General features: G+C 42.7%; 41 protein-coding genes (2 of these 41 cut by a window edge). 15 read left to right on the forward strand and 26 right to left on the reverse strand.

Features of this window, described 5'->3' with window-relative positions; all coding sequences use genetic code 11:
* Nucleotides 1-417, forward strand: the 3' portion of a protein-coding gene (locus JMX91_RS01550) for a hypothetical protein (RefSeq protein WP_101205393.1). 48 nt of this gene lie to the left of the window's left edge; only the last 417 of its 465 coding nucleotides appear in the window; its start codon lies beyond the left edge, outside the window; its stop codon occupies nucleotides 415-417.
* Nucleotides 418-563: 146 nt separating this feature from the next.
* Here the strand turns inward: JMX91_RS01550 and JMX91_RS01555 are convergent, their stop codons facing one another.
* From JMX91_RS01555 to JMX91_RS01575, 5 genes are all read right to left on the reverse strand, one after another.
* Nucleotides 564-1,379, reverse strand: coding sequence for a sulfite exporter TauE/SafE family protein (locus JMX91_RS01555; RefSeq protein ID WP_201547379.1), 816 nt, complete (start codon nucleotides 1,377-1,379; stop codon nucleotides 564-566).
* A 113-nt stretch (nucleotides 1,380-1,492) separates the two neighbouring features.
* Complete coding sequence (locus tag JMX91_RS01560; protein WP_201547380.1) at nucleotides 1,493-2,008, reverse strand: flavin reductase; 516 nt, start codon at nucleotides 2,006-2,008, stop codon at nucleotides 1,493-1,495.
* A 105-nt stretch (nucleotides 2,009-2,113) separates the two neighbouring features.
* Nucleotides 2,114-3,142: a methionine synthase gene (locus JMX91_RS01565; protein WP_201547381.1), complete on the reverse strand. Its 1,029-nt coding sequence runs from the start codon at nucleotides 3,140-3,142 to the stop codon at nucleotides 2,114-2,116.
* A gap of 54 nt (nucleotides 3,143-3,196) precedes the next feature.
* Nucleotides 3,197-4,234: a DUF1852 domain-containing protein gene (locus JMX91_RS01570; protein ID WP_201547382.1), complete on the reverse strand. Its 1,038-nt coding sequence runs from the start codon at nucleotides 4,232-4,234 to the stop codon at nucleotides 3,197-3,199.
* Between the two features lie 309 nt (nucleotides 4,235-4,543).
* The gene (locus JMX91_RS01575; RefSeq protein ID WP_134292499.1) at nucleotides 4,544-5,431 is read right to left on the reverse strand and encodes an SDR family NAD(P)-dependent oxidoreductase; all 888 of its coding nucleotides are present in this window, start codon (nucleotides 5,429-5,431) and stop codon (nucleotides 4,544-4,546) included.
* Nucleotides 5,432-5,656: 225 nt separating this feature from the next.
* On the opposite strand from JMX91_RS01575, the gene JMX91_RS01580 reads away from it, so the two are divergent.
* Nucleotides 5,657-6,058: a DUF1622 domain-containing protein gene (locus JMX91_RS01580; protein ID WP_201547383.1), complete on the forward strand. Its 402-nt coding sequence runs from the start codon at nucleotides 5,657-5,659 to the stop codon at nucleotides 6,056-6,058.
* A 79-nt stretch (nucleotides 6,059-6,137) separates the two neighbouring features.
* Here JMX91_RS01580 and dusB read toward each other — a convergent pair whose 3' ends face one another.
* The 4 genes from dusB to JMX91_RS01600 all read right to left on the reverse strand — a co-directional run bounded on the left by dusB (nucleotide 6,138) and on the right by JMX91_RS01600 (nucleotide 11,241).
* On the reverse strand, nucleotides 6,138-7,169 hold the full coding sequence (gene dusB / locus JMX91_RS01585; RefSeq protein WP_201547384.1) for a tRNA dihydrouridine synthase DusB: 1,032 nt from the start codon (nucleotides 7,167-7,169) through the stop codon (nucleotides 6,138-6,140).
* Between the two features lie 120 nt (nucleotides 7,170-7,289).
* Nucleotides 7,290-9,335, reverse strand: coding sequence for a BCCT family transporter (locus tag JMX91_RS01590; protein WP_191115093.1), 2,046 nt, complete (start codon nucleotides 9,333-9,335; stop codon nucleotides 7,290-7,292).
* Nucleotides 9,336-9,647: 312 nt separating this feature from the next.
* Nucleotides 9,648-10,088: an HIT family protein gene (locus tag JMX91_RS01595; RefSeq protein WP_201547385.1), complete on the reverse strand. Its 441-nt coding sequence runs from the start codon at nucleotides 10,086-10,088 to the stop codon at nucleotides 9,648-9,650.
* A 139-nt stretch (nucleotides 10,089-10,227) separates the two neighbouring features.
* The gene (locus tag JMX91_RS01600; protein WP_201547386.1) at nucleotides 10,228-11,241 is read right to left on the reverse strand and encodes a hypothetical protein; all 1,014 of its coding nucleotides are present in this window, start codon (nucleotides 11,239-11,241) and stop codon (nucleotides 10,228-10,230) included.
* Between the two features lie 204 nt (nucleotides 11,242-11,445).
* On the opposite strand from JMX91_RS01600, the gene JMX91_RS01605 reads away from it, so the two are divergent.
* The 3 genes from JMX91_RS01605 (at nucleotide 11,446) to JMX91_RS01615 (ending at nucleotide 15,806) form a co-directional block, all read left to right on the forward strand.
* Nucleotides 11,446-12,201 (forward strand): hypothetical protein, encoded by a 756-nt coding sequence (locus tag JMX91_RS01605; protein ID WP_201547387.1) that lies wholly within the window; start codon nucleotides 11,446-11,448, stop codon nucleotides 12,199-12,201.
* 220 nt (nucleotides 12,202-12,421) lie between these two features.
* The gene (gene ilvD, locus JMX91_RS01610; RefSeq protein ID WP_201547388.1) at nucleotides 12,422-14,308 is read left to right on the forward strand and encodes a dihydroxy-acid dehydratase; all 1,887 of its coding nucleotides are present in this window, start codon (nucleotides 12,422-12,424) and stop codon (nucleotides 14,306-14,308) included.
* 250 nt (nucleotides 14,309-14,558) lie between these two features.
* A complete protein-coding gene (locus tag JMX91_RS01615) occupies nucleotides 14,559-15,806 on the forward strand; it encodes a cation:proton antiporter (protein WP_201547389.1) in 1,248 nt (415 codons plus the stop codon).
* 55 nt (nucleotides 15,807-15,861) lie between these two features.
* On the opposite strand, the gene JMX91_RS01620 is transcribed toward JMX91_RS01615, so the two are convergent.
* From JMX91_RS01620 to JMX91_RS01635, 4 genes are all read right to left on the reverse strand, one after another.
* On the reverse strand, nucleotides 15,862-17,286 hold the full coding sequence (locus JMX91_RS01620; RefSeq protein ID WP_201547390.1) for a serine hydrolase domain-containing protein: 1,425 nt from the start codon (nucleotides 17,284-17,286) through the stop codon (nucleotides 15,862-15,864).
* Nucleotides 17,287-17,564: 278 nt separating this feature from the next.
* Nucleotides 17,565-18,032: a serine/threonine protein phosphatase gene (locus JMX91_RS01625; protein WP_413786762.1), complete on the reverse strand. Its 468-nt coding sequence runs from the start codon at nucleotides 18,030-18,032 to the stop codon at nucleotides 17,565-17,567.
* 169 nt (nucleotides 18,033-18,201) lie between these two features.
* The gene (locus tag JMX91_RS01630) at nucleotides 18,202-19,116 is read right to left on the reverse strand and encodes a MaoC family dehydratase (RefSeq protein WP_057759453.1); all 915 of its coding nucleotides are present in this window, start codon (nucleotides 19,114-19,116) and stop codon (nucleotides 18,202-18,204) included.
* Nucleotides 19,117-19,440: 324 nt separating this feature from the next.
* Nucleotides 19,441-20,841 (reverse strand): 3-oxoacyl-ACP reductase, encoded by a 1,401-nt coding sequence (locus JMX91_RS01635; RefSeq protein ID WP_102090944.1) that lies wholly within the window; start codon nucleotides 20,839-20,841, stop codon nucleotides 19,441-19,443.
* 548 nt (nucleotides 20,842-21,389) lie between these two features.
* Between JMX91_RS01635 and JMX91_RS01640 the strand changes: the two genes are divergently transcribed.
* Together JMX91_RS01640 and ppk2 are read left to right on the forward strand one after the other, a co-directional pair.
* Nucleotides 21,390-22,904, forward strand: coding sequence for an acetyl-CoA C-acetyltransferase (locus JMX91_RS01640; RefSeq protein WP_201547391.1), 1,515 nt, complete (start codon nucleotides 21,390-21,392; stop codon nucleotides 22,902-22,904).
* A gap of 186 nt (nucleotides 22,905-23,090) precedes the next feature.
* Complete coding sequence (gene ppk2, locus JMX91_RS01645) at nucleotides 23,091-24,170, forward strand: polyphosphate kinase 2 (RefSeq protein ID WP_265089146.1); 1,080 nt, start codon at nucleotides 23,091-23,093, stop codon at nucleotides 24,168-24,170.
* Nucleotides 24,171-24,334: 164 nt separating this feature from the next.
* Here ppk2 and JMX91_RS01650 read toward each other — a convergent pair whose 3' ends face one another.
* The 10 genes from JMX91_RS01650 to rsmG all read right to left on the reverse strand — a co-directional run bounded on the left by JMX91_RS01650 (nucleotide 24,335) and on the right by rsmG (nucleotide 34,320).
* Nucleotides 24,335-24,682 (reverse strand): PilZ domain-containing protein, encoded by a 348-nt coding sequence (locus JMX91_RS01650; RefSeq protein ID WP_101205408.1) that lies wholly within the window; start codon nucleotides 24,680-24,682, stop codon nucleotides 24,335-24,337.
* A 111-nt stretch (nucleotides 24,683-24,793) separates the two neighbouring features.
* The gene (locus JMX91_RS01655) at nucleotides 24,794-25,924 is read right to left on the reverse strand and encodes a DNA polymerase III subunit delta' (protein ID WP_201547392.1); all 1,131 of its coding nucleotides are present in this window, start codon (nucleotides 25,922-25,924) and stop codon (nucleotides 24,794-24,796) included.
* A 104-nt stretch (nucleotides 25,925-26,028) separates the two neighbouring features.
* Complete coding sequence (gene kdsB, locus JMX91_RS01660; protein ID WP_201547393.1) at nucleotides 26,029-26,841, reverse strand: 3-deoxy-manno-octulosonate cytidylyltransferase; 813 nt, start codon at nucleotides 26,839-26,841, stop codon at nucleotides 26,029-26,031.
* Nucleotides 26,842-26,890: 49 nt separating this feature from the next.
* Nucleotides 26,891-28,021, reverse strand: a complete 1,131-nt coding sequence (gene lpxK / locus JMX91_RS01665; RefSeq protein ID WP_201547394.1) for a tetraacyldisaccharide 4'-kinase — start codon at nucleotides 28,019-28,021, stop codon at nucleotides 26,891-26,893.
* A gap of 66 nt (nucleotides 28,022-28,087) precedes the next feature.
* Nucleotides 28,088-29,875, reverse strand: a complete 1,788-nt coding sequence (gene msbA / locus JMX91_RS01670; protein WP_201547395.1) for a lipid A export permease/ATP-binding protein MsbA — start codon at nucleotides 29,873-29,875, stop codon at nucleotides 28,088-28,090.
* A gap of 75 nt (nucleotides 29,876-29,950) precedes the next feature.
* A complete protein-coding gene (locus JMX91_RS01675; protein ID WP_057759437.1) occupies nucleotides 29,951-30,382 on the reverse strand; it encodes an ExbD/TolR family protein in 432 nt (143 codons plus the stop codon).
* A gap of 65 nt (nucleotides 30,383-30,447) precedes the next feature.
* Nucleotides 30,448-31,173, reverse strand: coding sequence for a MotA/TolQ/ExbB proton channel family protein (locus JMX91_RS01680; protein ID WP_201547396.1), 726 nt, complete (start codon nucleotides 31,171-31,173; stop codon nucleotides 30,448-30,450).
* A gap of 85 nt (nucleotides 31,174-31,258) precedes the next feature.
* Nucleotides 31,259-32,428, reverse strand: a complete 1,170-nt coding sequence (locus JMX91_RS01685; RefSeq protein WP_201547397.1) for a ParB/RepB/Spo0J family partition protein — start codon at nucleotides 32,426-32,428, stop codon at nucleotides 31,259-31,261.
* 157 nt (nucleotides 32,429-32,585) lie between these two features.
* The gene (locus JMX91_RS01690) at nucleotides 32,586-33,365 is read right to left on the reverse strand and encodes a ParA family protein (protein ID WP_057759431.1); all 780 of its coding nucleotides are present in this window, start codon (nucleotides 33,363-33,365) and stop codon (nucleotides 32,586-32,588) included.
* Nucleotides 33,366-33,603: 238 nt separating this feature from the next.
* The gene (gene rsmG, locus JMX91_RS01695; protein ID WP_201547398.1) at nucleotides 33,604-34,320 is read right to left on the reverse strand and encodes a 16S rRNA (guanine(527)-N(7))-methyltransferase RsmG; all 717 of its coding nucleotides are present in this window, start codon (nucleotides 34,318-34,320) and stop codon (nucleotides 33,604-33,606) included.
* A 357-nt stretch (nucleotides 34,321-34,677) separates the two neighbouring features.
* On the opposite strand from rsmG, the gene JMX91_RS01700 reads away from it, so the two are divergent.
* The 3 genes from JMX91_RS01700 (at nucleotide 34,678) to JMX91_RS01710 (ending at nucleotide 39,629) form a co-directional block, all read left to right on the forward strand.
* On the forward strand, nucleotides 34,678-37,518 hold the full coding sequence (locus JMX91_RS01700) for an ATP-binding protein (protein WP_201547399.1): 2,841 nt from the start codon (nucleotides 34,678-34,680) through the stop codon (nucleotides 37,516-37,518).
* Nucleotides 37,519-37,741: 223 nt separating this feature from the next.
* Nucleotides 37,742-38,884 carry a helix-turn-helix transcriptional regulator gene (locus JMX91_RS01705; protein ID WP_201547400.1) on the forward strand — a complete coding sequence of 381 codons (1,143 nt, stop codon included), beginning with the start codon at nucleotides 37,742-37,744 and terminating at the stop codon, nucleotides 38,882-38,884.
* Between the two features lie 97 nt (nucleotides 38,885-38,981).
* The gene (locus JMX91_RS01710) at nucleotides 38,982-39,629 is read left to right on the forward strand and encodes a TerD family protein (RefSeq protein WP_201547401.1); all 648 of its coding nucleotides are present in this window, start codon (nucleotides 38,982-38,984) and stop codon (nucleotides 39,627-39,629) included.
* A gap of 127 nt (nucleotides 39,630-39,756) precedes the next feature.
* On the opposite strand, the gene JMX91_RS01715 is transcribed toward JMX91_RS01710, so the two are convergent.
* The gene (locus JMX91_RS01715) at nucleotides 39,757-40,740 is read right to left on the reverse strand and encodes an ion transporter (protein ID WP_057759421.1); all 984 of its coding nucleotides are present in this window, start codon (nucleotides 40,738-40,740) and stop codon (nucleotides 39,757-39,759) included.
* 712 nt (nucleotides 40,741-41,452) lie between these two features.
* Between JMX91_RS01715 and JMX91_RS01720 the strand changes: the two genes are divergently transcribed.
* Nucleotides 41,453-42,085 (forward strand): OmpW/AlkL family protein, encoded by a 633-nt coding sequence (locus tag JMX91_RS01720; RefSeq protein WP_201547470.1) that lies wholly within the window; start codon nucleotides 41,453-41,455, stop codon nucleotides 42,083-42,085.
* A gap of 196 nt (nucleotides 42,086-42,281) precedes the next feature.
* Here the strand turns inward: JMX91_RS01720 and JMX91_RS01725 are convergent, their stop codons facing one another.
* The gene (locus JMX91_RS01725) at nucleotides 42,282-44,003 is read right to left on the reverse strand and encodes a 2-oxo acid dehydrogenase subunit E2 (RefSeq protein ID WP_201547402.1); all 1,722 of its coding nucleotides are present in this window, start codon (nucleotides 44,001-44,003) and stop codon (nucleotides 42,282-42,284) included.
* A 28-nt stretch (nucleotides 44,004-44,031) separates the two neighbouring features.
* Nucleotides 44,032-46,842 (reverse strand): pyruvate dehydrogenase (acetyl-transferring), homodimeric type, encoded by a 2,811-nt coding sequence (gene aceE / locus JMX91_RS01730; RefSeq protein WP_201547403.1) that lies wholly within the window; start codon nucleotides 46,840-46,842, stop codon nucleotides 44,032-44,034.
* A gap of 563 nt (nucleotides 46,843-47,405) precedes the next feature.
* Between aceE and JMX91_RS01735 the strand changes: the two genes are divergently transcribed.
* The 4 genes from JMX91_RS01735 to JMX91_RS01750 form a co-directional block, all read left to right on the forward strand.
* On the forward strand, nucleotides 47,406-50,516 hold the full coding sequence (locus JMX91_RS01735) for a DUF11 domain-containing protein (protein WP_201547404.1): 3,111 nt from the start codon (nucleotides 47,406-47,408) through the stop codon (nucleotides 50,514-50,516).
* Between the two features lie 270 nt (nucleotides 50,517-50,786).
* Nucleotides 50,787-51,251, forward strand: coding sequence for a hypothetical protein (locus JMX91_RS01740; protein WP_201547405.1), 465 nt, complete (start codon nucleotides 50,787-50,789; stop codon nucleotides 51,249-51,251).
* 66 nt (nucleotides 51,252-51,317) lie between these two features.
* Nucleotides 51,318-53,303: a beta strand repeat-containing protein gene (locus JMX91_RS01745; RefSeq protein ID WP_201547406.1), complete on the forward strand. Its 1,986-nt coding sequence runs from the start codon at nucleotides 51,318-51,320 to the stop codon at nucleotides 53,301-53,303.
* Nucleotides 53,304-53,444: 141 nt separating this feature from the next.
* Nucleotides 53,445-57,671, forward strand: partial view of a DUF11 domain-containing protein gene (locus JMX91_RS01750; RefSeq protein ID WP_201547407.1) — the 5' portion only. The gene runs 1,113 nt beyond the window's last position; 4,227 of the gene's 5,340 nt are visible here — the first part of the coding sequence; it begins with the start codon at nucleotides 53,445-53,447; its stop codon lies beyond the right edge, outside the window.

Below are 57,671 nucleotides of genomic sequence, written 5' to 3' on the forward strand. Positions count from 1 at the left end.
AGAGACGTCATTATGATGGTCGAAAAAAACAACCTAGTAATGGCTATTAAAACTTTGGCGGCAGATGAAAACATCAGTATGGATGAAGCCAAAAGTAGGATTGATGCTTATGAGACCCAGCTGAAAGTAAAGCAACAACAGAAGCTCAACACTATCGCTAGTAAACAGGGCATTCCAAATCAAGCCATTAGCTTTGATAGAGAGCAAGAAGAAGACGAGCCTGGGCCATTGGTAAAAAATCGTGTTAAAACGACTAAGCAGAGCCAAGGGTTTAAAGGGCTGCAGGACGGTGTCGATAGTCAGTTGAATGACTTAGGCTATAAGAAACCTCTACTGCCTTATTGGCTAAAACGATTGCTCGTGATCGCTGTCTTGATGATAGGAATATTTTGGATATTATGGCGAGTATTTGGTTAAGTGATTTAGCTAAATAAGAAACTGGCTCGACATATTCCCCATACAGCTACATACCGATTAGCTATAATTTAAGAATGTAGCTAGTCGGTATGCTAATTGAAAACCTGCCCTTGAATCCTTTCAATCGTCCATTAATCTCAAATCACTTAGAACAATCCTTTATATAAGAAGTAACAGCCTACGACGGTCAACAGTACCGCAAAGCATTTTTTTAACAACTGCGGCGATAATGCATGAGCGACTTTTGCGCCTAGCTTGGCGGTGAAAAAGCTCATGATGCTAATGCCTAAAAAAGCATAGATATGGACAAAGCCAATCGTATTGGGCACGTCGACTTGCGCTTGCATACCAAAGAACATAAACCCTAGCGCACCTGCAATGGCGATAGGTAAACCACAAGCGGCTGAGGTTCCAACGGCTTTTTGCATAACCACACCGTAACGCGTGAGGTAAGGTACGGTTAAGCTACCACCGCCAATCCCAAAAATAGCAGAAGCGATACCGATACCCGCCCCTGCTGCTAGCTGTTTAGGCTTTGAAGGCAAGGCTATATGGACATTGCTAGCATCGTTATTTGCTTTCTTTTTGCCACCCATAAACATTTTATAAGCGACCCAAAGCAAAAACACACCAACAATCAACTGAAGATATAATCCAGATATCTGTCCTGCGATCCCCGCCCCTAAAAAACAGCCTATTGCTAAGCCTGGCGTCAGATTTTTGAAAACAGGCCACATGACTGCGCCCTTTTTGTTATGCGCCATGAGCGAGCTTATGGATGTAACGATAATAGTCGCCAGTGAAGTACCCAAGGCCAAGTGCATAATACTGTCAGGACTGTAACCCATTTGCGTAAAGACAATAAATAGCAGTGGTACGATAATAGTCCCACCGCCCACTCCAAATAGCCCCGCAGCAAATCCTGCTAGCGCCCCTATTACTAAAAAAGTTATTAATTCCACAGGATAGTTACTTCTTATTTAGATTTAATGAGATGATAATTATAGTTAAATGACTGCTCAATATTGAACGAGCAATAGTCCATAGGCTTAGGTGTTGGATAATAGGTATTGGATTAAATAAGCTCCACTTGCCCAACTCTAGAATAGGCACGGTTAAAGTAAACCAACCCTTCATCAGTTCCGCCTTGTGGCTCAGCCTGATTGATGGCGACAACGCGGCACATAAAGACGCTATGCGTGCCGACTTCTTGAATTTGTTCAATCTCACAATCAAAGCTGACCAAGGCATCTTCTAACACAGGAGCGCCCGTCTGTAATTGTGTCCAAGAACCATATGCAAACCGTTCTTCTGAACACAGTTTAGAGGCAAAAGCATTGGACAGCTGCTCATGTTGCGCGCCTAACACATTGACACTTAAAATCTTGTTTTCCAGAAAGTAGCCATGTGACCGAGACGTTTGATTCATACAGACAAGCAAGGTCGGCGGTGTGTCTGTGACACTACATACTGCCGATGCTGTAAACCCATGTATGCCCGTTGTACCTGCTGTGGTCACCACATTGACCGCAGTCGTTAGCAAAGACATGGCATCTCTAAAGTCGGTCGCGTCAATCCTATCTTTAATCATTGCTTCAATCCTGAGAAACGTTAAAAAATAACGTTAAAAAATTGTGCTTCAATTTTAGTTTTGCAAGGGAAGTTCTCTAAATAAAATTTCCTAAACGGCTAGACTCTAAGCAGTCAGTTCTTGGCGAACGATTTGAGCACCAGCGCTTAGTGCTGCGAGCTTACCACGTGCGACTTGGCGAGACAAAGGTGCCATGCCGCAGTTGGTCGCAGGATATAGCTTGTCAGCATCGACAAATTGTAGCGCTTTGCGTAGCGTATCTGCCACTTCTTCTGGTGTCTCGATAGTGTTGGTTGCCACATCAATGGCACCGACCATCACTTTTTTACCACGAATCAGTTCAATCAGATCCATAGGTACACGTGAGTTTTGACACTCCAGTGAGATGATATCGATTTTCGACTGTTGCAGTTTAGGGAACGCTTTTTCGTATTCGCGCCACTCTGAGCCCAGTGTGTTTTTCCAATCGGTATTGGCTTTGATGCCATAGCCGTAGCAAATATGGACAGCTGTTTCACATTTTAGGCCTTCAATGGCACGCTCTAAAGTTGCAATACCCCAGTCGTTTACATCATAAAAGAATACATTGAATGCGGGCTCATCAAACTGGATAATATCAACACCAGCCGCTTCTAATTCTTTTGCTTCTTGGTTCAGGATTTTAGCAAATTCCCAAGCCAGTTTTTCACGGCTTTTATAATGACCGTCATATAACGTATCAATCATCGTCATCGGCCCTGGCAACGCCCATTTGATTGGCTGATCAGTTTGCTGGCGTAAAAACTTGGCATCATCAACAAACACGGACTTCGGACGGCTCACCGCACCAACGACTGATGGCACGCTCGCATCATAGCGATTACGAATTTTGACCGTCTCACGCTTCTCAAAGTCGACACCATCAAGGTGTTCGATGAACGTAGTCACAAAATGCTGACGGGTCTGCTCGCCATCACTGACAATATCAATCCCTGCATGCTGCTGCTCTTGCAATGATACACGCAGCGCATCTCGCTTGGCTTCAAGCAACTGCTCGCCCTCTAATGCCCAAGGTGACCAAATTTTCTCGGGTTCTGCTAGCCAAGAAGGTTTTGGTAAGCTGCCAGCGGTAGACGTCGGTAATAGTAGTTTCATACGATTTATCTTCTAGTTAATTTATTTTTTATTATGTTGATGAGTAATGCTCAGTTAAGCGGCTTGCTTCCTAGCCGTTTCTTTTTCAGCAGCTTCTTTTTCAGCAGTATCGCCTGTTACATCATAGCTTGCAGCCCATTCCTCAAGGATTGCTTGATACGGCTTGATAAAATGTGTCTCAGTAAATCTGCCTTGGGTTACTGCCATCTGACTGCGTTCGGCACGGTCATAGACCACTTGCGTCAATGAATAGTCTTGGTAATTCAGGCTAGGTTGATACACTTGTCCAGCGCTTGAGTTGGCATTGTAAATCTCAGGACGGTAAATCTTCTGAAAGGTCTCCATAGTACTGATTGCACTAATCAGCTCAAGATCGGTGTAATCACTGAGCAAGTCCCCTGCAAAATAAAATGCTAATGGCGCGGCGCTACCTTCAGGCTTAAAATAACGTACCGTTAAGCCCATTTTATGAAAATAGTCGTCGGTCAACGAGTATTCATCTTGCTTGTACTCAATGCCCAATACAGGATGCTGATTGACAGTACGGTAGTAAGTCTTGCTGGTTGACACGCTCAGGCAAATCACTGGTTTTTTGTGAAAATGAGCGGTGTAAGCCTCTGAATTCAATAAATATTGAAACAGCTTGCCGTGCAACTCACCAAAATTGTCTGGCGTTATGGATGCTAGGTTTTTGTCGCGATGCTCTGGTAACACAATACTAAAGTCATAATCACGCACATAAGAGGAGAAACTGTTGCCAACCATACCGTCGATACGCTTGTTTTCTTTATGATCCACAATCGTGGTTTTTAGCGTTTCGATAATAGGAAATGTCTGACCATTGCCTTTAACATCTAGATCGACAGAGATGATATCAACTTCAACAGAATAACGATCTGCTGTCAGATTGTCCCAATGCGCCAATGCATTGAAGCGGTTATTGATCATGGTTAACGTTTTGCGTAAGTTCTCTTGGCGGTGCTCGCCGCGTGCCAAATTTGCAAAGTTAGTCGTCAAACGCGTGCTATCTGCAGGCTGATAGTTTTCGTCAAAACGAATGTGCTTAATTGAACAATTGAATTCTTTACTCATGGTGATCCGCTACCTTATTTATCTGAGATAAAACCAAATCTGTGTATGGGATGAATCATACCGAAATCTAAACATGAATAAAAACGATACAATTTAAACATAAGATGAATTTTATTCATCTTTCTTGGAATTAAGGATACGTAGGAAATTTAACAGCGGAAGTTTTAAGGGTTCATTTAACGTATAACTAAGCCTTTCACACACTGGCGGCGAAGAAGGCTTTTATACTGCTTAAGAGTGTTTGAGGCATAAAAAAAGGATACCGTAGTATCCTTTTTATTCAAATTCGAGCCTGATAACACATCGATTCTAGTGATGCTCACCAGGAAGAATTTTGGCAAAAGCGCGCTGAGCAAGGTTAGGCTTGCTATCCGTCGTTTGTGCAGCGGTCGAACTTGGGAAAATGCGATAACCAATGGACTGGACGCCAACGTTAAAGGCTGGTACCAGTGAATAAGTCGCCGATGCAAATTTGCCCATATTACTAGCAATGCTATTTGGCTTATGAACGATGGCTTTTGCAACCATCATCGCGGCTTCGTCAGGCATCAGCGCTGGCATATAACGATATAGCTTGGTTGGCGCAATCATCGGGGTACGTACAAGTGGCATAAAGATATTGGTTACTTTGATGTTATCGCCTTTGATTTCAGCAGCCAAACAGCGACTAAATGCATCTAAGGCCGCCTTTGACGCGACATATGCTGAAAAACGGGGGCTATTTGCCAATACCCCAATTGAAGATATATTCACGATTTGACCAGTTTGACGACCAATCATCGTTGGCAAGAAACCAAGAATGATTTTGACCGCGCCAAAATAATTAATCTCCATGGTACGTTCAAAGTCATGAAAACGGTTGACTGACTCATGCACTGAACGGCGAATCGAACGTCCTGCATTGTTGACTAGTACATCGACATGCTTAAAGTCAGCCAAAATCTTTTCACTGGTTTTTTCAATCTCATCCATATTAGTAAGGTCGCATGGATAGTAGCTGGCCGCGCCGCCAAGCGTTTCGATATTTTCCTTGACCATTTTTAGCTTATCTTCAGTACGGGCCAGCAAAATAACATGCGCACCACATTCACTGAGCAAAAAAGCCGTACGCTCACCGATACCACTTGAAGCGCCTGTAATGATAATATTCTTGCCTTTGACGGCTTTGGTAATTGCTTTTTTCGAGAGATTGGCCATAAAAAGTCCTTTTCGTTTATTCTATAGTTATTGGTATTCGGTTATAGCATAGCAAAAAAATGTCGTATGGAGTGAACAAAACCATAGTGGGCGTTAGCTAACGGGACTTTTACAAATTTCGTCGACATAAATATTTATAAGTACATTTTTAGCTTGTTGTTAATTACTAAGTACTAAGTGTTAAGTGCTATGCTTTTTTCTAATCCATTACGAGGAGTACCTGCTTTGATAGACACACTAACTCACTATATTGACTTAATTGCCAAAATGATCGAAGTCATTGGCGTCCTCATTATGTTTTTTGGGCTATTTCTTGCTTTATATAGAGCTTTTCGAGCGTCTGGTCATTTCAACAATGATACTTATGTAGAGATCAGACAGACCGTAGGCAAGTCTATATTGTTGGGGTTAGAAGTACTGATTGCCGCTGATATCGTGGCTACTGTCGTCACCGAGCCATCGCTACGCAGCGTACTGGTGCTAGGTTTTATCGTACTGATTCGAACCTTTTTAAGCTTATCGTTACAGGTTGAATTAGAAGGACGGTTCCCTTGGCAAAATAGAAAGCCTGCGCCTGATAAACAGTCTGATACTGACAATCATACTGTGCCAATTGATAAAACATAGCTGTTGGACAAAAATGCCATCAAAAAGCGATGCATAGACATGATTAGCACGAGTTTATAAAACAAGATTTAAGCGTTTGCTATTCGTGCGCCTGCAAAAAAGTCTCGACCACTTTAAATTGCCCAGCCGTGCTCTCTTCGCCATACATCGCCTGTCTAAAGGCGTTGGAGTTTGGAATACCTGTCGTATACCATGCAATATGTTTGCGAGCGATACGGCAGCCTGAGTACTCCCCATAAAAATCATAGAGCTCTTGCAAATGGGCCAGTACGATCTCTTTTATCTCACTGACGCTTGGTGCCTCTAGGCGCTCGCCAGTACGCAAAAAGTGCTCAATATCGCGAAATATCCATGGTTGCCCTTGTGCAGCACGCCCAATCATCACCGCATCACAGCCTGTCATCTCATAGACGTGTTGGGCTTTTTGCGCGCTATCTATATCACCGTTAGCAATAACAGGAATACTGATACTTTCTTTGACTTCGCGTATTAGCTCATAGCGTGCATTGCCTGTATACATGTCTTCACGCGTACGGCCATGAATAGCAATCGCTGCAATGCCTGCCTGCTCAGCACGCTTGGCGACTCGTAAGATATTTTCACGACCGTTTTCAAAGCCTAGACGTGTCTTTAGCGTGACAGGTGCATCAACGGCATTGACCGTTGCATCTAGTAAACGCGCGACCAAATCTTCGTCTTGCAACAATGCAGAGCCTGCCAGCTTACGACAGACCTTCTTGGCCGGACAGCCCATATTGATATCGATAATCTGTGCGCCATTATCAATTTGATAGCGAGCCGCTTCAGCCAATTTATCCGGCTCAGCACCTGCTATCTGTGCCGAAATAGGCGCAATTTCGTTGTCAAAATTGGCACGGTACAAGGATTTTTTGCGCGCATAAAGTGCCGTATCAGCGATGATCATTTCACTGACCGCATGACCTGCGCCAAATGATTTGCACAATCGGCGAAAAGGATTGTCTGTTACGCCTGCCATCGGTGCGACCATCAAACGGTTTTCAATCGTTAGGCCACCGATATTTAATGGCTGCAACAATGGATGGTCAGACAAAGTAGAGGACGAAGGTAAAATGGGAGAATCAATAGACATAAAAAACGGCTTGATTTGTAAGGAAAACAAGCCGTTATTCTAAGGATTCGTGCACATAATGCAAGCTATTCACGTGAATAACTTGCATAAGCATTGGTCATTTTTGATGCATTCCATGCATTATTTATCAAGCACACTGCCCTGCTCTAGCGTGATGTCATCATCATGCTCTTGCATGCGCCACGGTAGACTATCAGGCGATACATTGAGGAAATGTAAATACTTCTCAAACTGATCGATGATGTCATTAATCACTGATTCAGATTTGTAGCCGTATAAGTCATAGGTCTGACCACCACGGCGTAGATACACCTCAGCGCGATGATGATGCTCTTGTGGCAAGGTATCCGCACTGTCTTCAGTATAATAATCAGGTGCATCATGCTCAGATAAGCGAACTTCATACCAAAACTCGACATCGTCACCACGCTGTAGCTCTAATACGGCTCGGTTATTGACCGCGTCATAGTTAACCTCAGTCGTCCAGCCGGTTTCTGCAAATTTGGACGACACCTCCATCATCGAAGGCATAACCACTTCTTTGATATAGCTAAGAACCTTTTCACGCGTTGGCTTATCGGTCATATAATCAATACGCTCGCGCCATGCAGACGGTTTGAGTAGATGCGGCGGCAGTCTGTTGTCATTACCAAGGCTCTGATTACGATGTCCTTCGATACGCAGCGCACGCCACATACCAAACATTGAAATAAGAATAATAATCGCAAATGGTAATGCACTAACGATAGCTGCTGTTTGTAGGGCTTCTAAACCACCTGCAAGTAGCAATACTGCTGCGACAGCACCTTCAGTCACTACCCAAAAGCTACGCTGCCACCATGGTGTATCACTGCGACCACCTGCCGCTAGCGAGTCGATTACCAATGAGCCAGAATCCGATGACGTCACAAAAAAGGTAATAATCAATAAAATGGTCAACGACGACACAAATTCAGTAAACGGTAGATTCTCTAACAGTTTAAACAAAGCAATTGCTTGGTTGTTTTGTACTTCACTGATTAATGAGGTATAACCATCGACCATAATCATATGTAGTGCGGTATCGCCAAACACCGAAAACCAAAAGAATGTAAAGAAAGTCGGTACTAGCATCACACCCAATACGAACTCACGAATAGTACGACCACGGCTAATCTTGGCGATAAACAGACCTACAAAAGGTGCCCATGCAATTGTCCATGCAAAAATAAACAAGGTCCAGCTACCGATCCAATTGCTATTTTCGTATGCCTGCAAGCTAAAGGTACGTTCAACGATATTACCCAGATAGCTACCCGTATTTTCCATAAAGGCGTTCAAGATAAAAATAGTCGGACCGACGACAAATACGAACAGCATCAACGCAGTTGCCAATAGCATATTTAAAATAGATAAGCGTTTTACACCCTTATCCATCCCTGCCAACACCGATACCAATGCCGCGGCGGTCACCAAAGCAATGGCAATCACCTGTACGGTCGTATTCACTGGAATGATATCTGGCAATAGATAATTGAGTCCCGCATTGATTTGCGACACTGATAAGCCAAGACTGGTAGCAATACCAAACATCGTACCTAATATCGCAAACACATCGACTGTATGACCGATAGGGCCATGAATCCTGTCACCAATAATCGGGTATAGCGTCGAGCGTATTGATAGTGGTAAACCATGACGAAACGCAAAATAAGCTAGTGATAAACCAACCACACCATAAATTGCCCAAATATGAAAACCCCAATGAAAATACGCTATTTGCATCGCCTCTTTTGCCGCAGCAATAGTCTGCGGATCCGACATTGGCGGACTAGAAAAGTGCATTACTGGTTCCGCTACCCCATAAAACAGTAGCGCAATCCCGTAACCTGCCGAAAACAGCATGGCAAACCATTCAAGGAATCCGTACTCCGCCTCAGCATGATCAGGGCCTAGTTTGATACTGCCATAAGACGAAAACGCCAGTACAATAATGAACATCAAAAACAGTGCCACTGCCAGCATATAAAACCAACCGAATGTCTCAGTCGTAAAACTAAGCACATCACTAAACAGAGCACCCGCTGCTTCAGGATTAATAGCCGTACCAATGACCAATAGCAGCATAATAATGGCTGCAGGTACAAAGACTGGTAATAAAATAGTCGAACGAGGTAATTTACTCATGAAAGATAATATCCTCAAAAGTTGACGATGCCTTTTTATGAAAATTTTTAATTAAGGCAAAGATTAGAAAATGTGTGTGAATGGTTATAATAATTATCACACTCTTTTCCAAAACCCTAGACAAGCGTTCAACTCGTAACATGACTTTAACGAATGTTACATGACTATTACCAAGAAAATAAAAAAGGCAGCTTGCTAGCTGCCTTTTGATTGTATATGTACTCTGTTTTAGTGATTTATAATCTATAAATGCTCGCTAATTCGTAAATACCAATATTTTTTTTACCTAAACAGAAGCAATCTGTTTCCTAACTAGGCATCAATCACTGCCGCCAGTTTCTGCGCAATAGCTGCCAAATCATTGTTATCGGCTTGGGTTACTGCATGACGACCCAATTCATGGATACTTGATGGAATGAGATGCACATGATAATGAAAGACCGTTTGACCTGCTTGTGAGCCATTCAACTGCATTTGGATAACGCCTTCACGCTCAAAAACTTGACGCTGGGCTTGCATGACCTTTTTAGAGGTCATTAATACCGCAGCAGCGTACTCTGGCTCAAGATCGGCCAGATCTACCGCTTTTTGCTTTGGTATCACCAATACATGGCCTTCTGCTTGCGGCATGATATCCATAAAGGCGAGCGTTTTATCATCTTCATATACTTTGTGATATGGAATATCACCATCTAACATTTTGGCAAAAATATTATTGTCATCATAAGTGGTCTGTTGATTCAATACAGTCATTATTTTTCCTTTAAGGGTTTTATTATCAGTTAATTAATAGCTTAATAGCTATCCAAAATAGATAAAAGCATCTGTCATATAGTGGACGAAATATAGTTTTAGTACAAGTCAGCAATGTGAGTTCAAAGCGAACGAACCTCTAATAACTGAACCTTTTTACACACTTCAAAAAAACATTTTTCCAAAAAACGAGCCAGCCATAAAAAAACCGGATACCAAAAACGATAAACAGATATAAACCGTTGATATATAGATTATCGAACCATGCTTCTTGATCTATCAAGCCCAACGTAAACCAAGTGGTATTGGTCAAGAACCCCCACATACCAATCGCCATAAAAAATCCAAAGATAAGTGACCAAGCGCAGCTACGTAAAAAAGACATGACGCTATGAATATTTCTGGGGTCAATTTGCTGCATTCCCATAAACTTTAGCGGCTTCCACAATACGATAGACAATGCCGCTAAGATAGGAACAAACATCATCACTCGGATAAAGTGGTAAAACATTGCGGCATCACCAAATGGAGAAGCTAAAAATGCCCATTCGTTGCCAAACTGTTGCTTCAGTTTGGTATCTGCACTATTACCGCTAAAATATAAATTAAAAATCTGTCTGTCTTCACTAATTGGAGGCATCGCTAGATTATTATGTACCCAGCCAATGCACATATTGACCCAGTCAGGCTGCCATACTAGGCTCAGATCCCTTATCCAGCAGCGGGTATACAATATATCGAAGAGTATGAATGCAAATAAAAATGCCAGTGATAGCGTTTCTAGTCGGTTAGGGGGCAACTTGCCATTGCTAGTAATCTGCTTATGTACCTGCTCTCTTTGTTCAACATCTTCTATGCGGCCTAGCGTTTCATACACTTTGGCAGTGGCTTGAAACAGTTGACCATGACGCCCTTTTATCAAAAAATACCAAAATTTGGGGATGCTTAATGCGACACATAGGATTAAAAACCATACCGTATTAAATGCTAAATTCTGCATATCGTTGAATACTGGTATACGTATACCAATAGAAAACAAACCAACGAAAAACCAAAATAGGCATATGAGTAAATAAAAGAACAGATACTCTTCATAGAGACGATTTGATGTTATCCATTCTTGGATAGATTCGTTATCGGAGAACTTTTTCATTAATTCCTTTGCTTATATTTCCATCTAAATTATCGACTATATTTTAGATTATTTTAATAGACAAAATACGATTAATTTATAATAAGTCATTCAACTAAAGATATTATTTTATACGTATAAACTACCATCTCATCTCACTAATTTATTGGCGAGTCATGCCCTTAAAATGTTATATTAACCCTCTATTTTAATAACGCTATGTTTATGGATTTGCCTACTTTGCCAACTCAACCAGATATGGATAATACTGCTGTAACCCTTGATAATCAGGAAGAACACTCTGATATTGAGAGGGAAAGTGGTACTCAAACTATCGATCCAAGCGCTATCATATTAGCAGAAGCATTGACTGATAAAGCCATCAGCTGGCAGATACACAATTGTAAAATTATAAAGAAGACTGTCACGCAAGATTTGCCATTGCCTTTTTTGTATCACTATGACAGTTTAGATGATGCGATCAAACAAACGCACCCGCTCACTCCTGAGCTACTGATTCAGTTCAATACACCCATGTCGGCTCATGAAGCTGCCAAATTAATCGGCATTGACGAGGAGCTGCTGACCAGTCCTTGGCATGTGAAAATTATCGGCTCGTTGGTGGTATTTAGTGAGGCATTGCAGTTGGCCGTACGGCTACACTGGACCAATACGGGTAAAGAGACGCAGCAGGTATATACTAAGAATGCTGCCGACGCTATTATTGCCGCTTTTAAAGACTGGCAGTTTTTTGGTCGTGTAGACGTCCTTTATAAAAATAATAAGCAAATATTAATTAGTATTGACGAGCTAAACCCTAACACGCAAGCACTACCTGCCGAGTCACTGTTGACGATTGAAGCTAGCGGCGATTATCAACAGCTACTGGCTACTCATGCGCTTGCAGCCATTGTGAAATTAGAAGCAGACAAAGCTGATCTTCCTTGGTTTGAAAAAGCCATATTAGAACGTATTGAGTAGCTATTTTGAATAACGGTTTTTTCGCTCATCGCTTGTGATTATTAATTCGTTATTATTAATTCACTGTTATTAGCATATTGTTTTTAGTTATTCATATCTAATGGTATGGTAACGAATTAGTATTATTCACTAGTACTCACTCTCTATAAAAAGCACACTATCCCTATTAAAACTAAGGGTGCACATTTTTATAACCCCGCCTATTTGTAAGGAATATCACATGGATTATCGCTCAAAAACCTCTACCGGCGGTCGTAATATGGCAGGCGCGCGCGCATTATGGCGTGCAACCGGCATGACTGACGGCGACTTTGGCAAGCCAATCATTGCGATTGCTAACTCTTTTACCCAGTTTGTACCCGGCCATGTGCATCTAAAAGACCTTGGACAACTGGTCGCCCGTGAGATTGAGCACGCAGGCGGCGTTGCAAAAGAGTTTAATACCATTGCGGTCGATGATGGTATTGCGATGGGCCATAGCGGTATGTTGTACTCGCTACCAAGCCGTGATTTGATCGCTGATTCTGTCGAGTATATGGTCAATGCCCACTGTGCAGATGCGCTAGTTTGTATTTCTAACTGTGACAAAATCACTCCGGGTATGTTGATGGCCGCCATGCGCCTTAACATTCCAGTGGTGTTTATCTCAGGTGGCCCAATGGAAGCGGGCAAAATCTTAGCCAGTACCGTTGGTAAGAGCCACAATACCGATAGTAGTGACAGCAGTGCTGTTCGCAAACTTGACCTAGTCGATGCAATGATGGATGCTGCTGATGATAGCATCAGTGATGAAGACGTCGCCGCTATCGAAGCTTCAGCCTGCCCTACTTGTGGTTCGTGCTCTGGTATGTTTACAGCCAACTCGATGAACTGCTTGACCGAAGCTTTAGGCTTAGCTTTACCAGGTAACGGCTCACTGCTAGCTACTCATTCATTGCGCCGCGAGCTATTCTTAGAAGCGGGTCGTACCATTGTGTCGCTTGCTAAGCGTCGTTATGAGCAAGATGATGACTCTGTACTACCACGCTCTATCGCTACCAAAGCCGCTTTTGAAAATGCCATGAGCTTAGATATCGCCATGGGCGGCTCAACCAATACCATCTTGCATCTACTTGCTGCGGCTAATGAAGCAGAAATCGACTTTAAGATGGCTGATATTGACCGTTTGAGTCGCGGTGTGCCTTGTCTGGCAAAAGTAGCCCCTGCCTCACAGAAATACCATATGGAAGACGTGCATCGTGCTGGCGGTGTCTTTGCATTACTTGCTGAGCTTGATCGCGCCGAGTTACTAAAAACTGATGTACCAACTATCCATAGCGTAACGATGAGAGAAGCGATCGATAAGTGGGACATCATGAACCCTGACAATCATGAAGCTCGCGCACGCTTCCTTGCAGCACCTGGTGGCGTACGTACCACAGAAGCATTCTCACAATCAAAAGAGTGGTCAAACCTCGACGTCAACCGTGAGTCAGGCTGTATCCGTAGTGCCAAACACGCCTACTCTACAGATGGCGGCTTAGCCGTACTATATGGCAATATCGCCGAGCGCGGCTGTGTGGTCAAAACCGCAGGCGTCGACGAAAGCATCTTGACCTTTACTGGTCGCGCGCGTCTATTTGAATCACAAGATGATGCGGTTGCTGCGGTATTGGCTGATCAAATCGTTGCAGGCGATGTGGTCATCATTCGCTACGAAGGCCCTAAAGGCGGCCCTGGTATGCAAGAAATGCTTTATCCAACGACTTATCTCAAGTCAAAAGGATTGGGTAAAGAATGCGCCCTACTGACTGATGGTCGTTTCTCTGGTGGTACATCAGGTCTATCAATTGGTCATGCTAGCCCAGAAGCTGCTGAAGGCGGTGCGATTGGTTTGGTCGAAGAAGGCGATAGCATTCATATCGATATCCCAAATCGTACCATCAACATGCAAGTAAGCGATGCAGACTTAGCTGCTCGCCGAGAAGCTATGGAAGCGCGTGGTCGTGATGCATGGAAGCCTGTCAACCGTGATCGTCATGTCTCGCCAGCATTACGTGCTTATGCGGCTATGACTACCAGCGCTGATACTGGTGCCGTACGTGACGTGAGTCAAGTGGAGCGCTAATCTGTAAGCTATCAATGCTCCAGACATACTGATAAAAACATATTAAGCCTGCGCAATGCAGGCTTTTTTTTCACCAAAAAACAACGTAGCTGTCGTTTTGATAACTATTTTTTGCGGTAATTATTTTATTTTGACGTCATGATAAAGAGTATCAGTGACTGACTATCAACTATTGCTGTTAATTGTCATCAATATATAGAATTACCCTCATAAAATCGACCCTTAAAACATAACGACGTGCGTAAACCTTATGATTGAAAAATATAACTTATTCTTATTAATCTGCGGGATTGCCTTTTTACTAGGGGCATTGTTTCCTGTTATTTTTAAGCGCACCTCTATCTCATTACCGATGCTCCAAGTCAGCTTCGGTCTGATGATGGGCTACTGGTGGACGTCTTTATCCTTTTTAGACCCACTTGATAACGGTTTACTCATCGAAAAACTGACTGAGATTGTTGTATTGGTCTCATTGGTTGGTGCTGGTATTAAAATCGACACTGAGTTGTCTTGGCGATTGTGGCGACCAACAGTAAGACTGCTACTCATTACCATGCCTATTGGTATTTTTGCGATGGCAGTCTTGGGATATTACGCGTTTGGTTTAAGCCTTGGTGCAGCTATTCTGTTAGGTGCAGTGTTAGCACCTACTGATCCAGTGTTAGCTTCGAGCATTCAAGTGGGACCTCCCAATACAGGAGGAGAAGACACACCGCGCTTTACCTTAACGTCAGAGGCCGGGTTGAACGATGGTCTGGCTTTTCCGTTTGTGTACCTAGCGATTAAGATCGCAGAAGCGTTCAGTGAAGGCAAAACCTTTACTTACGAGATGCTATGGTCGTGGTTTACTCATGATGTCTTATGGAAGATTGGCGCAGGCGTAGTGGTAGGTATATTAGTTGGTAAATTATTGGCCAAAGTCGTATTTTCTAAACATACCCGTGAGACTACCATCTCGCAAGGTTATGTGGTTATTGCATTGACGCTACTAGCCTATGGTCTTGCAGAGTATGTACACAGTTATGGCTTCATCGCTGTATTCGTGGCCGCATTTGCGTTTCGTCGCTCGGAGTGTGAGCATACTTATCACCAAAAACTGCATGATTTCGCTGAGCAATCAGAAGGCTTATTGATGTCATTAGTGCTGGTTATCTTTGGCATGTTCCTCGGTCAAGGGTTGCAAGCAGGTGTCGAGCTGACATGGCGCGTCTATATCGTCAGCTTTACCTTCTTACTACTTATACGGCCGATTGGTGGATTTATTGCCTTATCAGGATTGAACTTACCTCATACCGAAAAATACGCGATATCAGCTTTAGGTATTCGTGGTATCGGTACTTTGTATTATCTATCCTATGCGCTTAATCAAGGATTCTTCGCAGATGAGGATGCGCTTAAATTGTGGATTGTCTGTTCGATAGTCATTTTGACTTCTATCTTTATCCATGGTCTCAGCGCATCAAGATTGCTTAAAATGACACCAAACAAGCAGCATTAAAATTAATGCTGCTTATATTTGAAACAGAATCAATTCGCGATTAAAACTAGCATAATTAAAGTATCTCTTCTACCCAGCTCAAGACGGCTTCTGTCAGCGCAAACTGACGAACGTCATTGAGCATAGTGGTATCAAAATTATGAATGAAAGCAAATGACAATTGGCGCTCAGGGTCGCACCAAGCAACCGATCCGTTATACCCCATATGCCCAAATCCTGATAAATCAGAACTCATTCTCTTATCCATATCATCTCTGGTAGCATATAAGCTAAATAATCTATGATAGCCCAATCGCCATTTCATAGCCGCTGGCATAACTGCATCTAAACCCTCAACCTGCGGAGTAGATAACTGCTCAAAAGTAGCACTATCGATCAGTATTTTTCCTTGCCATATACCGCCATTAGCGAGCATTGCGTAAATCGTTGCCAGTGCTTTAGCGGAAGCAACACCATTTGCCGCTGGAATGACAGCCTGTAATGTTTGACGCTTATGATAATCAAGGGCATGTTTGCCAGCAGGTATCAGCGCTGCCTTATAGTTTTTTAGATTGAGCTGACTGGTATTGAAATATAAGCTATTAATACGCACAGTATTTAATACAGGCTGTGCGTTATCAGTATCAGAGCTATCTAGCTTTTCATCAAGGCTACTTTGCGTCTCAGCTGCACGCTTGTCACTTAGTATTTTTTGCTGCCAGTAATGATAACTAGGTAAGCTTGCATAAGTACGTAAAGTCTCTTTAGAGTCTACTTTTAAGGTTGGTTTTTGGCGTCTCGATTTTAATTGAGAACTCGTGTCCTCTGTTTCTTCAAAATCTTTGGCTAATTTTGCCACCTGATCTACTTTGCTATCTGGCACACCAAAATAGCAGCTGTCGGCAATGTCCAGAGGTTCCGTTAAATACTGGCGCAGTGCTTCAGCGAATGATAAATTCGTGACCGCCTCTACTACGCCGCCCAATACCCAGCCATAGACCAATGCACTATAAGCGCTGTCATATTTGGGCGCATCTTCGGGAGAGGTAATGGGCATCGCTGCAATGTGGCGCAGCATCGTACCCCAATCAAGCACCATCTCGCTATCGACATCGATACTTTGAATCGAAAACAAATCAGCTTGATGTGACATGACTTTTCGTAAGGTAATTTGGTCTTTGCCGCTTGCAGCAAATTCTGGCCAGTAATAGGCAATAGGTTTGTCATATTCAAGCAGCTGCTGCGAAACCAGTACATGAACCAACGTTGCCAATACCCCTTTACCGGTAGAGAAATTAATGGCCAACGTATCGGGCTGCCACGGCATATCAGGACGCGCCATACCTGTACTGGCCTGCGCAATACACTGACCTGCTTGATACACGGTCACGGCACCGCCAGCAGGTGCATCATCAAGCTGTAAATCTGTTAGTAATTGCTGTAATTTTTTTTGAAAGTCAGCATTTATAGATGTATTAGAATTTTCTGTATTATGATCCATTATTATTACCTTGCTCCAGTGATATGAATTATTCTATTTTTAAGATGATAGTAATACGTAAGCGGTAGTCAAAGAAGTCTAAAACGAATACAAGGTGACCGATTACAGATTGTACAAGGATTTCTTTGACTATATAAAATATTTGAACCCGTATAAATGAATTGTGAACCAATAAAAAAGGCCACCTATTGGTCGCCTTTTTTATTATTTATTTCGATGTTATTTTTAAATTTCACTAATGTCTAAGACAGCACTAATATTCAATGCTGCAAATTTAGTTAACGCGGCACTAGCAAACGGTTATGAACTTCTTGTTCAAGCTTGGTCAAACCATGACTGCGACCACGTTCCATCGCTGTATCCATCTTACGTCCACGCAACCATCCTGCCCGTAACGCTATTGCGGCTCCTACTCTATTACCCGACCCACAGTGCATAGCGATTTTTTTGCCATGATGTTGACGTAGCACATTATCAAACGCCAATATCTTAAGCTGTTTTAGCTCTTTGGCACCGCTGATAGGTAGCTGTTCGTAGTACATACCTGCTTGCTCAACTGCTGATGCCTCATCAAAGCTCAACTCGTCATCAGGCTGCAAGTTGATGACCAGCTCGACACCCGCTTTCGCTAAAGCCGCAACTTTTTCGTCATCTAACGCACCGCACACGATAGTGTTTGCATCTGGACGAAAATAAGGCTCAAAGATATCGGCCAAATCAACGCCATTATCAGCACTAATATGCATGTTAGCGCCGCTATCGTTAGCAGCGACCGTATCGGTTGCTGTTGCTATCGAGCTATCCGTTTGATCTACGTCTATCACGTTTTCTTCTGAAGGCATGTTTTGTGAAGTCATAATAATAAATATGTACGTTAAATATGGCTGTTAAAATAGAAGCTTTATGATACTTATTCTACTTGCTGTCACTCTTTAGGGTTACAACACCCGCCAAATGCGGTTTATTGTTTTTAGAGCTATACAGTCCAAATTCACAAGTATCATCTACGTTTTTGAGCTGGGCTACTGGCTCAGCAATCAGCTCCACTTCAGCTGGCAAAAAGATAGGCAGCTTAAATGAGACGTCAATTGTGTAAGCATCAGGCAAGTCACCCATTAGAGCAAGGCACTTAGCCTTTGACCACATACCGTGTGCAATCGCTTTAGGAAAACCAAACGCACGTGCTGATAGTGGATGCAAATGAATTAAGTTAAAATCGCCTGAGACAAATGCATAACGACGACCGATATCTTCTGGCACTTCAAAAATGCTATGAACACCTTCTTCGTTTACTTCAGGCTTGACCATGACCGGACGCGGCGCGCTCTTTTTATCTTTACTGCTAGGTTTTTTGCTACGTGATAAATAAGTCGACGTGCCTTCCCAGATGACTTCATCTTCTGACTTTACAATAGTGACAAAGTCAAACTGCTGACCTTGGGCATGATCGCGCAGGTTATCAAAAGTGACCGACATTGCTACCGTTTCACGCTCTCCAATCGGACGATACTGGGTGACGCTATTATCGACATGGACAAGACCTAACATAGCAAATGGGAATGGCTCTTTGACCATCATGTTCATCTGCAGCGTCTGTGACAATACCGAAAAGTAAGTCGCTGGCACTTTCCCATCATCAGCAAAACCGCAAATTTTGCGATAGTCGTCTAGGTTTTCTTGATCGATATGCAAGTCATCTACATAGTAAGTAGATTGTGGCAACTGGTCTCTACTGACTTTGCCACCATTACCGATAGGCAATAAGCTTTTGACAATATTTGCATAAGTGGTGTGCGCTTTTGGCAACGCATCATAATGTTTGTCTGACATAAGTACATCCTAAGTGTGGCTTGAACAAGTTCTTTAACGTATATAAAGACAATCTGCAGTCATTGACTAAAGCCTACTATTAAATCATCTAATAAGCATTAAATTTAATCAACCTCATGAGTATCTTTAATAGCAAAAAATAGTTTGGCTATTGGTTCTTGTGTTTTTATCATAAAAAAGCCACCCTTGGGCAGCTTTATTACACTTTATCAGAGATTATTTCGTAAGCATATGTGATACAAACGAGAAATAATAGCTCATATGATACAACTACTGTCTCTATCTGTACCTTGTTTCTCACATATACTTATTAATTAATCAACATTATGCACCAAGTAAGCTTTGACCACAGACGCGAACCGTGTTGCCATTTAGACCGCCAGACGCAGGTGACGCGAACCATGCGATAGTCTCAGCCACATCTACTGGCAGGCCGCCTTGGCTCATTGAGTTCATGCGGCGACCAGCTTCACGAATAGCAAATGGAATGGCTTCTGTCATTTGGGTTTCGATGAAACCAGGAGCGACTGCATTAATCGTCATGCCTTTAGCATTGTCTTCTAATTGCTTGGCAGTTGCGTTAACCAAACCGATCACACCCGCTTTAGAAGTCGCATAGTTGGTCTGACCCATGTTACCAGCGATACCTGAGATTGATGACACACAGACGATACGTGCGTTTTCTTTTAGTACGTCATTGTCCAACAAGTAGCGGTTCAATCTAGCGATACTGCCCAAATTGATATCAATAACCATGTTCCATTTTTTCTCATCCATCTTAGCCAACGTCTTATCACGAGTCACGCCAGCATTATGGATAATTGAATCTAGACCACCACGTTTTTGAGCAGCGTCAGCGATTTCTGCACCAGCGTCTTCACTAGTGATATCTACCGTCAAAGCAGAGCCACTGATTTCGCTAGCAACTTTTTGTAGGTCAGCTTGCTGCTGCGGTACATCTAGACAGATAACATGAGCCCCTTCACGAGCCAATACACGAGCGATAGCTTCGCCGATACCGCGACTTGCGCCAGTCACTAGCATCGTCTTACCACCCAAAGGCTGGTTCCAGTCAACATCGACTGAGCTGCCTTTACTGACACGTACTACTTGTCCTGATACATAAGCTGAACGAGCTGAGGTAAAAAAGCGTAAGGTTGAATCTAGGTTTTGCTCTGCGCCTTCTTCAACATAAATCAGCTGCGCTGTGATACCGCGCTTAAACTCTTTACCCACTGACTTCACAAAACCTTCAAGCGAACGTTGAGCCATTGCAGATTCAATATCAGTGATGTTCTCTGGCGTACGACCAACCACAACCACACGGCCTGATTTTTCTACGCGGCGTGCAACTGTATGGAAAAACTCATAAAGTTCTTTTAGCTGTTCAGCATTACTGATATTGCTGGCATCAAAAAGCAGTACTTTGAATTGATCATCGCCGCCCGTGTTGGCTTTTGCCTCTACGCCTGCATCAGCAAGTGCGTCTTTGATGTCATCACTGCTGTTTACATATACTTCGGCATGGACGTCTGACAGGATACGGGCAACAGACTCACTGACGCTCTTGTCATCACCAGTAGCACGGCCAACCAATACACTACCACGCACCAAACGCTCACCGCTTTCGAAACGATCAAGCGTCGTTGGCATCGGCAAACCTAAATTTTTTGCTACTTTTTTGCCAATAGAAGATTGAACAAAATCACCGTAACGGTCTGACATAATATAATCCTTATAATTAATGATTCGTATAATAATAAAAAATGCAATGAATCTATTATATAGAGACATTGACATCGTAATTATTTAAATTTAGTAAATCGCCTCAAAACTAGCCTAACTATACACTTCCCTTATAAACAAGTCCAAAAACAGATAATGTCTACAACAATCTGTAAACAAGTCAGTATACAAGCCAGTCGTTTTTAGCAGCGTTAAGCGCCACTATAACATGTTAAAATCTGACCTATAGGTTATGGCATACTTAATTATTGATAACAATATATTATCAAACGTACTGTTATGCAATGCTAATATTTCTTACTAGCCAGTCTATTACAGCGATCCGTCATGGTCATGAATCTACTACCGACCTTATACAAGCGTCACATAGTTTGCTAAAGAGATACATTAAGTGAATAAAAACGCCTTATGATAAACAGCTGTATTGCGTAATAAATGATAATATTTGCTTGTATAAAATAACTTAACTATTTTTTATTGTTACCTATCACTTTTTACTTCTACCCATACTTTTTAAGGATAATATTATGAGTAATAAAAACAATCATCCAGATAGCCCTGTTGTTGAAAGTACAGTTGTTAAAGCAACGGATACAAAATCAGATACAGCAAAAAAAGAAAACGCTGCAAAAAGCACCTCGACTAAAGATACTAGCGCTAAAGAAACTGCTAGCAAAAAAGCGGTCGATGAAAAAGTGGAAACCACTGCTGCTAAAAAACCTGCTCCAGCTAAAAAAGCCAGCGCGAGCAAACCAGCTTCAAACCTAAACCGTGTTGCTATTTTAGGTGGTAACCGTATTCCATTTGCGCGCTCAAATGGATCATACGCTGATATTAGCAACACAGACATGCTAACCGCTGCATTGGACGGTTTAGTTGAGCGTTATAACCTACAAGGCGAAACAGTAGGTGAAGTGGTATCTGGCGCAGTTATGAAACTTAGCCGTGATATCAACCTTACTCGTGAAGCGACATTGAATACCGCACTAAACCCACATACGCCAACTTATGATATCTCACAAGCTTGCGGTACTGGCTTACAAGCGACCTTTGCTTCTGCTAACAAGATTGCACTTGGTCTGATCGATTCGGCAATCACTGGCGGTGTAGATACTACTTCTGACGCTCCTATCGCTGTCGGCGATGGCTTGCGCAAAGTACTGATTAAACTTGGTGCGGCAAAAGACAACAAACAACGTCTAAAAGCATTAATGGGCTTAAATCCAAAAGACTTAATCGACTCACCGCAAAATGGTGAGCCACGCACTGGTCTATCAATGGGCGATCATCAGGCGATTACCACGCTTGAGTGGAATATCAGCCGTGAAGCGCAGGATGAGCTTGCATTTAACAGCCATCAAAACCTAGCACGCGCTTATGACGAAGGTTTCTTTGACGACTTGATCACGCCGTACAAAGGCCTGACTCGTGATAACAACTTGCGTCCAGATACTACATTAGAAAAACTGGGTAAATTAAAGCCAGTTTTTGGTAGAAAAAATGCTAACCCAACGATGACAGCTGCCAACTCTACGCCGCTTACTGACGGTGCTTCTTGTGTACTACTAGGTACTGATGAGTGGGCAAAAGAGCACGGTCTAAAGCCACTTGCTTATATCGTCCACCAAGAAACCGCAGCGGTAGACTTTATCGGTAAATCTGGCACCACAGAAGGCTTACTAATGGCACCAGCTTATGCGGTACCACGTATGCTTGAGCGCGCTGGCCTGACTCTACAAGACTTTGACTTTTATGAGATTCATGAAGCCTTCGCTTCACAAGTACTATCAACTCTAGCTGCTTGGGAAGATGAGAAATTCTGTGAAGAGCGCTTAGGCTTAGATGCACCACTAGGGTCTATCGATCGTAGCAAATTAAACGTAAACGGTTCATCACTAGCGGCAGGTCATCCATTTGCAGCAACTGGTGGTCGTATTTTAGCTACTGCTGCTAAATTATTGGATCAAAAAGGTTCAGGCCGTGCACTTATCTCTATCTGCGCAGCAGGTGGTCAAGGTGTGACTTGTATCCTAGAAAAATAAGCTTGGTCACTTTTAAGTGAAAAAGATACGCTGACTTATTATTTTAATCAGTACATATCTATCAATAAAAAAATGCCCTTTAATTTATTTAAAGGGCATTTTTTATTGTCTGTACTTTGCTATGATAGAAACGACCTAGATAGTAGCCTCTTAAAAAAGCCGATACGCAAAACAAAGGTAATATTTATGGGTAAGACAAAAATTTTATTAAGAAAAATGAGGCAAGTCATTTTTGGCTCTGAAAAACTGGTGATGACAGAACCGCTTACAACCGCTGATTTTCAATCTCTAACGACTGAGGATGATTTAGATCGGTACAAACAAGAACAAGCCATTCTTTCTGAACGCATAGAAAAAGACATTCTTGATGATGAACTGCGTCGAAAAATGCACCAAGACTTAATCGATACATATGATGAAGAACTAGAAAATGAAATAGATGACTATGCACGTGATTTTCGTTTTAACGGACGTGAGATGAGCGAGCAAGAAAAACTGGATCGACGTACCTACTTCCATGAATTGGTAAGACTACAGCGAGAACTAATAAAATTACAAGACTGGGTAGTTGCACACGGTGAGCGTATTGTCGTTATTTTTGAAGGGCGGGATTCTGCTGGTAAAGGTGGTGCCATTAAACGCATTACCCAACGATTAAACCCACGCGTTTGTAGGGTAGCTGCCCTACCTGCTCCCACCGAGCGCGAGCAAACGCAGTGGTACTTTCAACGTTATGTAGCACACTTGCCAGCAGCAGGCGAAATCGTATTGTTTGACCGCAGTTGGTATAACCGCGGTGGTGTTGAGCGTGTCATGGGATTTTGCACCGATGCACAATATGAAGAGTTTTTTCAATCAGTACCAGAGTTTGAGCGTATGCTCGTACGCTCAGGCATTCGCTTAGTAAAATACTGGTTTTCTATCACTGATGATGAGCAACATGCACGATTTATGAGCCGAATATATGATCCGCTTAAGCAGTGGAAACTCTCACCAATGGACCTACAGTCGCGCAGACGCTGGGAAGATTACACCAAAGCAAAAGAAACCATGTTTGAGCGTACTCATATTCCTGAAGCACCCTGGTGGGTTGTCGAAGGCAATAACAAGAAGCGGGCGCGATTAAATTGTATCGCCCATTTGCTCGACCAAATCCCTTACAAAGAAGTGCCTCGTGACGAAATTGAGTTACCCAATCGCAAACGCGATGATGAGTACTACCGCGAACCTATTCCCGATGATATGTATGTACCGCCTCGTTATTAAGCGACTAGCACCTACTACTATAAAAAATTAAATACACTTGATATAAAAAAGCAGCCTTACTAAATAATAAGGCTGCTTTTTTATATTAATAAGTTAAAAACCACAGCCAAACTTATTAAAGATACAGGTGTGATTTCTAGATATTACCTAGTTATTAATAGATACTACATAGTATAAGTCGATTGCAAGCTATCGATTTTTCCAGCTAGCAAACGCTCAACTTCATTCTTGATTCTTTGGCCAGAGACATCACTGCCAATTTGTACAGCAAACCCTGCTGGGCGACTGCCTTGACTCTTAGAGTTAATCCAAACCACCTTACCATTCATTGGTAGGCGTTCACTAGAGTTAGGTAGCGTGATAGCAATAAACACTTCATCACCCAATTGCTGAGGTTTGTCAGACGGTACAAATAAAGCGCCATTACTGACAAATGACAAATAGCTGGCATATAACATTTCGATACTTTCATAATGACAGGTTAAAATCCCGCCACGTCCTGGCATTGCCATAGTCAGCTTCCTTCATCAACTGGGTTTAATATGTTTATGTAAATGATCGATAGTATATAGTTAAAAACAATTGCAAGTTTTCGAACACTAACTAAGCGTTAAAACATAGCTCTATAAGCTTGCCAACTCTTGCATTAGCTTATCATAGGCAAATTTTTCTTGCACATTTTGTTGCAGTGCGATTTTGGTCTGCTGCACGCTATTGGCAAATGCCTCTAACCCGCTATCGGTAGGCTGATAAGTAGCCAATATCGTTGATAGATTGACATCCTTTTGTAGTTCAACAAGGCCCAAACAGACACGGCGTATATCAAGGAGCATCAGCTCAGATAACTGTATAAATTCTTTAATATTGAGCTGACCTTGCCAATAATCACTTGCCGCCACACCACTACGTTTACCACTACGTAGCGCCTGCCATGTGGTCAGCCACAGGCTGCGCTTGCTATACCATGGTGCTTGTGCCAAAGCTATAGCAGCTAAAGGCGCACCATTGGCTAGTTGTATCAACTGCTCAATCGCAGCGGTACCGACGGCTTCGCGGTTAATCGTGTGACCTAGCGCCTGCGTCACATAATCGACAGCAACGGTCGGCTCAATCGTCTGTAGTGCCAACTGTTGAACACGACTCTTAATCGTTGGCAATAGCTGAGCAGGCGTATCACTAATCAAAAATAGATGCACCTGCGCTTGCGGTTCTTCCAATGTTTTAAGTAGCGCATTGGCAGCGGCCACAGTCATTTTTTCAGCGTGATCTAATACACAGATACGCATCCCTTGCCCGCCTTGATAAATAAAAGGCTGCAAAGCACGAATATCATCTACTTTGATCTTAAGAGCGCTATTGCTAGTAGCTTTAGCGCCTTTTTTATCTTTTGTGCTGTTTGATTTTTCTTGAAGCGCATCGCTCTCCGCACTGATAGGCATACTAACGAGTGGTAATACTTGTAGGCTCGGATGAGTTCCCGACTTGAGCCACTGACAGCTCTCACATACTTCGCAAGCACCTGATGGGTTTGCGCCACGCTCACGGCATAATAGCCAAGCGACCAATCGCCATACAAAGGCGCGTTTACCCATACCTTGCATACCAGCAGCGAGCAATGCATGCGGCAAAGATTGCTGCTTAAGTACGCGCTCGGTCAACTGTAACCACAGTACTTTTTGCCATGGCAGTAGTGGCGCAAAATACATACGGTCTGTGTTATCTAGTGTGTCCATATTTCCTGTCAAATTATTCATGGTTATGGCTCTATCACATTGATTAGGTATTTCAGGTATAGCCACGACAACAATACTTTAGCGTTGTAGAAAACTTAGAATCGCACGCAATTTTGCTCAGACTATTACTTAGTAAAGTTTTGAAAATTATCTAAGCTCATCGCGTTTAGACGGTCTAAATCTTCTTGTGTATCGACGCCAGCTGGTAGCTGACAGGCAGCTTCTGCGATGGCGATATGCTGCCCATTTTCTAAAACACGTAATTGCTCTAAGCTTTCGAGTATCTCAAGTGGTGTTTGTGGCCAGTTTACGAACTGCTGCAATAGACTGACACGATAAGCGTATAAACCCAAATGGCGATAGGCGTTCTTTGGTGGTTGCGTCTGATTATTATCAGACAATACAACGTCACGATCACAAGGAATCGGTGCGCGGCTAAAGTAAAGCGCACGCTGTAAGTTGTCCGCAAATTGGTTGACCACTTTTACTACCGATGGCCGCTGGAACGTATCATAGTCATCGATAGGCTCACAAAGTGTGGCCATCACGCTATTCTCATCCGCTACCAAAAGCGCCTTTACTTGCTCCAAAAGCAATGGCGGTACAAGGGGCTCATCGCCTTGCATATTCACCACAATATCGTGGTCAGCCCAACCTTTGATAGCTGCTACCTCTGCCAAACGATCCGTCCCTGAAGCATGCTCGCTACTGGTCATAACCACATCAAAACCTGCATCGGTGCAAACTTTTGCAATTTGCTCATCATCAGTCGCTATACACATGTCATCAGCAAAACTTGCTGTCTGCGCTTTTTCTGCTACCCAAAGTATCATCGGCTTACCATGAATATTCAGTAATGGCTTACCAGGTAAACGCGTACTCTTAAAACGTGCAGGAATTACGATATGGGTTTTGGCAGGTGTGGTGGCGAATGACATGGCATATTCCTATAAAAATTATACGGCGATTTAGAATATTAGCTGATATTTATAATGAGGCTGACGTATTCATATCATGGTCGATACGAATCCCTAGCGCCTTTAGCCGTTCATCTAGATTATGATAACTATTCTCTGATAATACAGCAGTCACTGGCAACACCCATAGTCTACTGACAAGTTCTACATACTCACCACTGAGTGCTTGTGTCGCTGTATAGTCTGCCAATAATGCGCTGATTTTTACCGCATCTTTACTGGTTACGATGATAGGATAGTCACCATATTGTAAAAGCTCAGCCAAACTAAAATCATAATGGTCAGGGTAAGGGTGCCCTATGACCTCAAAGCCAATAGATTCTAAGGTATCAAAAAACCGCTGCGGATAGCCGATACCACTAACAGCATGGACGCGGCTATTATTAGTAGGCTTCACACTATTTAGTTGAGCTGCACTCGATGTGGGATTCCATAGACGTTGCAACTCAGCTGGTTGCAAATGCATGGTCAAACGGTCAGTAGACTGTATCTTATTACTACTTCTAGAAGTCCGAGTTAAATCTGTAATTAGCTTTTCATGATAGATAACATTTGCACCCTCTAATCGTGACATCGGCTCACGCAAAAAACCCGTTGGTAATAGCTGCTTGTTGCCAAACCCACGGGCGGCATCTACCACAATCCATTCGATATCACGCTGTAGTGCATAATGCTGCAAACCATCATCTGCAATAATCAACTGCAAATTCGGCTCTGCCTTTAATAAAGTGGCAATCGCTTGCTGACGATTGGGACACACTGCCATAGCAGCGCCTGTCATATGAGCAATCAAGCACGGCTCATCCCCTACTACATGGGGTAAACTGGTAGCACTAACCAATGCAGGCATTTGACTCGTATCACCGCCATACCCGCGACTGATTACCCCTACGTTTACACCTTTCTTTTGCAGATAGGTGACCAGAGCAATAATCAACGGCGTCTTACCACTACCGCCAACACTGATGTTACCAATGACCATAACAGGAATAGGAGCTCGATAGCTTGATAATAGGCCGACCTTATAAGCCTGACGACGCAGCAAAATGATGAAACCGTATAACCAACTGATAGGCAGCAACAACCACAACCAAACAGCTTGACGTTGCCATGCGCGGGTGACTGTCGTCTCAATACTCATTAATCAATATCGCTTATCTTATTGGCTCATGACTGCGTGAAAATTGGCTAAAAACTTCTAAACTGGCTACTCAAAATCTCGAGCATACATTTGCGCATAGTGGCCTTGCAGCTGCATCAGCTCATTGTGCGTTCCTAACTCAACAATCTGACCGCCATCCATCACAGCAATACGATCCGCTGATTCGATAGTCGTCAGGCGATGGGCAATGACCAATGTGGTACGGTCTTTCATCACATTATCGAGCGCTTGCTGAATATAATACTCAGACTCATTATCAAGCGCGCTGGTGGCTTCATCTAAAATTAGAATCGGTGCATCTTTTAGTAGCGCGCGAGCAATCGATAATCGCTGACGCTGACCACCAGATAGTTGCAACCCTTCAGCACCAATTTCACTCTGATAGCCATTTGGCATTTTCATAATAAAGTCATGAGCGAAGGCATCTTTTGCTGCTTGTTCAACCTCAGCTTGAGTCTTGTCAGCTAGGCTGCCGTAAGCAATATTATTAAGTACGGTAGTATTAAACAATACTACTTGTTGGTTCACCATTGCAATCTGGGCACGCAAACTCTCTAACTTAATATCTTCAATAGGCATACCATCCAATGTGATTTGCCCTGAAGACGTCTCTAGAGTACGTGTTAATAAATTGACTAGTGAGGACTTGCCCGCGCCACTTCGCCCTACTAGTGCAACTGTCTCGCCTGCTTTAATATTCAAGGTAAAGTCACGTAGAGCCACCGTCGAATCTGGATATACCAAGCTGATATTATCTAACGACATTTGCCCTGATAGCGCTTTGCTGATTGTGCCCGTGTCTTCTTCTTCTGGCTCATCAAGTAGCGCAAAAATCGACTCACCGGCAGCCAGACCTTTTTGCAGCTTCTGATTAATATCGGTTAGTGAACGTACTGGCTTACTCAATAAACCTGCTGCTGCAATGTAAGAGATGAACTCACCTGCTGAAATATCATCTATTACTGCAGGTCGCAACGCAAGCCAGACGACAACGGCCATCGCAACCGCCATCAACAGCTGTACGGCTGGCGTATTAATACTATTGGTAACAACCACCTTCATACCTTGGCGTAAGTTTTTCTTGGATGTTTTGTCAAAACGTGCTGACTCGTATGATTGACCACCGTAGTTTTTGACCACTTGATAGCCGCCGATGACTTCATTGGTAATGTGACTGACATTACCCATCGTCTCTTGGATACCTTTTGAGAGCTTAAGATAGCGCTTTGATGCAATGCGTACCAGCCATAGTATTGGTGGCAAGACAACAAACAAAATAAGCGTTAGACGCCAATTGCTATAGAACAAAAAACCAATCAACGCGACAACGGTCAAACCATCACGTAGCAAGGTCTTCATTGAGTCTGTACTGGCGGCCGTGACCTGTTCAACATCAAATATTAATTTCGATGAAATCGTACCAGCTGGATTGGCCAAATAAAACGAGCTAGGTAAGCGCAGTAATTTATTAAAAACTTCTACACGTAGCTCATAGACTAAGTTGCGTGAGACCAATGCAGAGTAATAGTTACCCAAAAAACTACCAACCCCGCGCACAAAGAATAGCAATATAATCAATAGCGGAAATAAGGCTTGTTTGCTTCGATCATTCTGATTGATAGCATCAGTAATATATTGCAGAAGCTTGGCAGTCCAAATCTCTGTCCCTGCATTAATCGCAAAACCTAACGCCGTCAGTAGCAATGCCCACCAGTAAGGCTTTAAATACCTTAATAAGCGTAATAACGTCTTACTTTTAGGGGTAACGGGCGATACTGCCGATGCATTTTTAGCAGAAGATTTTTTAGAGTCAGGTAAATAAGCTTGGCTCATAAAAGCCTCAATTTGGGTATCGTGGTATGAATGGGCTGTGTGTCACACAGTTTTATGATGGTAAGGCTATATATGTTATTGCGGCAGCGTTTGGCCAAGTGGTACCACTGTACTGATGTTTAAATTCAAAAACCCGAGCTTTCCAGCAATATCCATTACTCGTACCACAGACTGATGAGTCGCATTGGCATCCGCTGCAATGACAAATAGCATATCGCGATTGCTGCCCGCCTCTTGCTGCAACATACTGGTCAGTTCAGCCTCATTGCTACTAGCAAGTGTAATGCCGTTGACCAAATAGCTACCATCTTCTTGCACAGCTACTTCGATACTATTGTTTTGTTCTGTCAGTGCGACACCTTCGGCTTCCGGAAGGATAATATTTAAACGACTAAAGTGATTGAATGAGGTAGCAAGTAATAAAAACACAATCAAAAACAGTAAACAATCAATCATCGGTGTTAGATTAATTTCAAGCGGTTCAACCGTTGGTTTTCTAAAACGCATATCAATCTCTTTAATTCAGCTACCATTTATAGGCTTAAGATTTCTATTCTTTAAAACCGCATTGACTACACTGCCGCTATGCTGGTCTTATCAGAATCCAACCCACCGAATGAACGTTCTTGCACAATACTATCTTCTATTGACAGACGGCTAGAAGATGTAGATGGCTGCGTACTAGCAAGTAAGTGATAATCATACAGCTCTTGAATCATAAGCCCTGCTTGAGTCTCAAATTGAGCATTTATATCAATGATACGGCGCTGAAAATAACGATAAGCAACCAACGCAGGGATAGCAACAATCATACCAGCAGCGGTAGTGATTAGTGCCTGTGATACGCCAGCGGCTAGCATCGTCGGATCTTGCATGGCACCATCGGTAATCGCCAAGAATGATGATATGATCCCTAGTACCGTACCTAATAGGCCAAGTAACGGAGCTATCGCACCGATAGTACCTAGCATATTGATGTTTTTTTCTAATTGATGAACTTGTACACTGGCACGATTTTGCATATGCATCGTCATCGACTCTAGCCCGTACTGACGATATAGCAAACCCGTTGCCAAGATATCGCCAAGTGCCGTCTTTTCTTTTACATTCATTAACTGTGTACGGCCAATATCGCCATTTTCACGTAAACGAGTTATTAGCTGTTCGCGCAACCTGCTAGGAGCGACTTTATTAAACTGTAGCGTATGACTACGTTCAATGATGATGACTAATGCCAATATAGAACAGACCACGATAGGTGTCATTAGCCAGCCACCTGCTTTTACCAACTCCCACATACCCACTCTCTTCCGTATTTTTGCAAAAATAGTTGTTCAGAGGCGATTTAGCATTTGGATAGATACGGCTAACTCGCAAACGTTCTTAAGCCTGAGCTTCTATATGTTTAATCAGCGCAGCTAATTGATCTTGATTGTGGAAAAATATCTCAACACTACCTTGACCATCTTTTTTATGTTTTAGTTTGACTTCAGCACCAAGCATGTCTGTCAATCTTTGGGTCAAACGCTCTACATCCCGAGATTGTACTTGTTCAGCACGATTGATTTTGGGCGCTGGCTGCAAGATTGACTTGACCAACTTTTCAGCTTCTCGCACGGTCATACCGCCATCGATAATCTTTTGCGCGATGATAGGTTGCTGTTCAGAGGACAACGCCAACAGTGTACGAGCATGACCCATATCTAGCGCACTGTTGGCCAAATGGTCTTTTACTGTATCATGCAGCTGATTTAAACGAAGTAGATTCGATACTGTCGTACGCGCCTTGCCAACGACTTCAGCAATCATGGCATGACTCATACCAAATTCCGTATGAAATCGCTGCAACGCCGCTGCCTGCTCAATCACTGATAAGTCTTCGCGCTGGATGTTTTCAATCAGTGCCAATGCAATTGCCAACTCATCAGATAAGGCACGCTCAATCGCAGGGATAACCGCTTTTCCTGCCATTTTTGCTGCGCGCCAGCGGCGTTCACCAGCGATAATTTCGTGAGTGACAAACGCTTCACTCTTATCTTCATTTGCCAATAGCGGGCGGATAACGATAGGCTGCATCACGCCATGCTGCTCGATAGAAGACGCCAATTCTGCAAGTGCCGTCTCACTCATATCTCGACGAGGCTGGTACTTACCTGCTTGCAAACGTGTGACATCAATCTGCACAAGGCTAATCTGGTCTTCGGTTGCGCTCGTATCTGCACTATTGCCACGCGATTTGTTGAGCGACGCCTTGCTAGTAGTACGAGGTGAACGTGGCGCGCGAGTGCTATTCTCGCTAGCAGTATCGTTATCAGTAGTCTTCGCAGATGATTTTTTACTGGCTTTTGTCGGAGTGATATCAGGCGCTATATCTGTGGATACAGTATCTACAGGCGCATTAGCCTCTACAGGCACATTAATATCTGGCGCAGCATTTTCACGCGCCACCATGTCGTCTTGCAAGGCAGAGGCGGTAATTTGCTTTTCTTTTTTGATTGACCCTAATAAGGCATCTAAGCCCCGATTAGCAGCCAACCCTCTTTTCTTCGCCATGATTACCTATCCTCTAACGCTAAAATAAAAGCCAATTGATTACTGATGCGGCTTACTAAATACAATGTTAAGTGTTTTATACTTATGCTATTCATTCACTGTGCTGATCAGTGACGCTTTTTATCTAAAAATCCTTTGTAAGAACTTTAGATAAAAACTAGTTGCTTTGTTTCATCACTTCAGCGGCGAGCTTTTGATACGCGCGTGCACCTTTTGACCACCTCTCATACGCAATAACTGGTAAGCCGTGCGCAGGAGCTTCTGCCAAGCGAATATTTCTTGGAATATGAGTCTTGTACATGATATCGCCAAAATGCGCTTCTAGCTCAGTAGAGACATCACGGGCAAGCGTGTTGCGTGCATCAAATAGCGTTCTGACCACACCGCGAATATATAGCTTAGGGTTCAACTCTGTAAGACGTTCAATCGTTTGCGATAAGTCAGCCAACCCTTCTAGTGCATAGTACTCACACTGCATAGGGATAATCACACTATCCGTAGCCACCAACGCATTAATCGTCAGTAGATTCAAACTAGGCGCACAATCGATAATCACATAATCGTATGGCTGTTTTTGCGTGGATACCTGATCGTTAACCAATTCAGCCATGGCGGTTTTAAACAGTTCATGACTGTCCGTCTTACTCATTAAGGTAATGTCCATGCCAGCCAAATCGCGATTGGCACCGATGACATCGAACCCAGCAGGACTGGTAACAATTGCTTCAGACAACGCGACACCATCTAGCAAAACGTCCGCTATGGTAAGATCCAACTCGTTTTTGTCAACACCTGTACCACTGGTCGCATTGCCTTGTGGGTCTAAGTCAATCAGCAGTACATGCTTGCGTTTAGCAGCCAAGCTGGCGGTCAAATTTACTGCCGTTGTGGTTTTACCCACACCGCCTTTTTGATTCGCAATGGCTATGATTTCCATACACTCACTCAATTTTATTAGGGTCTATTACTTTTGACTCGGTTGGTACAATTATTTTTATTCAATCTTGTACAGCGACACTCGCTTAGTATTTAAAAATAAGCAATTTATGGTCTAAAATGCTCAGTTTGCGGTCGAGCATTTTAAATGCTTTTAAATACTATGTCATTTAGATACAGACGTAAACTGTGTTTCACAAAAAACAGTGCCTGTTTCATGACTGCGAAGTGTTTATGGCTTAACTATCTTTAGCAGACATTTCAATTAAATGACGATTGTCATGCAAACTTGGCACCGTCAGCTTAATGGTTTTGATATGCCAATCACTATCAAGTGCTTGCAGCTCTTCTTCATTCGGTACTTTACCTTTCATAGCGCATAAGAAGCCGCCATCTGCCAATCTCGGCTGCGCGACTTCTACAAAATCTATCAAACTGGCAAACGCTCGTGATGTCACCACCGCATAGCTTGCTTCATGCGCTTCAATACGCGATGCGATCGGCTGCATATTACTCAAGCCAAGCTCGCTGCTGATTTGCTTAATAAAGCGGACTTTCTTCTGATTGCTATCAAGAGCCGTACACTGGCGCTCAGGCTGACAAATGGCAATAATAACTGCTGGCAACCCTGCTCCCGTGCCGATATCTAGCAACGATCCGGCGGGTAAATGCGTTATAATAGACAGACAATCTATCACATGCTTGATCAGCGCTTCTTCTGGATCAGTGATCGCGGTCAGATTATACGCTTTATTCCATAATAAAAGCTGGTCTAAGTACAATAATAACGTGCGCTGCTGCGTTTCACTTAACGGCAGACCCAGCTCATTTATCGCTTGCGCCAAAATATTAGCCAGCTTTGGCAGTTGCGCACCAAGCTTTACGAAACCAGTCGGATCAATATTGATATTACCCATACTAGCAGACGATGAAGAGTTTTTAGCGGAAGCTGACATACAACGAGTTATCCAGTTTTGACTTGTGAACCGTTTATTTTATCATGCAGTCTGCCCATTGAATAGTTGCAGATTGCGCCAATGTGGGACATCTTATACTATCTACGCTTATCATGAGGCGTTATTCTGCTTTGATTGCCTTCAATTCGCTGATTAAGTCATTCGTTTTTTACTGTTTACGCTCAAGCATTTGCCTAAATATGATACAAAACTGCGCTTAATGACTTCGCTAATAGGTGACTATATCTTGTAAGATGTCATGATTGATTATAAAAAAATCAGAATACGCATGACTAGATAAAACCAATCACTTCTCATATTCCTTTAATACTTTTTAAGATGATTTTTCAAACGCCTATGACAGAACAACCCTACACACCTATATCGCCAGTATCAAAAGACGCTAACAATATGGTAGTACCTACTACTGACTCAAAAAATACTAAGCAAACAGCACCTGATACCCCAAACCCTATCTTCATAGAGGTTCAGCAAAATTGTCGCATTTCCGCTGAGCAATTAAAACGCTATAGCGACCCTGATGAATTGCCTACAGATACACGCACTGCGCCCGACTTAGATGTGGGCTTCGGTCAACAACGCGCGCTCAAAGCATTACATACAGCGCTGGATATTAAAGCCAGTGGCTATCATGTGTTTGCCGCTGGTGAAAACGGTTTGGGTAAGCGTACTGTAATTAGTCGTCTGTTAACACGTATTGCCGCCGACGCACCGACGCCAGATGATTGGGTATACGTGCATAATTTCACTGATCCACGCACACCATTGGCGCTGCGTCTACCAGCTGGTCAAGCCTCGCTATTACAGCAGCAAGTTAATAACTTATGGCAGCAAGCAAAAAAACGTTTAAGCCAACGCTTTCGTAGCGATCAATACCAGAGCAAAATCGAAGCTATCAAAAACAGTACTCATCAAAAAGAAAGTCATGCCTATGACGCGCTTAATGCTGAAGGCAAACAATATGACCTAGCATTAACGTTTCGCTCGTTTGATAATAAAGCTGTATTTGTTCATCCTAGTCAACTGCCTACAGAAAGCAACAGCGGTGATAACGAACAGGTAGAAACACCTAACAATCAAAAAAATTCAGAAAAGCTCGATGATAGCGAAAAAATTAACATTTTGAGCGATGAAGATAATGGATATAAGGAAAACCAAGATTCTACATATGGCAATAATGAGTATGAAGCTGAGCTGAATAACTTTGTACAAAAAAACCATATGCAAAAGCGTCTGAGTCAATTGACTATCGCTTTAGAGCAACTAGAAGACGAAGCCAACGATGAGATAGAGGCATTACATCGTAGTATTGCCCAACGTGCTTTACAGCCATTGTTCACTCCTATCTATGAGCAGTTTGCGACTCATCCACTTGTCGTGGCATATCTCAAGGCTGTATTTGATGACATGGTCACTCACGTAGAGCGTATCGTCAATGGCGATGATGAGGAGTTTGTGACGGCAGTTTTGGCTACGACGCCTAGTCGTTATGCAGTCAATGTTATTGTCAGTCATACACCTGACAGTGGCGCGCCAGTGGTTTTTGAAGATTTGCCAACCCATCTCAATTTGTTAGGGCATGTCGAGCAAATCACCCAATTAGGCACAGTAACCACTGACGTGAGTATGATTCGTGCAGGTGCTCTACATCGCGCTAATGGCGGCTATTTACTGTTAGAAGCCAGCCACGTACTTGAACATCCTTATGCATGGCAAGGCTTAAAGCGCGCATTACAATCACGAAAAATCAAACTGTCTAGTCTAGAGCAAATGCTGACGCTAACCGGTAGCTTATCTCTCTCACCCGCGCCTATTGATTTAGATATCAAAGTTATCTTGTTAGGTGAAGCAGATTTATATTATGAGCTGCTGGAGCTTGAGCCTGAGTTTGATGCGGTATTCAAAGTCCGAGCTGACTTTCATGACGATGTGCCTCGTACCATTGAGCATGAATTGGCATTGGTCGCAAAAATGGCCGATATCATCGACTATGCCGACCTTTATCCGTTTGATAGTAGCGCGCAGGCCACACTACTTGAGCACTTAAGCTTGCAAGCTGAAGAACAAGATCGTTTAAGCCTACACAGTGACTTATTGATTAAACTATTGCATGAATCAAACCGTCACGCTCGCTTAAATAATGAGACTATGGTGACGGCAGATCATGTCACTCAAGCAATCGATGACATGGATGAGCGTTCAGGATATTTACGCGATCTGTACTGGGATGAGCTGAAAAACGGCCAGCAGCTAATCCAAACGCAAGGCGATGCTATTGGACAAGTTAATGCATTGACCGTGGTCAGTTATGCTGATAGTGAGTTTGGCATGCCAGCACGGCTTACTGCGGTCATTCAGCCCAATATTGGCACAGGTGAAATTCTTGATATTGAGCGCGATGTAGACTTGGGTGGTAGTTTACACGCCAAGGGTATGCTGATTATGACCAGCTATTTGCGAGCGCTGTTTAGTCAACATCATGCACTGAACTTTAGTGCCTCACTGGCGTTCGAGCAGAGCTACGCGCAAATCGATGGCGATAGTGCCACCGTTAGCGAAGGCTGTGCATTGCTATCCGCGTTAGCAAACGTCCCCATCAATCAGTCTCTTGCGATTACTGGGTCTATGAACCAGTTAGGCGAAGTACAAGCAGTTGGTGGTATCAATGCCAAAATCGCAGGTTTTTTCGATGCCTGCCGCGAGCAAGAGCTAACAGGCGATCAAGGCGTTGTCATTCCGATGGCTAATGTCAAACAGCTGATGCTACGTGACGACATTATCGATGCAGTAAATAGAGGCAAATTTCATATCTATGGCGTCTATACGCTAAGTGAAGCCCTGACGCTGATGACTGGTTTGCCCATCGACACCATGAATAAAAAAGGCCGTTATCGTAAAGATACTTTATTTGGCAAAGTATTAAGCCGTCTGATGCTGTGGGATGAAAACCAAGAAAGCACTGATGACATCGATGATGAAAATTCCAAAAAGAAAGCGAAGAAAAAGCGTAAAGAAAAACGTCCAAAGAAAGAAGATAAGAGAATAAAAGAAAAGCGAAAAGGTGAGAGAAGTGATAAGAAAGGTAGCGAGGAAAGTAACAAGCAAAGCGATGCTAAGCCTATTGATGACACCCTAAACGATAGCGAGACAACAGCTGTCGATGAGGATGGCAATTAAAATTTAAACGGTACTACCGATACGCACATTGCTGTTCGACTAGATTCATTGTTATATCTATGGCTAGATCGAGCAGCAACCATCGAATAGCAACTATTAAATAAACATACGCATGCATGAACGTCGCTAGACGCTACGCTGCTTTTCTGCGATGATTAACGGTTCCTGATCGAGTAATATCGTGCCAGAAACCGACTTGTAACTTCATAAAGGGTATCTCTTAATGACTGTACATCCTACTGATGCTGATAACATCCAAGCTCAGTCCAATCCTAGCGAGCAGGCAGGTGCGCTTGCAGCTGTAGACACTGGTACCTCAAAAGAGGCCAATGCCGCCAATATTAGTGACAATCGACATGGTGCGGCAACGACTGCTCGGCAATGGCAAGTACTATCACAACTACAGCGCAATCGCTGGGTAGGCACCACGCATATTTATGAGCAGCTGATGATGGCAGGCTTCGATATCAGCCTACGTACTGTTCAACGCGATTTAAATGCCCTTGCAAAACGCTTCCCTATCGAAAAAAACAATGCCAATCCTCAAGGTTGGCGCTGGAAAGAAGATGCCCCATTACAAAGTTTGCCGCATATGAACTTATCACAAGCGGTTGCTTTTAATATGGTTGAGGCCAATCTGACCCAGTTACTGCCACCTGTTATCTTAGATGAATTATTTCCTTGGTTTGACTTAGCACGGCGACAGCTTAAAAACAGCAAAGTGACCCACTCTTGGATAGACAGAGTGCGTATTGAGCCTGCCACCCAGCCACTTATCGCACCAGATATAGATTTAGACAGTAAAGATAATATTTACCACGCGCTATTTTATCAACTGCAGATTCATGCTTGTTATACTCGTAGCAACAAATCACAAGCCAGCGAATATATCCTAAATCCAATCGCAATTATCCAGCGTGGCGTGATTATCTATCTGCTGGCAACTCGTACTGACGATCCAGAAGCCACCATTCGCACCTTTGCCTTACATCGGTTTGATAGTGTTGAGATTCTCGAAACCGCTGCAAAAACGCCAGAAAACTTTCAACTCGATACGTATTTGGATGAAGGCAGCATGGGCTTTAGCCACCCACTGTTTGGCGAATTGGACGAGCGTGGCAAGAATACCGCTGTTGAGCTTAGGTTTACTAGGCAGGCTGGTAAAAGTCTGACTGAAAGTAAGCTTAATGACGATCAAACCGTGACGCTAAATGAGGATAACACCCTTACTGTAAAAGCCACTGTTAACTTGACCTCACAGCTGGTCTGGTGGCTACGTGGGTTTGGGAGTGGGTTATTAGATGCTAAGCCTGAACTACTTTATCAAGCAGTATTAGATAAGTCTTCAACAGCAATCAGTGAGTGACATCACTGACCTGAGTTAGGCTAACATCCGCACGCCTTATGTAAGCAAGCACCAAATCTAGATAACGGTTAGAAACTAAGAATAAAAAAGGAAAGTTATGTCGACCACTGCCCCATCACCACTGTTGTCAGATAGTTTACGAGGACTTGGACTAGACGCAGGGACTTTGTTCTTTGCGCTCAATTATGAATTTACCAAAATTGAGCCAAAAGGTATGTTTAAGCGCTTCAAAAAAAATCAAAGCGCGATGGATATTGATCTGGCTTGTGTATTGTACGATGACAATTGCGTCATCAGTGACATCGTTTGGTTTAAGCAATTACGAGATAAAGCTGAATCGGTCAAGCATCAAGGTGACAGCTTAAATGGTAAGGATCGCGGTGAACAAGCCATGTATCTTGCCCCGCTTGATCAAGAGCAAATCAGATTGGAGCTTGAGAAAATACCTACTCATATTACTCATATTGGTTTAATTGCCAACTCATACCATAGCCATTCGTTTTCTAGAGTCAAGAAAGGCGAAATTCATCTGAGTGACGATGAAGGAAACCGTTGTTTCGAAGTCAACCTTAAGCAGCTCCCACGCGACTGCACCACGCTATGGGTAGCGCATTTGCGTCGATCTGTTGACGACTGGCATTTAACATTGCAAAACTTACCACTCACTGCAGAAGATCTAGCAAATGCAGCACAAGAAGTAGCTCATGAGTTAGCACGTGCACTGCCCATTCCTCAGGGTATATAAGAGCAACTGGTCATCGAATATAAAAGAGGTCTTATGCTATCCAAACACAAGACCTCTTTTTATGGGCAAATCATTGATTGTAATTAACTTCTAAGAACCTATCTCTCATAAATCATTTCACACTTGCCTATAAAACTTCACCGCAATGCGGACAGAAGTTTTTTTGGCGCGTTTCAACTTCTTTCTCACGCCGTTCAAGTTCTTGCTCTCGAAGTACCTGTAAGACGATATTTTGTGCCTGCTCTTTATCTAAACCCAGCTCTCGACGAATTTTATCAATCATCATCTGATTCTGTACCAGATCAAAATCGCTATCAATGAGCTGCTCACGAAAATGCTGTTCAAGCTCTTCACGGCGCTGAGCCAACTCATTTGCTAGTCCTGTCGCTAGAATACCCGCCGGCAGTGCAGCGAGACCCACACCCAATATCGTAATGACAGCACCCAATATTTTTCCCGCATTAGTAATTGGCGTGACATCTCCGTAGCCTACTGTTGTTAGTGTCACCACAGCCCACCACATCGCTTTAGGTATGGACTCAAATTCGTCTGGCTGTGCGTGATTCTCCACTAGATAAATACCGCTAGAGGCGGTCACAATCATAATAATAAGAATAAAGATAACAGCCTGAAACGAGCCTCGCTCCTTGCTAATCACGACTAGCAAGATACGCATTGAGGCAAAATAACGCGTCAATTTTAGGATTCGAAACAAACGTAAAATACGCAAGAAACGCAAATCAATATTGACAAAGAAATTCAAAAAGGCGGGCACGATGGCTACTAAATCAATCAATGCGGATGGGCTTCTGAGCCAATCCCATCGCTGTTTCCATGTTGTGTTATCAGGCTTGGCTTCAGCCACACTCCACAGGCGCAATAAGTATTCAATGGAAAAGACAACGATAGAGAAATTTTCAAATAAGGTGAAGTAATCTTGATAAGGGTAATACCACTGATCGACAGACTCGGCTATCACAGCAGCTACGTTAGTCATAATCAAAAATATAAGAAAATAATCAACGTAACGGCTAAATAACGTGTCATGTTCTTCATTTTGTAAAATATCATAAACAAAATGACGCAAGCGCCGTATAGATTGGAATAACATGCCAGCCCTATGCGGTGAAATACCGATTTGATATTAATAGAATAAAACAACAGTCAAACAATAAAAACCAAATTTTCGTCACAGAACATAGGAGATATTTACAGTAATCATCCGTGATTTTTATCAGAAACGCTTCATTTGGTACTGACTCGTCATTATCAGCAATGACTATCGGCTATACGAAATGCAGATAATAAATATAGACCGATACCAGCAGTATAAACACAATTAGTAGGATAGAGAACCTTAAGAACTGTTCGTCAGCACGCAGCTGCTGGCTAATGTCTTGCACAGGTATCAAAAATAAGTGACATTCAGGACAACAAGAGTCTACCTGATTCAGTATTTTCATTGTACGCGCATTCGTACAGCGTAGAGGGGAGTTACTGCAATAGCCAAGCATAATATATTGCACCTCTTGTTGAATCGTAAATAAGAGATACCGACTTACGTCAATGACACTTACTTAAAAAGCAGCTTTTATTGTGTTTAATTATAGACTGTAGACAATTGAATTACACGTAAATGTAATTTATTGCAAAAACATTGCTAATTTATATTTAAAACCTTACCAATAATAATGATTTTCGTATTATAATAGAGATTAAATGTTACAGATTAAACGTTAATCATGACATTATGTATCAGTAGCTAATGCCATCCCTCATTAGAAAACTGCTGATAATTTTTTATTACGTTAAGGAATGAAATGATGAAACTACAATCCCTAGTTTTAGCAACTGCTGCTGCACTTACAATGACAACTGCTTTTGCAGTCCCTGCTGGTACTTGGTCTGTTGCTGCTGGCGCACACATGGTTGATCCAAAAAGTGATAATGGTCAATTAGCCAACGGCACTTTAGCTGTAGAAGTTGACGACGACATTCGTCCAACTATCAGTGGCGAGTACTTTATCGCTAACAATGTTGGTATCGAACTGCTAGCTGCTATTCCATTTCATCATGACATTACCCTAACAGATAATGCTGGTAACGAAATTGATGCAGAAACTCAGCACCTACCACCTACTCTATCTGTACAGTATCATTTCGATGGCTATGATCTGCCTATGAATGTGAAGCCTTTTGTTGGTGTTGGTGTGAACTACACGACTTTCTTCAAAGAAAGAATCTACCTTGGTAACGGTAATGATTTAGAACTTGATGATAGCGTTGGTGTAGCTGGCCATGTTGGTCTTGATATTCCTTTTGCTCCAACTGAATCTTTCCGTATTGATGCCCGTTATATGGACATCAAAACAGATGCAAGCCTAAACGGTACTGATATCGGTGAAGTTGATATTAGCCCTTGGGTATATGGCGTAGCATTCGTTAAACAGTTCTAAATTAGTAAAGATACCATGCGTAATAAGAGCCAGCTTGATAGCTGGCTTTTTTGTGCCTATTAACTATGGTTACTACCATCTGTCTACACTAGCTACTAGGCAATTATTTATAAAAATAGCTAATAACCTGTAAGAACAAATAATCTTCATAAAAAAAGACCACCCGTGGGCAGTCTTTTTTTATTGCTAGCTAGCTTTAGATCAAGATACGACGTGGGTCTGCTAGTAACGTTGCGATATAACGAGTAAATACAGCAGCATCTGCGCCATTGATCACACGGTGGTCATAAGACAAAGACAGTGGCAGCATCAAACGTGGCTCAAAGCTTTGTTTTTTAGCATCCCAACGTGGCTGCATACTTGCTTCAGAGACACCTAAAATACCAACTTGTGGCCAGTTAACTAATGGCGTAAATGCCGTACCACCCAAGTTACCTTGGCTCGATATGGTAAAGCTCGCCCCTTGCAAATCTTTGGTACTGAGCTTCTTATCACGAGCTTTTACAGCAAGCTCGCCAATTTCAATCGCAATTTGCTTCAGACCTTTATCTTGTACGTTTTTGATAACCGGTACAATAAGACCATCATCAGTTGCCACTGCGATACCCATATTGACACTTTTGCGCAATATAACTTGAGTATTGTCATCGCTCAAATGACTGTTGAATCGTGGATGCTGGGTCAACGCGTAAGCAGTTGCTTTAACCACGAATGCTAAGATAGTGAAGCCAATACCTTCAGCTTTCATGCCACCTTTTAGCTCACCACGTAATTTTTCAGTCTCAGTGATATCAGACAGATCGAACTGCGTTACTTGCGGTAGCAAAGTATTGTAGTTGAGCTGTGGTATCGAGACTTTCTGCAAGCGGCTGAGGTCTTGTGTTTCTGTCTCACCCCAGATCTCAGCGTTACTCATGTCAGGCAGTTTCGGTAGACCTGAGCTAACAGGATTACTGCTCACAGGTGCCGCTTTCTGCTTGGTTAGACTGTTTTTAACATGTGCAAACAAGTCTTCTTTTAGAATGCGATCGTTTAGAGCTGAACCATTCACTTGTGTGATATCCACACCTAACTGACGCGCTAGTTTACGGACGGCAGGACCTGCATACACATCAACCAATTTTTCATTGACCTGTGCTTCAGTTAATTTACCCTCCGTTTTGCTAGCAGCTGTATCAGTATTGGTCGGTTTAGCAGCTTGTTTTGGCTCACCAGTGGTTTTAGCAGCTGATTTATCTTCTGTTTTGGCTGGTGCTGGCTCTTGTGGCTTAGGAGCTTCAGATTCACTATCACTAGCATCATCTGTACTACTTGCCATGATGACGATAAAGTCCTGACCATTAGCAACCATATCACCTGCTTCGACCAAGATTTTCTCAATCTTACCGGCAACTGGCGCTGGTACTTCAACCGATGCTTTATCTGATTCGATTAGCAAAATCGACTGTTCAGCGCTAACAGTATCACCAACGCTCACCATGATTTCAGAAACTTGTGCCTCGTCAACACCTAAATCAGGTAATGCATGAGTGGTTGCTTTACCAGCATTAGCGGCTGGCTTCGCAGCAGACTCTGATTGCTTTGATTCAGTTGCAGCAGGCTCAGGCTTTGATTCTGGTTCGACATCATTTGTGCTGTTCGCTTCTTGCTCTTCAGCAGCAGTATTATCATCATTGCTTTCTGCGCTATCGTCTGCACTTTCAAGCTCAATCAGCACCATACCTTCGCTGACTTGATCACCGATAGCAACACTAATCTTAGTCACTTTACCAGCAGCAGAGCTTGGTACTTCAACCGATGCTTTGTCAGATTCTAATAATACGATGTTGTCATCTTTTGCGATGACATCGCCAACTTCTACCATAATCTCGCTGACTTCGGCGCTATCAACACCTAAATCGGGGGCTTTAATGTCCATGATTTATTTCCTCGTCTTATGGTTATTATTATTTGACATCTTTATCATCAAGTACATTTGCATCTGCTTGATCTTCAGCACGACCTTCATTACTGATTTCATCATCGTCTTCAGCGATGAATTCAGGTACAGGATTTGGATTTACATTACCTGGTGCTGGTGCATCTGGAGACTGATCATAATAAGACTGCTGTTGCCATGCAGGTGGATGGTCTACATCGATACCTAAGCTTGAAATCGCGTCTTTAACCAAACGCATCTCAACTTCGCCTTCGTCCGCTAGGCGCTTAAGCGTTGCCACAACAATATGCGCAGCATCAACGTTAAAGAAACTACGTAGGTTTTCGCGCGTATCGGAACGGCCATAACCATCGGTACCTAGAGTTGTGTAAGGACGGTTGTCTGGTAACCAAGCACGAATCTGCTCTGAGTAGTTACGCATATAATCTGTCGCTGCAACCACGATACCTTCGTGCGGTGCTAACTGCTCAGTAACCCAAGGCACTTTCTCTTCGTCCATTGGATGTAGACGGTTGTAGTCATCACAAACCATACCATCACGAGTCAACTCATTAAAGCTGGTTACGCTCCAGACGTTAGACGTAATGTTGAACTCGTCTTTTAGTATCTGTGATGCCTTCTGTACTTCACGTAAGATAACACCAGAACCTAATAGCTGTACTTGTGTTGAACCATTGTCCTCTAACAAGTACATACCACGTTTGATACCTTCTTCGGCACCTTCTGGCATAGCAGGTTGCTCGTAGTTTTCATTCATCAACGTCAAGTAATAGTAAACGCGCTCGCCTTCACCATACATACGGCGTAGACCGTCATGCATGACAACGGCTAGCTCATAACCAAAGCAAGGATCATAGCTGACACAGTTTGGCACGACATTAAACAGAATCTGCGAATGACCATCTTGATGCTGCAAGCCTTCGCCATTAAGCGTTGTACGACCAGCAGTTGCACCCAACAAGAAACCCTGTGCTTGACAATCGCCTGCCGCCCAAGCCAAATCACCAATACGCTGGAAACCAAACATCGAGTAGTAGATATACATCGGAATCATCGGTAGCGCGTTCACAGAGTAACTGGTTGCTAATGCAATCCAAGTGCTCATCGCCCCTGCTTCGTTGATGCCTTCTTCTAACATGTGACCGTCGATGGCTTCTTTGTAGCCCATCAATGCTTCACTGTCTTCTGGCGTGTATTTTTGACCCACAGCTGAGTAAATACCCAACTGACGGAACATACCTTCAAGACCGAAAGTACGTGCTTCATCCGGTACGATTGGCACAACACGGTCTTGGATATCTTTGTTTTTTAGCATGGCTGACAACAAGCGTACGAATACCATCGTCGTCGATTGCTCTTTACCATTGCTGCCTTTTAATACTCGATCAAACATAGACAGTTCAGGAATATTCAATGGAATATGTCCACTGCGGCGGTTAGGCAGATGACCACCTAACGACTCACGGCGACCTTTGAGATACTTCATCTCCGCCGAACCTTCTTCAGGGCGGTAGAATGGTAGGGTCTCTAGCTGCTCATCGGTAAATGGCAAATCAAAACGGTCACGGAAATAGACCAATGCTTCTTGATCCAGCTTTTTCACTTGATGCGATTTGTTGACCGCTTGCGTTTGGGCAGATAAGCCATAACCTTTAACGGTTTTGACCAAAATAACGGTTGGCTGACCTTTCGTTTTCATGGCTTCGCTAAAGGCAGCGTAAACTTTAACTGGATCATGACCACCACGGTTCAAGCGTGAAATCTCTTCATCCGTTAGCGCATCAGCCATCTCTTCTAGTTCTGGGTACTTACCAAAGAACTCTTTACGAGTAAACTCAGGCGTACGCGCTTCGTACAACTGATACTCGCCATCGACCACTTCTTCCATACGATGTTTTAGCACGCCTGTCTTATCATTGGCCAGTAGACTGTCCCAGTTACCGCCCCAAATGACTTTAATCACACGCCAGCCTGCGCCGCGGAATACTGACTCAAGCTCTTGAATGATTTTACCGTTACCACGAACTGGACCATCAAGACGCTGCAAGTTACAGTTGACTACCCATATTAGATTGTCCAACTTCTCACGACCAGCGAGAGAAATTGCCCCTAAGCTTTCTGGCTCATCCGTTTCACCATCACCTAAGAATGTCCAAATCTTACGGCCTTCTTTTTCTAGTAAGCCACGGTTTTCCATATAACGATGTACATGGGCGTGATAGATAGACATGATTGGGCCAAGTCCCATTGATACGGTTGGGAACTGCCAGTAATCCGGCATGAGATAGGGATGTGGATAGCTTGATAGACCTTTGCCACCTACTTCACGGCGGAAATTGTCAAGCTGATCTTCGGTCAAGCGACCTTCTAGATAAGAGCGCGCATAGATACCTGGCGCTGAGTGACCTTGATAATAGATCATGTCACCACCGAAGTGATCGCTAGCGGCGCGGAAGAAATGGTTAAAACCCGTTTCATAAAGTGTCGCACTAGAGGCGAATGTCGCTAAGTGACCACCTAGATCATCGTCGTTTTTATTGGCACGCATGACCATAGCAAGTGCATTATAACGAATCAAAGCGCGTATCTTACGCTCCATGCCTAGATCGCCTGGATACATTGGCTCATCTTCAACAGCGATACTATTGACGTACGCAGTGTCTAGTCTGTTGAACGGAAGACCTTCTTGAACTGCCATATTGTATAAGGCTTTTAGGAGGAACTGAGCACGGTCCTTGTCTGCGTGTTTAACCACAGACTCAAAGGCTGCCAGCCATTCCTGAGTTTCGGTGCTATCAGCATCCTTATAATAATTCATTCTTGTTAATCCTTTTATATCAGTCATACCTACCTAATGGCAGGTCTTCATTGAAAAATGCATGATGAGAGATTGGTTTACTTATGACATCCTTGCTACGTCCAAGCATTCCATTGTTTTATGCGATGACATACTGCTTGATTATAAAAATAGTATTATTCATATCGACAAATGCATCAAATCAACACATCTGCCAAACCGTCATAATGCTATGAATATTCTATTCGAATGTTAATTACTATGACATTCCATTATAAGCGTTTACGCGTTGGTTGTTTATGGCTGTAGAGAAATGATGAAATAACAAGTATTTTTTAAATAAATAATGATTAGTTTTTTTAAAAATGACAATAGCGATAGCTTATCTCTTTATACGATAAGCGAGAAATAGCTATGTGCAGACGAATAATTAACTTGTGCTCTTCGTCATACTAAATCGACCATTGGTAACTTTATGTTGGATTTAAGATAAATTGCTTATTAGTATCTCATACTGATATATTTGTATAAATATGGTTAGCTACCGTATTGTCCGGTCAACTTTGACTCTTAGGAATAATGACATGTATAAAGCTAAAAAACCCTTAAATATAATGAATAACTTTTCATTCGGTAAGTATCAATTTCAAATACTGAGTTTGATAGGCTTTATGATATTGTCATTGGTGAGCATCTCATCTCATGCACTTACTCCAAATAATGGCTCTGCTACCACATGCCCTGCTGGCTCAACTAAAGGTATTTTAAGTAATCCAAGTTACGAAACTCTCATTACTAGTGCAAGGAATGGTAGCTATGAATCAGTAAATAGTGGTACATCACCCGCTATTCCGTTAAAAATAAGAATGAGTATTACTGATTTTAATGTTAGCGACAGTGGTAGTACTACAGCATCAGGTACAACTACTTACAACGCTATTGATATCAGAAGAAAGTTTGTAGATCAAACTTCGAGCACTGAAGTAACGCTAGACTTTCAGAATAGTTTAAACAATGAGGACCTTTTTCTATCCAAAGTTGCAATGAGTGCGTTCGATATCGACAAATCTTTCGATACAGCTAACTATTGGGATGATAAAGTAGAAATTACTGGGGTTACACAAAGCGGTGCAACTATAAATGGATCTTTTCAAAATATAAATGGATCTAATGTGATCAGCTCTAACGGTTTACGCCTACCTGCCAATCCTATTAGCGCAAACTGTACAACTACGTTAGAAAATACTTGTCAGGGCTCTGTTGTCTTTAGTGACCCTGTGAAGTCAGTTACTGTACGCTATACCAATACAGGGGAAAACACTACTCGCACACCTACAAGTCAGGTACTCCAGTTTCGTTTAGACAGCTATTGCTATCTACCTGTAGCTTCTTACAGCATCACCAAAGACGATAATAAGTCTTCAATCTCAGTAAATGGTTCTACTGACTATACTGTCAAAATAACTAATACTGGCCAAAGCTCAATTAGTGGTATCACTTTAAAGGATCCAGCAGTTACAGGGCTTTTGAAACAGTCAGGCATAAGCTGTGATAGTTCAGATGCCACAACTACTTGTAACGCTAATTTGTTACCTTCTATCGCTCAATTAGAGGGATCGGGCTTTCCAGTCCCTACATTAGCTGTCGGTAAGAGTTATAGTATCATTATACCAACAGTTGTTACGGCTGCCTCCAATTCAAATGTGACAAATACAGCAACTATTAGTCATGCAACAATAGCTACGAAAAGCGCATCTGACACCAACTCAGTAACGCTTTCTAGTAGTTCGAATACTACTGCAGCGGCCACTTGTCCTGCCAATCATAAAATGTACTACATTGGTGGTCCAACAACACCGACCTACTCTCCAATGGCAACGCCTAAAACTTTGACTTGGGCCAGTGGTAAATTTGAAGACAAATTTACATTTGTTGAAAGCTCGGGAAATAAAGTCTTCAATTTTAGGTTTACCGGTGTAGATTTGAGTGTTAATGAAGGTAGGTCATCGCCATTTTTTGGTGGGGTTGACAATGCAACTGCTAATGCCATTAATTTTGTTCATAGCTCCCCTAGTGCAAAGAGTAATAATAGTGTTAATTTAAGTGTTAATCGTCCCGTCAGTAGAATTGGTTACAAAATTCAAGATTTAGACTCCTTTGGAACAGGTCCGACATTGTCTTATATTGAACAAGCTATTGCTCTTAACAGCGGAAAACTGACTTTCTTTCCTACATTTCATACTATATTACAAAATAGCAGTAGCACTACAGTAACGGCTAAAGAAGGTATAAACTGCGGTCTAAACGGCTGTACAATCGATGCTACTTGGGATTACGCACCTGCAAACACTGAAGTTAGTTTGATACATCGTAACTCAAAAACTTTTACAAACACTGATCATGCCGTAGGTTATTCTGACTTTTACTTTTGCTTAGCACCGCCGAAAGTAGTAGTCAAGAAGGTGCTGACTGGTAATCGCGTTAATGATACTGATCAGTTTAATATCAAGGTTTCTGGTGGTTCTTTGACTCCAGACGCTGCAGGCTCTCCAGCATCTTTTACAACTGGCGGCAGTGGCCGTACAATTAGTAATGCTACTAGTAGTGTTTTAACACTAGCACCTACTACTAGTTACACTATTGCTGAGCGCGTATTAACTGGAACAAATGAAGGCAGTATCAACAACTACAAGGCAAGCTACGAGTGTACCAATGCAACAACTGATAGTAAAACTATTATGCCTAAGGGTGATGGCTACTCCTTTTCTTTATCTAATTTAGATTACGGTGACGAAATCACTTGTACCATTACTAATACCCCATCCGTTTATACTTTTACTGGCTTTGTATTCAATGACAATGGTGGCATAGCTAGAAGCACTAACCCTGATACAAAATCTGATATTTCTACTACTTTTACTGGCAACTCAAAATACTTCAATGGTATTTTTGATAATGGTGAGACGGGAATTGGAAATACCACTGGTCTAACTATAAGTCTAACCAATTGTAACGGTGTCAACATAGGCAGTACTACCTCTCAAACTACCTCTGACAATCCATTAGGGCAATATAAATTTACTGTGCCAGTAAACGTTATAGCAGCACTATCGCCTCAAAAAGTTTGTATTGTGCAAGCAGAGCCAGATCCTTGGGTTTTCAGTGTTGATACTACGCCAAATATTCGTAATATTGACTTACAAGCTGGTAAATTAGATTATAAGACAGAAGGCTCGCTAAACTTAGACTTTGGAGAAGTTGAGGGAGATTACGCAGCATTAGTACTTAGAAAAGCACAATACGTTAATGACTGCCGTTCAACGCTCAATTATACCGCTACTAATATAAATACTGCAGGAAATGCAGATCCTATAGCTGGCTTTAGCGAGAGTGGAATCAGTGGCAATGATTTAACTCCTGGTCAATGTATTGCCTATAGGATCACGGCGACTAATCGTGCAAATCTTACGATTAATAATTTCGTGATGCGCGATGTATTGCAGAAGAAAGGAGAGAATAATGCTTTAGTTACCTCAGTATTAATAGGTGTATCTAATGCTTCCGACTATGCTAATGATAATGTCCCTATCGGTGAGAACGGAACCGTTAAAACTACAGAATTTGTATTAAATCCAAAAACTAGTCGTAGCTTCTATTTCAATACCAAATATGGCACGACTATGGACACTCAATAGCTATTATTTCTTGTAACTCTAAACTATTACTGACCTTCTTTCTAACTATAAAAGGCCCTGTCTATCCAGACAGGGCCTTTTACCGTTTAGCTACCTCGAATTACCATTTGTCGTCTTTATAATGAAACTTTGTATCGGTTACGTGACAATAGCTTAAAGGGAAGATGTACGCTTTTTACAGATGATCCTGATATCAAATTATAGACAATTTCACTGTAGCCCAAAGCATCAACATCCCAATGATAGCAACGATATAAGAAAGGATTTTATATGAAACGTTTCAAGATTCTACGCAATGTTTTATTGGCCACTATAGCTTCTACCTCTTTACTAAATATAGCGCATGCTGAAGACGCCCTAAAAATGGAACTAACAGCTAATCAAGTTATAAAGAATGCGGAAGGTAAAACGGTCTATACACCAGTACGTACTGCACCAGCAGGTACTGTGATTCAGTATAAAGCGAATTATACCAATACTGTCAATAAAGATATTAACGACTTGATGGTAACCCTACCTATCCCTGCCAACATGACGTTTACTGGTGATGCGATGCCTGCAAGCGCACAAGCTAGCACTGATGGTAAGAACTATACTGATATGCCGCTGATGCGTAAAGTCGATGGCAAGATGGTCAAGATTCCATATTCTGAATACCGCACTCTGCGTTGGAATATTAAGTTACTACCAGCTAAGAAGTCAGCTGCCGTTGCTCTCAATACCACCGTTAATTAGTTCAACAGACATTAAACTTTCACTCTTTTAACGTTTCAATCTCTAATCTTAATTCTGGAGCATTACATGAAATCAAATACTTTTAACTATAGTTTGCTTGCCGTCGGTGTTGCTGCGCTGATGGGTGTATCGACTGGCGCTATGGCGGACACGCCTACAGGTGGCACTAATGGCGCTACTATCGATATCAATAACACAGCTAGTGCTCAATATACTGTCGCTGGTACCACTCAGGAAGCGGTTTCTAATGAAGTCACAGTACAAGTAAGTGAACAGAGTGCATTTGAACTATTGGCTCAAAATGGAACAGATACCAACAGTGACACGGTTAACCCCGAAGCCGGCCAGACTGCTACCTTTGTTCATACCCTACAGAATAATGGTAACGTCAACGACACCTATACCATAGATGTTGCCAATCAAAATGGCGATGATTTTGATTATAGTGGTTATACAATAACTTATACTACTAATGTAGATGCTACTGAACAGACGCTGACCAATGGCGGTACTCTTGATCTAGCACCTGACGAAATTGCAACGATTACTATCGTTGCCACCTCTGATAATACTGCGCGTCAGATCAACCACGAAGGCGTCATCACCGTAACTGCCTCTAGTGCCTATTTAGAGGCGAACAACCCTGGCAATACTGCTGCTTATACTGCCGAAAACGTTGATACGGGTATCACTAGCACCCCGATATACGCGATTACAAAGTCTGCTGCAACTAACTTTGCTTCTAATGATAAGTTCTTTGATACTGCCAATCCTAATGCGTATATCGACTATACAATTACTATTGAAAACCAAGGTAATGCTGCTGCTACCGCATTCAATATCGAAGATACTCTACCGGCTGGTTTGGTAGCATTGACTACTTTTACTCCTCAAATCAATGGTACGGATGTAGCAGCAAGCGACTTTGCATTCTCAAATCAGAATAAGACGCTGACGATCACAGGCCAGGACTTGGCTCAAAATGAGTCACTTACCTTGACCTTCCGTGCCGTTAAAGAAGATGGTGTTACGATCGATTCTGGCACTGATCTTACCAACTACGCTCAAGTAAAAGACGATACAGCAAATGATAATAACGCCGATACGCCTGACTTAATCGATACATCTGAGACGGTTTCAGGTGGTGGAACTGGTGAAAATAACTACGAAGATCCTAACCTACCAGCAGGTAAAGATGATAACACTGACGCAACTGTCACTACGCGTAACCAGACTCGTAACCTGACTATCAGTGATGATCTAGAAAAAGAAGTGCCTCTAGTCAGCACGGGTAATGTCTATAACTATACCATTACTAGTACCAGTACTGACGTTACCGAAGCAGATGCTCCTGATGAAGTTTTCATCACGGTTGAGCCAACCACTAACAACGCCAACATTGACATCACTCGTGTATTTGCAGATGCCAATAACAATGGTGTATTTGACGGCGGTGATACCGAGTTAACTCTGACTCCCAACGGTTATGATCTTAATCAAGCGGTGCCAGCGGGTCTCGATACTAATGATACTGTCAATATCGGTGTAGAAGTAGCCAGTACTGGCACCTCTGGAGCTGGCGTTGCTGGTGATATCGGTACTTCTGAGGTGATGACTATCACTGTCAATGCGACCAATACTATCGATGGTACTTTACCACCTGCTGACGTTAGCACCACATCTACAACTACGATGGAAGGCGTCATCTTGACCAAAGAGCAAGCAGTTGCCTCTTGTACTTCACCAGGCACTCTATCTTATGGCCCAGCTGATATTAATAATGTCGAGCCTGGTCTGTGTATCTACTATCAAATCACTGCCACGAGCACGTTCTCAGAAGCCGTTAATGCAATTAGCAGTGTAGTGGTATCTGATTTAACGAGTAACTGGGCTGGACAAGCAACCTATACCGGTGATACTAACGCGAACAGCTCGGCAGGAACTACTGCAGGCCTAGTGGGCACTGGTGCTACAGAAGCTGTCAGCACTACTTTTCCTTTAGCTCCCGGCGCTTCACAGAACCTAACCTTCTCTGTGCAAATCAATCAATAATTTTATTTCCTTAATATCACTTTGTGTCTATAAGTGTTAACTGACGCTTATAGACATCCTCTAATTTAACGCTATTTATCTTGGTTAAGTTAGAGGCATCCCATTTAGTCCATCATTTATGTTTTATTGGATAAGCAATTTATGACTAAGCCTACTATGACAGCGTTCAAACGTACTGCAGGATGTACAGCGAAGATCTCTACGCTAACATTGGCCATGTTGCTTATGCAATCGAATATGGCTGCAGCAGCACCTGCTGTGCAAATTATTAACAACACTGCAAAAGTGAGCTTTAATTTAGGCAGTCAAACGGGCAACACTTTAACTGCTACTTCAAACACCGTACAAGTAAAGTCTTCTACGCCTGTCATCTATGGTCTGACACTCTCAGAACCTTTACCAAAGACTGTCTTTCCAGGCACGATAGTTAATTGGGTCAATGTACTTGAAAACACCAGTACCGATGAAGCAAATTTTGAGCTGACGATGGCTCCTGAAGAAACTCTATCCAACCTAAAAGTCTATCAAGACTTAAATAGCAATGGCATCATCGATGAAGGCGATCGCGAAATCCTTCTCAAGAACCTAACAGCGCAAATCAAATTAAATCAAGAAGAAAGCATTCAGCTTATTATTCAAGCATTAACAAGTGCAGAAGCTCAAGATAGTGATACCTCCAATATCCAGCTTGGCGCTACTATTGTAGAAGATCCATCAGTAAAAGCCGCTACCGCTACTGATAGCGTGATAATCGTTGAACCGCGTATCGACTTTATGAATAGCGCCTTTGATGACTTCAAGAAAAAGTCTCAAGTTGATCAAAACATCTATATTCAAGCTGGTTATGCTCAATGTAATGTGCAGGATGACAAACAAGATCAGATTTGGGTCACCATTAACTCACCTAAGACTGGTGATACCTACTCTTTAAAAGCATTGGAAACAGGTAGTAATACAGGGAAATACCGCTTAGAGGTACCCACAGCCAATAATGCAAATGCTATAAATGATAATATTATTCAAACCCTGGACGGTGATATATTAGGTGTCAAGTTGGAGGCCTGTATCGCCCCGACGGTAGGTCTTGGAATAGATGATTTGCCGAGCACTACAGATTTGAACACGGTTACTGATAATATTACCAATACTATTAATATTGTTGACGAGACGCCAAAACTAAAAGTCACCAAAGAAAGTCAAGTAAAAACAGCTGAACTTGGTGATTATGTTAACTACACTATCAGTGTAAAAAATGATGGTAAGTCTACTGCCTATGATGTCTCATTAAAGGATGCGCTTCCACGTGGTTTTGATATTGTGCCAAATAGTGTTCGTATCACGGAAGGCCAAGTGTCTAATGACGTTAATATCAACCAAGCACAAACGAACCAATTTAAAGCTAATGGCAAATATCAAGTTTTAGGTTTGGGTGATTTGAACGCAGGCGACACCAAGAACATAACCTATCGAGTGCTTATCGGCTCATCAGCACTAGGCGGCGACGGTATCAACCGTGCCATAGCGGTTGGTCGCGATGAGAATGATGAGCCTATAGCATCGCTTGAAGCGCAATGGCCTATCGAGGTCAGCCGCGGTGTCATGAATACGGACGGCATCATCATCGGTAAGGTCTATCACGATATCAACCGTGATGGTATTCAGCAAAAAGAAGACGGCGAGCTTGGCGTAGCTGGCGTGCGTATTTATATGGAAAACGGCAACTTCATCGTTACCGATCCTGAAGGTAAATATAACTTTTATGGCGTTAGTGCCAAGACCCACGTACTAAAAGTCGATCGTACAACCATACCTAATGAGACAGAATTGGTTATTCAAAGTAACCGTAATGCTGGTGATGCTGGCAGCCGTTTCGTTGACCTAAAATATGGCGAACTGCATCGCGCTGATTTTGCTATCGTCGGTGGCATGGGTGATAGCACTCAGCGCCTCAATGAAGAGCTTATCACTCGTAGCAAAAGTATCAGTGCAAAAAATGACAGCTTAGAGCAAGCCATTAAAAGTGAGCTCGAACTTGAGCCTGATTACCTTCGTGATGACGATTACTATAGAGATAATGTTGATGCCAGTGGTTGTAAGTCTAATGATGTGCTAGAGCAAAGTATCAAATGTGATTCCGCTATCGTCAATGATTTGGCTACGCCTAGTGCTGAACGCATCGACATGACTGTCAATACAGTCGCGCAGCCTAAAGAAAAAGTACTCGAAGAATACTTAAAAGAAGTCGTTAACAATGATGTCAGCTTCATCAACCTTACAAACGGTCAACAACTATCTTCTTATAAGCAAATGGTTCAGGTGCAAGCGCCACTAGGCAGCAGCTTTACTCTTTATGCCAATGGCAAAGCCGTATCAGAGCAGCAAATCGGTAAAACCGCCGAGCAAGAAAAGCAAAAAGTAACTGCTTTTGACTATTACGCGGTTGATTTGAAGCGCGGCAGCAACACCTTGCGCGGCGTAGCAACTGACGTCAATGGCAAAGTCATCTCTGAGCAGACGATCAACGTCTTGACGCCAGATAGTCTGCAAGCGATTGACTATCGTACTCAAGATAGCTTAGTCCCAGCCGATGGCATGAGTGAATATCAAATCGTCGTCAGCCTAAAGGATCGTGATGGTCGTCCTTATGTCGCTTCTACGCCGATTACTATCGATACCAATATCGGCCGTATCAACCTAAAAGACGGTAGTAAAGACGCCGCAGGCACCCAGATTACCGTCAATGGTGGTGAGCTACTGATACCCGTCACCGCGCCAAGCGTACCGGGTAAAGGCGAGCTGGTCATCGATACCGGTAGCAGAAAACAAGTGATTCCGCTACAGTTTACCGCGCAGCTACGTCCGCTGATCGCGGTCGGTATCGTCGAAGGTGCTATCTCGCTCAAAGACTTTGACGGTAGCAGTATTACGGATGCTCAAGGTGCCTTTGAACAAGAGCTGAATGATTTTGCCGGTAATGATGATTACACAGCTTCTGGTCGTGCCGCGATGTTCCTCAAAGGAAAAGTACGCGGCGACTATCTGCTTACGCTTGCATATGATAGTGATAAAAAAGGCGAGCGTTTGTTCCGTGATATCGATCCAGGCGAATACTATCCTGTCTATGGCGATTCATCAGCTAAAGGCTTCGATGCGCAGTCTACTAGCAAGCTTTACGTGCGCCTCGATAAAGGTCGTTCGTTCGCTATGTATGGTGATTTAAAAACTCAAATTGATGATGACGAAGGTATCAAGCTTGGTCAATACAACCGTACATTAACTGGCCTAAAAGCTCAATTTGAAGATAGCAATACTCGTATTACTGCCTTTTTAGCAGAAACCAGTACTAGCCAACGTGTAAATGAGACTCGTGGTTTGGGCATTTCAGGCCCATATCCATTGGCTGAGAACTTCGATGCGGTATTAGAAAACTCTGAAACGGTTGAAGTTATTACTCGTGATGCCAACAACCCTGGGCTTATTATCAATCGTGAGACGCTTACTCGCTTTGCTGATTATGAGATTGACCCCATCAGCCGTAGCTTATTCTTAACTGCACCGATTGCTAGTCAAGATATCGAAGGCAATCCTATCTATATCCGTGTCACTGTAGAAGTTGATGAGGGTGGTGAAGATTATTTGGTTGGTGGTATTGCCGCGAAACAGCAACTGACGGATAAAGTAGCCATCGGTGGTAGCTATGTGAATAGCGATGACCCACTGAACAAAGAAGAGTTGGCTAGTGTTAATAGTGTTGTTAAATTCAATGATAAGCTAAAGCTGGTCGCAGAATATGCGATGAACAAAGCTGAAAACCCAAATTTTCAGTCAAGTAATCAAATCAACGCGACAGAATTGACTGATAGTGATGTTGAAGGTAACGCACTACGTATTGAACTTGATTTTGATAATAAGAAAAATACGCGAGCTAAAGCTTATTATAATGACGCTGACGAAGGTTTTGTCACTGGTGCATCACCACTTACTGCTGGACGTACTGAGTCTGGTGTAGAGGTTACTCATACTTTAAATGATAAGAAAACTGCTCTTAAGTTAGAAGGCATACGCACAGAAGAGCATACTACTGACGCTAGCCGCGAAGGCGTGCAAGCGAGCATTGAGCATCGTTTAAGCGAAAACATCGTTGGTGAAATTGGGGTTCGTTATTACAAACAAGACGCGACTGCTGCCTCACGTAATACTCAAGCCGCGACAGACGTTGTAGATATTACAGACGACACCCTGTTTAATGATGACATCATCAATCAGTCAGCGTTAAGTAGTGTTAGTGACGCTGAAGAAGATATTGAAGGTACGACTGTTCGTGCTCGTATTACCTCTCGTCTACCTAAGTTGAATAACAGCTTGGTA

It is taken from the genome of Psychrobacter sp. Pi2-1 (genome assembly GCF_904846645.1).
Classification (GTDB): Bacteria; Pseudomonadota; Gammaproteobacteria; order Pseudomonadales; family Moraxellaceae; genus Psychrobacter.

Coding starts and splice junctions, on each gene's coding strand:
- aceE (WP_201547403.1), bottom strand. CDS start 46,842: ATGAATTATTATAAGGATGCTGATAGCACCGAAACTCAGGAATGGCTG.
- JMX91_RS01745 (WP_201547406.1), top strand. CDS start 51,318: ATGAAATCAAATACTTTTAACTATAGTTTGCTTGCCGTCGGTGTTGCT.
- kdsB (WP_201547393.1), bottom strand. CDS start 26,841: ATGTCATTCGCCACCACACCTGCCAAAACCCATATCGTAATTCCTGCA.
- JMX91_RS01680 (WP_201547396.1), bottom strand. CDS start 31,173: ATGTGGGAGTTGGTAAAAGCAGGTGGCTGGCTAATGACACCTATCGTG.
- JMX91_RS01570 (WP_201547382.1), bottom strand. CDS start 4,234: ATGAGTAAAGAATTCAATTGTTCAATTAAGCACATTCGTTTTGACGAA.
- JMX91_RS01740 (WP_201547405.1), top strand. CDS start 50,787: ATGAAACGTTTCAAGATTCTACGCAATGTTTTATTGGCCACTATAGCT.
- JMX91_RS01710 (WP_201547401.1), top strand. CDS start 38,982: ATGTCGACCACTGCCCCATCACCACTGTTGTCAGATAGTTTACGAGGA.
- JMX91_RS01590 (WP_191115093.1), bottom strand. CDS start 9,335: ATGAGTAAATTACCTCGTTCGACTATTTTATTACCAGTCTTTGTACCT.
- JMX91_RS01725 (WP_201547402.1), bottom strand. CDS start 44,003: ATGGACATTAAAGCCCCCGATTTAGGTGTTGATAGCGCCGAAGTCAGC.
- JMX91_RS01625 (WP_413786762.1), bottom strand. CDS start 18,032: ATGCATATTAGTGCTGATAATGGCGTTGATTTGGCCGATATCTTTGAG.
- JMX91_RS01735 (WP_201547404.1), top strand. CDS start 47,406: ATGTATAAAGCTAAAAAACCCTTAAATATAATGAATAACTTTTCATTC.
- JMX91_RS01705 (WP_201547400.1), top strand. CDS start 37,742: ATGACTGTACATCCTACTGATGCTGATAACATCCAAGCTCAGTCCAAT.
- rsmG (WP_201547398.1), bottom strand. CDS start 34,320: ATGTCAGCTTCCGCTAAAAACTCTTCATCGTCTGCTAGTATGGGTAAT.
- JMX91_RS01690 (WP_057759431.1), bottom strand. CDS start 33,365: ATGGAAATCATAGCCATTGCGAATCAAAAAGGCGGTGTGGGTAAAACC.
- JMX91_RS01675 (WP_057759437.1), bottom strand. CDS start 30,382: ATGCGTTTTAGAAAACCAACGGTTGAACCGCTTGAAATTAATCTAACA.
- JMX91_RS01715 (WP_057759421.1), bottom strand. CDS start 40,740: ATGTTATTCCAATCTATACGGCGCTTGCGTCATTTTGTTTATGATATT.
- JMX91_RS01720 (WP_201547470.1), top strand. CDS start 41,453: ATGAAACTACAATCCCTAGTTTTAGCAACTGCTGCTGCACTTACAATG.
- ilvD (WP_201547388.1), top strand. CDS start 12,422: ATGGATTATCGCTCAAAAACCTCTACCGGCGGTCGTAATATGGCAGGC.
- JMX91_RS01655 (WP_201547392.1), bottom strand. CDS start 25,924: ATGAATAATTTGACAGGAAATATGGACACACTAGATAACACAGACCGT.
- JMX91_RS01640 (WP_201547391.1), top strand. CDS start 21,390: ATGAGTAATAAAAACAATCATCCAGATAGCCCTGTTGTTGAAAGTACA.
- JMX91_RS01620 (WP_201547390.1), bottom strand. CDS start 17,286: ATGGATCATAATACAGAAAATTCTAATACATCTATAAATGCTGACTTT.
- JMX91_RS01595 (WP_201547385.1), bottom strand. CDS start 10,088: ATGACTGTATTGAATCAACAGACCACTTATGATGACAATAATATTTTT.
- JMX91_RS01685 (WP_201547397.1), bottom strand. CDS start 32,428: ATGGCGAAGAAAAGAGGGTTGGCTGCTAATCGGGGCTTAGATGCCTTA.
- ppk2 (WP_265089146.1), top strand. CDS start 23,091: ATGGGTAAGACAAAAATTTTATTAAGAAAAATGAGGCAAGTCATTTTT.
- JMX91_RS01600 (WP_201547386.1), bottom strand. CDS start 11,241: ATGAAAAAGTTCTCCGATAACGAATCTATCCAAGAATGGATAACATCA.
- dusB (WP_201547384.1), bottom strand. CDS start 7,169: ATGTCTATTGATTCTCCCATTTTACCTTCGTCCTCTACTTTGTCTGAC.
- JMX91_RS01605 (WP_201547387.1), top strand. CDS start 11,446: ATGGATTTGCCTACTTTGCCAACTCAACCAGATATGGATAATACTGCT.
- JMX91_RS01575 (WP_134292499.1), bottom strand. CDS start 5,431: ATGGCCAATCTCTCGAAAAAAGCAATTACCAAAGCCGTCAAAGGCAAG.
- msbA (WP_201547395.1), bottom strand. CDS start 29,875: ATGAGCCAAGCTTATTTACCTGACTCTAAAAAATCTTCTGCTAAAAAT.
- lpxK (WP_201547394.1), bottom strand. CDS start 28,021: ATGAGTATTGAGACGACAGTCACCCGCGCATGGCAACGTCAAGCTGTT.
- JMX91_RS01565 (WP_201547381.1), bottom strand. CDS start 3,142: ATGAAACTACTATTACCGACGTCTACCGCTGGCAGCTTACCAAAACCT.
- JMX91_RS01650 (WP_101205408.1), bottom strand. CDS start 24,682: ATGGCAATGCCAGGACGTGGCGGGATTTTAACCTGTCATTATGAAAGT.
- JMX91_RS01630 (WP_057759453.1), bottom strand. CDS start 19,116: ATGTCAGACAAACATTATGATGCGTTGCCAAAAGCGCACACCACTTAT.
- JMX91_RS01615 (WP_201547389.1), top strand. CDS start 14,559: ATGATTGAAAAATATAACTTATTCTTATTAATCTGCGGGATTGCCTTT.
- JMX91_RS01560 (WP_201547380.1), bottom strand. CDS start 2,008: ATGATTAAAGATAGGATTGACGCGACCGACTTTAGAGATGCCATGTCT.
- JMX91_RS01700 (WP_201547399.1), top strand. CDS start 34,678: ATGACAGAACAACCCTACACACCTATATCGCCAGTATCAAAAGACGCT.
- JMX91_RS01635 (WP_102090944.1), bottom strand. CDS start 20,841: ATGTCAGACCGTTACGGTGATTTTGTTCAATCTTCTATTGGCAAAAAA.